This is a genomic window from Neisseria bergeri (assembly GCA_003044455.1).
Lineage (GTDB): Bacteria > Pseudomonadota > Gammaproteobacteria > Burkholderiales > Neisseriaceae > Neisseria > Neisseria bergeri.
This window is the reverse complement of record POWY01000005.1, coordinates 56,758-113,221: the sequence shown is the minus strand read 5'-3', so window position 1 is coordinate 113,221 and position 56,464 is coordinate 56,758. Positions and strand designations below refer to the sequence as shown.

At 54.7% G+C, this 56,464-nt stretch carries 55 protein-coding genes and 1 tRNA gene (1 of these 56 cut by a window edge); 17 read left to right on the top strand and 39 right to left on the bottom strand.

Features of this window, described 5'->3' with window-relative positions; translation table 11 throughout:
* From DBY86_RS07025 to DBY86_RS06915, 23 genes are all read right to left on the bottom strand, one after another.
* On the bottom strand, positions 1-567 hold the 5' portion of the coding sequence (locus DBY86_RS07025) for a baseplate J/gp47 family protein (RefSeq protein WP_107819433.1). It extends 441 nt beyond the left edge of the window; only the first 567 of its 1,008 coding nucleotides appear in the window; the start codon lies at positions 565-567; the stop codon falls past the left edge of the window.
* The gene (locus DBY86_RS07020) at positions 557-979 is read right to left on the bottom strand and encodes a phage GP46 family protein (protein ID WP_107819432.1); all 423 of its coding nucleotides are present in this window, start codon (positions 977-979) and stop codon (positions 557-559) included. Before DBY86_RS07020 ends, DBY86_RS07025 begins: the two co-directional genes overlap by 11 nt.
* 5 nt (positions 980-984) lie before the next feature.
* Positions 985-1,536: a phage baseplate assembly protein V gene (locus DBY86_RS07015; protein ID WP_107819431.1), complete on the bottom strand. Its 552-nt coding sequence runs from the start codon at positions 1,534-1,536 to the stop codon at positions 985-987.
* Positions 1,536-2,714 (bottom strand): phage baseplate assembly protein, encoded by a 1,179-nt coding sequence (locus tag DBY86_RS07010; protein ID WP_107819430.1) that lies wholly within the window; start codon positions 2,712-2,714, stop codon positions 1,536-1,538. Before DBY86_RS07010 ends, DBY86_RS07015 begins: the two co-directional genes overlap by 1 nt.
* Positions 2,715-2,724: 10 nt before the next feature.
* A complete protein-coding gene (locus tag DBY86_RS07005) occupies positions 2,725-4,014 on the bottom strand; it encodes a DNA circularization N-terminal domain-containing protein (RefSeq protein ID WP_107819429.1) in 1,290 nt (429 codons plus the stop codon).
* 9 nt (positions 4,015-4,023) lie between these two features.
* Complete coding sequence (locus tag DBY86_RS07000) at positions 4,024-5,787, bottom strand: tape measure protein (RefSeq protein WP_159068565.1); 1,764 nt, start codon at positions 5,785-5,787, stop codon at positions 4,024-4,026.
* Positions 5,788-5,846: 59 nt separating this feature from the next.
* Positions 5,847-6,383 carry a hypothetical protein gene (locus tag DBY86_RS06995; protein WP_107819427.1) on the bottom strand — a complete coding sequence of 179 codons (537 nt, stop codon included), beginning with the start codon at positions 6,381-6,383 and terminating at the stop codon, positions 5,847-5,849.
* Between the two features lie 141 nt (positions 6,384-6,524).
* Positions 6,525-6,818, bottom strand: coding sequence for a phage tail assembly protein (locus DBY86_RS06990; protein ID WP_107819426.1), 294 nt, complete (start codon positions 6,816-6,818; stop codon positions 6,525-6,527).
* Positions 6,819-6,832: 14 nt separating this feature from the next.
* The gene (locus DBY86_RS06985; protein ID WP_049258259.1) at positions 6,833-7,201 is read right to left on the bottom strand and encodes a phage tail tube protein; all 369 of its coding nucleotides are present in this window, start codon (positions 7,199-7,201) and stop codon (positions 6,833-6,835) included.
* Between the two features lie 53 nt (positions 7,202-7,254).
* A complete protein-coding gene (locus DBY86_RS06980; RefSeq protein ID WP_107819425.1) occupies positions 7,255-8,721 on the bottom strand; it encodes a phage tail sheath subtilisin-like domain-containing protein in 1,467 nt (488 codons plus the stop codon).
* On the bottom strand, positions 8,718-8,891 hold the full coding sequence (locus DBY86_RS06975; protein ID WP_107819424.1) for a DUF2635 domain-containing protein: 174 nt from the start codon (positions 8,889-8,891) through the stop codon (positions 8,718-8,720). Before DBY86_RS06975 ends, DBY86_RS06980 begins: the two co-directional genes overlap by 4 nt.
* Before the next feature lie 11 nt (positions 8,892-8,902).
* Positions 8,903-9,460 carry a hypothetical protein gene (locus DBY86_RS06970; RefSeq protein ID WP_107819423.1) on the bottom strand — a complete coding sequence of 186 codons (558 nt, stop codon included), beginning with the start codon at positions 9,458-9,460 and terminating at the stop codon, positions 8,903-8,905.
* On the bottom strand, positions 9,438-9,743 hold the full coding sequence (locus DBY86_RS06965; RefSeq protein ID WP_049258256.1) for a head-tail joining protein: 306 nt from the start codon (positions 9,741-9,743) through the stop codon (positions 9,438-9,440). The genes DBY86_RS06970 and DBY86_RS06965 overlap by 23 nt, the downstream gene beginning before the upstream one ends.
* Positions 9,736-10,107 (bottom strand): hypothetical protein, encoded by a 372-nt coding sequence (locus DBY86_RS06960; protein ID WP_107819422.1) that lies wholly within the window; start codon positions 10,105-10,107, stop codon positions 9,736-9,738. The genes DBY86_RS06965 and DBY86_RS06960 overlap by 8 nt, the downstream gene beginning before the upstream one ends.
* A gap of 54 nt (positions 10,108-10,161) precedes the next feature.
* Positions 10,162-12,069 (bottom strand): phage major capsid protein, encoded by a 1,908-nt coding sequence (locus tag DBY86_RS06955; RefSeq protein ID WP_107819421.1) that lies wholly within the window; start codon positions 12,067-12,069, stop codon positions 10,162-10,164.
* On the bottom strand, positions 12,047-13,468 hold the full coding sequence (locus DBY86_RS06950; RefSeq protein ID WP_234403410.1) for a phage portal protein: 1,422 nt from the start codon (positions 13,466-13,468) through the stop codon (positions 12,047-12,049). Before DBY86_RS06950 ends, DBY86_RS06955 begins: the two co-directional genes overlap by 23 nt.
* Before the next feature lie 128 nt (positions 13,469-13,596).
* Entirely contained in the window at positions 13,597-13,869 is a 273-nt protein-coding gene (locus DBY86_RS06945) for a hypothetical protein (RefSeq protein WP_064089274.1), read from the bottom strand.
* 4 nt (positions 13,870-13,873) lie between these two features.
* Positions 13,874-15,889 carry a phage terminase large subunit family protein gene (locus DBY86_RS06940; protein WP_234403409.1) on the bottom strand — a complete coding sequence of 672 codons (2,016 nt, stop codon included), beginning with the start codon at positions 15,887-15,889 and terminating at the stop codon, positions 13,874-13,876.
* Positions 15,816-16,337 carry a terminase small subunit gene (locus tag DBY86_RS06935; protein ID WP_107819418.1) on the bottom strand — a complete coding sequence of 174 codons (522 nt, stop codon included), beginning with the start codon at positions 16,335-16,337 and terminating at the stop codon, positions 15,816-15,818. Before DBY86_RS06935 ends, DBY86_RS06940 begins: the two co-directional genes overlap by 74 nt.
* A gap of 333 nt (positions 16,338-16,670) precedes the next feature.
* On the bottom strand, positions 16,671-17,444 hold the full coding sequence (locus DBY86_RS06930; RefSeq protein ID WP_159068564.1) for a hypothetical protein: 774 nt from the start codon (positions 17,442-17,444) through the stop codon (positions 16,671-16,673).
* Between the two features lie 118 nt (positions 17,445-17,562).
* Positions 17,563-17,958, bottom strand: coding sequence for a hypothetical protein (locus DBY86_RS06925; protein ID WP_159068563.1), 396 nt, complete (start codon positions 17,956-17,958; stop codon positions 17,563-17,565).
* Positions 17,959-18,365: 407 nt separating this feature from the next.
* Complete coding sequence (locus tag DBY86_RS06920; protein WP_159068562.1) at positions 18,366-21,239, bottom strand: DUF5906 domain-containing protein; 2,874 nt, start codon at positions 21,237-21,239, stop codon at positions 18,366-18,368.
* A 149-nt stretch (positions 21,240-21,388) separates the two neighbouring features.
* On the bottom strand, positions 21,389-21,610 hold the full coding sequence (locus DBY86_RS06915) for a YdaS family helix-turn-helix protein (RefSeq protein ID WP_107819414.1): 222 nt from the start codon (positions 21,608-21,610) through the stop codon (positions 21,389-21,391).
* Positions 21,611-21,727: 117 nt separating this feature from the next.
* Here DBY86_RS06915 and DBY86_RS06910 point away from each other — a divergent pair, with 117 nt between their 5' ends.
* The 8 genes from DBY86_RS06910 to DBY86_RS06875 all read left to right on the top strand — a co-directional run bounded on the left by DBY86_RS06910 (position 21,728) and on the right by DBY86_RS06875 (position 25,393).
* Complete coding sequence (locus DBY86_RS06910; protein WP_107819413.1) at positions 21,728-22,426, top strand: S24 family peptidase; 699 nt, start codon at positions 21,728-21,730, stop codon at positions 22,424-22,426.
* A 178-nt stretch (positions 22,427-22,604) separates the two neighbouring features.
* Positions 22,605-22,802, top strand: coding sequence for a hypothetical protein (locus DBY86_RS06905; protein WP_107819412.1), 198 nt, complete (start codon positions 22,605-22,607; stop codon positions 22,800-22,802).
* A 12-nt stretch (positions 22,803-22,814) separates the two neighbouring features.
* Positions 22,815-23,075: a hypothetical protein gene (locus tag DBY86_RS06900; protein ID WP_107819411.1), complete on the top strand. Its 261-nt coding sequence runs from the start codon at positions 22,815-22,817 to the stop codon at positions 23,073-23,075.
* 174 nt (positions 23,076-23,249) lie between these two features.
* Positions 23,250-23,471 carry a hypothetical protein gene (locus DBY86_RS06895; RefSeq protein WP_107819410.1) on the top strand — a complete coding sequence of 74 codons (222 nt, stop codon included), beginning with the start codon at positions 23,250-23,252 and terminating at the stop codon, positions 23,469-23,471.
* The gene (locus tag DBY86_RS06890) at positions 23,452-24,384 is read left to right on the top strand and encodes an SAM-dependent methyltransferase (RefSeq protein ID WP_234403408.1); all 933 of its coding nucleotides are present in this window, start codon (positions 23,452-23,454) and stop codon (positions 24,382-24,384) included. Before DBY86_RS06895 ends, DBY86_RS06890 begins: the two co-directional genes overlap by 20 nt.
* A complete protein-coding gene (locus DBY86_RS06885) occupies positions 24,315-24,881 on the top strand; it encodes a DUF551 domain-containing protein (RefSeq protein WP_234403407.1) in 567 nt (188 codons plus the stop codon). Before DBY86_RS06890 ends, DBY86_RS06885 begins: the two co-directional genes overlap by 70 nt.
* Positions 24,881-25,078, top strand: coding sequence for a hypothetical protein (locus DBY86_RS06880; protein WP_107819408.1), 198 nt, complete (start codon positions 24,881-24,883; stop codon positions 25,076-25,078). The genes DBY86_RS06885 and DBY86_RS06880 overlap by 1 nt, the downstream gene beginning before the upstream one ends.
* A 27-nt stretch (positions 25,079-25,105) precedes the next feature.
* Positions 25,106-25,393: a hypothetical protein gene (locus DBY86_RS06875; protein WP_159068560.1), complete on the top strand. Its 288-nt coding sequence runs from the start codon at positions 25,106-25,108 to the stop codon at positions 25,391-25,393.
* A 25-nt stretch (positions 25,394-25,418) separates the two neighbouring features.
* Here the strand turns inward: DBY86_RS06875 and DBY86_RS06870 are convergent, their stop codons facing one another.
* Together DBY86_RS06870 and DBY86_RS06865 are read right to left on the bottom strand one after the other, a co-directional pair.
* Positions 25,419-26,429, bottom strand: a complete 1,011-nt coding sequence (locus DBY86_RS06870; protein ID WP_107819406.1) for a site-specific integrase — start codon at positions 26,427-26,429, stop codon at positions 25,419-25,421.
* A gap of 215 nt (positions 26,430-26,644) precedes the next feature.
* Positions 26,645-26,720 (bottom strand) — tRNA-Glu (locus DBY86_RS06865).
* A 222-nt stretch (positions 26,721-26,942) separates the two neighbouring features.
* Between DBY86_RS06865 and DBY86_RS13355 the strand changes: the two genes are divergently transcribed.
* Both DBY86_RS13355 and DBY86_RS13965 read left to right on the top strand, forming a co-directional pair.
* A complete protein-coding gene (locus DBY86_RS13355) occupies positions 26,943-29,918 on the top strand; it encodes an autotransporter outer membrane beta-barrel domain-containing protein (protein WP_199901061.1) in 2,976 nt (991 codons plus the stop codon).
* Positions 29,919-30,002: 84 nt separating this feature from the next.
* Positions 30,003-30,128: a hypothetical protein gene (locus DBY86_RS13965; protein ID WP_301001441.1), complete on the top strand. Its 126-nt coding sequence runs from the start codon at positions 30,003-30,005 to the stop codon at positions 30,126-30,128.
* Positions 30,129-30,314: 186 nt separating this feature from the next.
* Here the strand turns inward: DBY86_RS13965 and DBY86_RS06845 are convergent, their stop codons facing one another.
* From DBY86_RS06845 to DBY86_RS06830, 5 genes are all read right to left on the bottom strand, one after another.
* Entirely contained in the window at positions 30,315-31,766 is a 1,452-nt protein-coding gene (locus DBY86_RS06845) for a DASS family sodium-coupled anion symporter (protein WP_107819405.1), read from the bottom strand.
* 38 nt (positions 31,767-31,804) lie between these two features.
* Positions 31,805-31,978 (bottom strand): hypothetical protein, encoded by a 174-nt coding sequence (locus DBY86_RS13030; protein WP_159068559.1) that lies wholly within the window; start codon positions 31,976-31,978, stop codon positions 31,805-31,807.
* A 181-nt stretch (positions 31,979-32,159) separates the two neighbouring features.
* On the bottom strand, positions 32,160-33,413 hold the full coding sequence (locus DBY86_RS06840) for an NADH-ubiquinone oxidoreductase-F iron-sulfur binding region domain-containing protein (protein ID WP_107819404.1): 1,254 nt from the start codon (positions 33,411-33,413) through the stop codon (positions 32,160-32,162).
* Positions 33,414-33,415: 2 nt separating this feature from the next.
* Complete coding sequence (locus tag DBY86_RS06835) at positions 33,416-35,038, bottom strand: FAD-binding protein (RefSeq protein WP_107819403.1); 1,623 nt, start codon at positions 35,036-35,038, stop codon at positions 33,416-33,418.
* Positions 35,038-35,676, bottom strand: coding sequence for a 2Fe-2S iron-sulfur cluster-binding protein (locus DBY86_RS06830; protein ID WP_107819402.1), 639 nt, complete (start codon positions 35,674-35,676; stop codon positions 35,038-35,040). The genes DBY86_RS06835 and DBY86_RS06830 overlap by 1 nt, the downstream gene beginning before the upstream one ends.
* An 802-nt stretch (positions 35,677-36,478) precedes the next feature.
* Here DBY86_RS06830 and DBY86_RS06825 point away from each other — a divergent pair.
* Both DBY86_RS06825 and trkA read left to right on the top strand, forming a co-directional pair.
* Positions 36,479-38,002 carry a fumarate hydratase gene (locus DBY86_RS06825; protein WP_107819401.1) on the top strand — a complete coding sequence of 508 codons (1,524 nt, stop codon included), beginning with the start codon at positions 36,479-36,481 and terminating at the stop codon, positions 38,000-38,002.
* A gap of 97 nt (positions 38,003-38,099) precedes the next feature.
* Positions 38,100-39,512 carry a Trk system potassium transporter TrkA gene (gene trkA, locus DBY86_RS06820; protein WP_107819400.1) on the top strand — a complete coding sequence of 471 codons (1,413 nt, stop codon included), beginning with the start codon at positions 38,100-38,102 and terminating at the stop codon, positions 39,510-39,512.
* Here the strand turns inward: trkA and DBY86_RS13025 are convergent.
* Positions 39,490-39,714 carry a hypothetical protein gene (locus tag DBY86_RS13025; protein ID WP_159068558.1) on the bottom strand — a complete coding sequence of 75 codons (225 nt, stop codon included), beginning with the start codon at positions 39,712-39,714 and terminating at the stop codon, positions 39,490-39,492. The two genes, trkA and DBY86_RS13025, sit on opposite strands and share 23 nt — an antisense overlap.
* 382 nt (positions 39,715-40,096) lie before the next feature.
* On the opposite strand from DBY86_RS13025, the gene DBY86_RS13350 reads away from it, so the two are divergent.
* Positions 40,097-43,051, top strand: a complete 2,955-nt coding sequence (locus DBY86_RS13350) for an autotransporter outer membrane beta-barrel domain-containing protein (RefSeq protein WP_199901060.1) — start codon at positions 40,097-40,099, stop codon at positions 43,049-43,051.
* A 794-nt stretch (positions 43,052-43,845) separates the two neighbouring features.
* On the opposite strand, the gene DBY86_RS13960 is transcribed toward DBY86_RS13350, so the two are convergent.
* From DBY86_RS13960 to DBY86_RS06785, 4 genes are read right to left on the bottom strand one after another with little or no spacing between them, the layout of a single operon-like run.
* A complete protein-coding gene (locus DBY86_RS13960; protein WP_301001440.1) occupies positions 43,846-43,971 on the bottom strand; it encodes a hypothetical protein in 126 nt (41 codons plus the stop codon).
* Positions 43,971-44,174 (bottom strand): hypothetical protein, encoded by a 204-nt coding sequence (locus DBY86_RS06795; RefSeq protein ID WP_107819399.1) that lies wholly within the window; start codon positions 44,172-44,174, stop codon positions 43,971-43,973. The genes DBY86_RS13960 and DBY86_RS06795 overlap by 1 nt, the downstream gene beginning before the upstream one ends.
* Before the next feature lie 19 nt (positions 44,175-44,193).
* Positions 44,194-45,000, bottom strand: coding sequence for a basic amino acid ABC transporter substrate-binding protein (locus DBY86_RS06790; protein ID WP_107819398.1), 807 nt, complete (start codon positions 44,998-45,000; stop codon positions 44,194-44,196).
* Positions 45,001-45,051: 51 nt separating this feature from the next.
* Positions 45,052-45,303, bottom strand: a complete 252-nt coding sequence (locus DBY86_RS06785) for an NGO1151 family protein (protein WP_107819397.1) — start codon at positions 45,301-45,303, stop codon at positions 45,052-45,054.
* Positions 45,304-45,557: 254 nt separating this feature from the next.
* Here DBY86_RS06785 and DBY86_RS06780 point away from each other — a divergent pair, with 254 nt between their 5' ends.
* The 3 genes from DBY86_RS06780 (at position 45,558) to DBY86_RS06770 (ending at position 47,946) form a co-directional block, all read left to right on the top strand.
* Positions 45,558-46,328: a hypothetical protein gene (locus tag DBY86_RS06780; protein WP_107819396.1), complete on the top strand. Its 771-nt coding sequence runs from the start codon at positions 45,558-45,560 to the stop codon at positions 46,326-46,328.
* A gap of 146 nt (positions 46,329-46,474) precedes the next feature.
* A complete protein-coding gene (gene metZ / locus DBY86_RS06775) occupies positions 46,475-47,644 on the top strand; it encodes an O-succinylhomoserine sulfhydrylase (protein ID WP_107819395.1) in 1,170 nt (389 codons plus the stop codon).
* Positions 47,645-47,739: 95 nt separating this feature from the next.
* Positions 47,740-47,946 (top strand): DUF2788 domain-containing protein, encoded by a 207-nt coding sequence (locus DBY86_RS06770; RefSeq protein WP_003689742.1) that lies wholly within the window; start codon positions 47,740-47,742, stop codon positions 47,944-47,946.
* 1,044 nt (positions 47,947-48,990) lie between these two features.
* On the opposite strand, the gene DBY86_RS06750 is transcribed toward DBY86_RS06770, so the two are convergent.
* The 4 genes from DBY86_RS06750 to parC form a co-directional block, all read right to left on the bottom strand.
* Positions 48,991-49,743 (bottom strand): class I SAM-dependent methyltransferase, encoded by a 753-nt coding sequence (locus tag DBY86_RS06750; RefSeq protein WP_107819392.1) that lies wholly within the window; start codon positions 49,741-49,743, stop codon positions 48,991-48,993.
* Positions 49,744-49,847: 104 nt separating this feature from the next.
* Entirely contained in the window at positions 49,848-51,365 is a 1,518-nt protein-coding gene (locus DBY86_RS06745; protein WP_107819391.1) for a sigma-54-dependent transcriptional regulator, read from the bottom strand.
* Positions 51,358-52,950 (bottom strand): sensor histidine kinase, encoded by a 1,593-nt coding sequence (locus tag DBY86_RS06740; RefSeq protein WP_234403406.1) that lies wholly within the window; start codon positions 52,948-52,950, stop codon positions 51,358-51,360. Before DBY86_RS06740 ends, DBY86_RS06745 begins: the two co-directional genes overlap by 8 nt.
* A 19-nt stretch (positions 52,951-52,969) precedes the next feature.
* Positions 52,970-55,273: a DNA topoisomerase IV subunit A gene (gene parC, locus DBY86_RS06735; RefSeq protein WP_107819390.1), complete on the bottom strand. Its 2,304-nt coding sequence runs from the start codon at positions 55,271-55,273 to the stop codon at positions 52,970-52,972.
* Positions 55,274-55,419: 146 nt separating this feature from the next.
* Between parC and DBY86_RS06730 the strand changes: the two genes are divergently transcribed.
* Positions 55,420-56,103 (top strand): 2,3-diphosphoglycerate-dependent phosphoglycerate mutase, encoded by a 684-nt coding sequence (locus DBY86_RS06730; protein ID WP_107819389.1) that lies wholly within the window; start codon positions 55,420-55,422, stop codon positions 56,101-56,103.
* Positions 56,104-56,464 lie beyond the last annotated feature (361 nt).

Sequence of the window (56,464 nt, the reverse complement as noted above, 5' to 3'; positions counted from 1 at the left end):
GATATAGTCGGACACACTGCCGCCCATCGGCGGGTTGCGTATGCGCTGCAGCAAACGTTCGCGCAGCTCTTCGTCGCTTTCTGCCGCCGCACCGCCGGCGAGCCCGACACTATCCACCGTGGCTGTGCCGCCGCTGTATCGCAACACCACACCCGCGCTGGCGTTGCCTGCCGGGCCCGGTTCCAACGCATCCAACTGCACTGTATTGCCTGTTACCGCGCGCACCGAATAGTGCACACCGTCTTCCCGTCGCAGCTCATCACCCACCAAAGGCAGGCTGCCCGACACAGTGGCCTGCCCGCTGGCAAACGCTGCAGGTTTGCGCGGCACGGTAAGCCAGGTGCGGGCGTGGCGGTCGAGCTCATCACCTGCGGCCGTGATTGGCAGCATCTGTTGGGCAGTCCAATCCAAATGCCCGTGCAAGAGGTGCGATGCCGCGCCCAAAGCTGCGCCGAATACCGATGCCACATCACCTTCCTGCGGGTGCGGGTAGGGTGAGAGGCGGCTGCTGATGTCCAATTCCACCCGTCGGCACAATTCCGGCAGGCTTGGTCGTTCAAACGCCATGATTTACGCTCCACAAATAATCAAAACGGCGGATTTCTCCGCCGTCTTTTTCGATTTCGATATACAACATCGCGCAAGTGAGCGTGTGCCGTTCCGCCCGCACCCGCACTGCCGCCGCGATTTTCTTTTCCGTGAGCCAGGCGAGCGCTTCGGCGGCATATTCCTCTGCCCGCAGCAGGGTGTCGGCAGTAATTTTCTGCCGTTCCAGCAGCCACAGCCGCGAGCCGATACGGCGTGGCCGGAAGCTATCGCCCCACCAGCCGCGTTTGTCGCCGTCTTCACCGGGCAGTACATCGTCGTTTTCGGCGCGGCGGTCGGTGCCAAGGCTCATCCATACTGCCGATTTAAGCCAATCCACCCCTGCAAACAACAGGCGGCTGCCGCCGTCTGCTTGAGGCATCAGTCCCAGCATAATGCTTACTCCATCTGTTCGTTCGGCTGGTCGGTATTGCTGCCGCCGTCGTTTTCGTGGTGGGTGTGGCGGTTAAACAGCGAGCGCATCCAACCCATGCTAAAGAGCCCGCCTTGGTCTTTCACGTCTTTTTTAAACACCGCCGACTGGGTGCCGCTCACTTCGCCGTCCAGCGTAATTCTCGGTGCTTTGATGGTGGCGGATGTTTTGGCATTGACCTCAAACACCGGGGTCTCTATCACGCATTTGTCTTTGTACAGCGTGATGTGGTGTCCCCATAGGTTGTAAACCGCCGCTTCGCCCTCGGCCAGATTGTTGCAGCGGGTGCCCTTGTGTTCGGCGCACAAGGCAATCGGGTGGTCGTGGTTTCCCGCCACGAATACCACCACTGCCTCGCTGCCTACCGGCGGATGTGCCGAAAAACCGAATGGCTGAAACAGCTCCACCTCGTCGTGCACATCGCCCGCCTGTGCCTCCAGGGTAACGGTTTGCGTGGCGGCGGCATCGTTGATTAAATTTAAAATCGCCCTGCCGATCATATTTTTCAGCGCCTGCATTATGCTTTTCCTCTTTCAAAGTTTCCAGGCTTGTAATTGCCTTGCGCATCGGGTTTGATCACCAGCACATCGCCGGATACCGCGTTTTGCCCCTTACCCTGCCGCCCGCGTTTGCCGCCACTGCGACCTTTACCGCGTGCGGGTTTGGCGGCGGTGTTGCGGCTGGCTTTTTCCGCTGCTTCGGGCGATGGCAGCAGCGCTTCCGGGCGGATTAGCTCGATTTTGGTTATCTCGCCAGAATCATCGTAGCCGTACTCGACCGCCGAAATCAGTAATTCGCCCTGTACTGCCAGCGTAGCCGCTTCTACTTGTGCCCGCTGGTTGATGTCCCACAGCGCGCCATCGTGCTGCGTCCAACCCGCCACCGTGCAGGAGAGTTGGGTGCTTTTCGCTTCGCGCACCTGTTTTTCCCATTCCGCCTGCCGCCGTGCCATCTCTGGCGTAGCCTGCCCGTCGGCGGATTTGGCAAACGGCCGGTAGCGCTTGACGGCCTCATCGCGCACTGCCGAGCGCACATGGGCTGCCGCCTTGCCGTGGTCGTTGTCTTTGCCCGCCCGCTGGCCGGTGATGGTGTACTCCGAAAATCGCTCCGAATAATCATAATCGGCCGTGCCGGATTTGATGTTGCCGCCTAAAATCAGCGGCGTAGCCGCCTGTTGCGCCCCGGCATGGGTCAAAACCAATGCGCCCCGTGCCTGTACCAGCAAAATACCGGCGATTTTCGCTGCCCGTTCCAAGGCTTTAAATACCGTTTCGCCCGGCTCGGTTTTAAACACCGCCAGCGGCTTGCCCGGCTTGGTCTCCAACACCACCTCGATACTAAACGGTGCACACAGCTCTTTAGCCAAGTCCAAAATCGACACATTACGCCATTGCTTCACGGCAGCGGCGCAATCCACCAAATCGCCGGTTTTATCCCGTCCGGCCACAGCAATGCTGTGGCTGCTGTCCGATACATCGAGCGTAGTTTTGTCGATATAACCCTTAATCACCACCTGCCCGGCCACCCGAACTTCGCACTCGTCGTTCGGGCGGATCGGCCAATGTATTGCCTCGCCGCCCACGTTTTCAGTGCACTCAATGTTAAATGCGCCGGCGGCGGTGCCAATACTGCGGCTGATGGATACGCTTGTCCAACCGCCGTACAAAACGCCGTTTACCAACAACTCGATAGCCATTTACTGCTCCTTAATCCGACAACACCCGCAGCGGGCGCACCGGCATAAAGCCCGGATGCGCGACCGGGTTGTGCCGCAAAATCTCGCTACTGCGCCGCGCATCCCCGTGCAAGCGATAAGCCAATACCACCACCGGCAACGGGCGCTGCAGGGTGTAATCCACTAGGCGCGGCAGTTCGTTTTCCGTGTCCGGCAAAGCCTGCACGATAGCGGCGCGCAAATCCTGCGCCGCCGAAAATGCCGCATCCGGTAACTGTGGTGCGAGCTCGTCTAACCACTCCAGCAGCGAGCGGCGCAGCGCCACCGCCTCATCCAGCGATTCAAACAGCGGGGCAGCGGCCGCCTTTGGTGCAATGCGGCTGGATGGTTGGTTGCTGCCGCCACCGAAATTGCCACCCGGCTGCGGCAGCTCGATATGCACATCATCCGGCCGCACAACCGCCGTGGCCGCAGCCGCATTTAAAGCCGCAGCCTCAAACAACACCTGCACCGCCTGCCGGTTGGATTCGGCACGCTGATACGGCGTAGGGTTGGCCGGCAGCCCGCGCGATACTTCGCGCTTCCCGCCGCGAAATGCGCGCGCCAGCCCCATAATGCCGCCCAAAGGCTGGCTGAAGCTGCCGGTTAAATCGGTAAACAGTCCGATGATGCGGCTACCCAACACCGCCGGAGCAGCCGATCGCTCGCCCACCGCATCCAACAACTGCCGCACCTGCTGCAAAAACGGCGATTGTTTGGCCAAATCCAGCAGGCCGCCCACCGTGGTCAGTCGCTGGATGCGCTCGGTGAGCGCCTGCAGATTGTCGTGGCTTAAAAAATCCGGCAAGCCGTCCAAATCAAACCACTTACCGAAGGCTGCAGCCAGCTGCCCGTCCAGCGTATCCGCCGCATCCAACAGACTGCCTGCCGGGTCGGATTCCGCCGCCGGATAGCGGCTCTCGCCGGCTTCCACGAAGGTTAAATCAAACACCGCCATACCGCCGGCTTCGCCGCTCTCACTCACGCTTACCGCTGTGCATACCACGCGCAGCGCGCCGAAATAGGGGTGCACCAACTGGCCGGGTCCGGGTGCGTTGACCGCATCCAGCAGCGCATCACGCGCCTGCTGGTAGTCCTTGCCCACCACAAAGCCGCGCAGCGTAAAACCCCGCGCCTTCGCGCCGAGGTCTTCCACGTATGGTTTGTCGCGGCCGGGGTATTCGTGCACCACCACCCGCCGCCCCTGATCGCTGCTGTGTGCTTCCACGCCGAATGCTGCCTGTTTAAACGAGGCCGGCCGCAGCCTGTCTTTCCACGCCATTTTTTGCTCCTAAGTTGCCAGGCTGTAGCCTTGCTTGGTGCTCAACTGCACGCCGTTGCTGGCCCGTGCCTGCATCCGCGTGCCGCGCGGCACATTGCTGTGGTCAATATGTACCGCCACCTTATTCAGGTTTTGCGTTTTACCCACCAGCGCCCCGGCCGGGCCCGTACCCGGAGCCGCAGCGCCATCGCCGCCGCCGAATACCGAACGTACCGTATTGCCCAGTGATTCCAGTTTATCCAATGCCCACTGCAGCTTTCCGCGTATCCAGTCCCACACCCCTGCAATATAGCCTTTCAGCGCCTCAAAACCGCCGCGCATCAGGTTGATCGGTGAGAAGCCGGACAACACCCCGCCGATGGCGGAAAGTGCGGCAACAAAGGTTTGCTGGATTTGCGGCCACACCCCTTTCAGGTAGCCCCACACCGCCATCATCGACCGGATCATCCAGCCCACCGGCGTAAAATTGAGAAATAAGTTACCAAGCGCCTCAAACGCCGATGCACACAGCTCCTTAATCAGCTCCCACGCCTCGGCAAACGCACCCGACACCTCATCCCACAATCGGCTGAAATAGGCGCCGATGTCGTCCCAGTTGCGCCATATCACATATACCAAACCGGCAAACGCCGCCACCAGCCCGATAATCCACGTGAGAGGATTAGCCAGCAGCGCAGCGGTAAAGCCCAAAATCGCAGGAAGCGCGCCGATTAAAGCCACTGCCAGCGAGCCTACCGCCCACGCCACATTCACAAACGCCGCTACCAACGGCAGGGATAGAATCACCGCCACCGCCAGCATTGTGTTGCCAAAGCCGCCGAGATAGTTGTTGATTTCGTTGAATTTGTCGTATAGCTTAGTACCAAATTCCCACGCTTTTTCAAACGCGGTTACCAAGTTTTTGCCGATGGTTTCGGCCAGTTTCTGCAGGCTGCCGTCTTGCGCCATCGCATCGATTTTTTCCAGCAGCCCGCGCAACTTATCCTGCAAATAGCTAAACACGCCCGAATCGGCGATCATCAGCTTAAAGCGCTCCCAGTTGTCCGATAGGTTGGACATCATGCCGCCCCAAGTATTGGACAGCTTATCCATCGCCCCGCCGTATTTTTCGTTCCAGATGGTCTGCAGGGTGGCGCGGATTTGTTCGCGGTTGTTCTTGTCTGCCATTGCCCGCATCTGGCGCCCGTGTTTATCGGTGTATTCGTAGATGATGCGGTTAGTACCTTTAATGGCTTCCGCTTTAATCCCAAACTCTTTCAGGCGCTCGTTTTGCCCGGTCATGGCATCGGCAATCGCCTCCACCGTCTGCATCAGCGGCTTGCCCATACCGGCGGAGGTATCGCCCAGCGTGGTCAGCAGCCCGTCTTTAATCGGGTCGAGGCCGTAGGATTTCAGCTTCACAAAGGCTTCGTTCACTTCGCTCAATTCGTAGGGTGTTTTTGTTGCAAACTCGCTTACCCACGCCATCGACTGCCTGGCTTTTTCGCTGCTGCCTTCGATGGTTTCCAGCACGCTACGGTAGCGCTCAAATTCACTGGCCGTATCCACCACGCCTTTAACCATAAACGCCGCGCCAGCAGCCAGCACCGCCCCGGCCGCCGCATAATGTTTCAGGGTGGCAGTGGCCTGATCGGTAGCCCGCGCCACCTGCGCCATCGCCCGCCCCACGCGCCCGTTATTCAGCGCGCCGAAACGTTCGCGGATGGTGCGCAAGGCGCGGCTGGCTCGGTCTTGTACGGTTACTTCGATTTCGGTTTTTGGCCTTGCCATCATTTACTCCAGCATAAAAAAACGCAGGGCTGGAAGCTCTGCGTTGGGCGTGATTGCAATAATTATTCGGTGGTGGTTTTGATATAGATATAATCTATATTTTTGCCGCCGGACGGGCTGGTATAAACAAATACGCTATATTCGCGCAAGCCGTCAAACTTATGCCAGCGTAACACGGCTGGCGTGCCAACATCCGGCTGCTCAAACGGCAGTCCGAGCCACACGGGCGAGGTGAGCGCATTATCAATGCGCGGCTCGCGCAGCGTAATCCAATCGGCCTTGCCTTTGATATAGACAATTTCCCATTCCGCCGGGGTGACTGTATAGCGGCAACTTTTGCCGTATTTGTTGTTTTCGCAATCACCCTGCGGCTGCCCCAGTATTTTTTCCACCGCCGCCTGCGGCTGTCCGGCAATATCCATTATCTGCCACACCGGTTTAATATCCGACACAGGCGTAAACGATGGGGTGCTGGCTGCCATGCTGGCAGCCGCCTGGGCGGGAACTTCCGCTGCCGAGGCGGCGGTAGGCTCGGCAGGCTTCTCCGAGCCGCCGCAGGCTGCCAGCAAACCGACCAGCAAAACGGGTAAATATTTCATGGTGTTTCTCCAGTTGATAAGTCCCGTTATTTTACTCTTCCAGTTGCTCCCGAATCCAGCCCGCCCGCTCATACCACCATTGCAGCTCCTCGATGTCCAAATCCAGCACATCACCGGCGCTGCCCTTGAAAGTATAGGCCACTACTGCGGCGTAGTCTGCCCAGTCTGGCGGCCAGACAGCAAAAAACCCTGCATCTCCGCGCTCAATACAAAGGTGTCGGCGCTATCCATCTGCGCCAGCACGTTAGGTGGGATGTTGGTCAGTTTGCCTACCAGCGCAAACAGGGTTTTGGCATCCAAAATCAAGCTGTCCGGGCTGAATTTAATCTCCAAGCCCATCAAATCCCGGCCGGTCGGGCGGCGGATGTCCAGTTCGCTGATTTCCTCGCGCCCGAACTGGATCGGGCTGCTCAACTGAATAATAAGTTTATCCATTTGCTTGTTTTCCTTTAGATTTCCTGCGCTTCGTATTTGCTCTCGAAGCGCACGCCGATATTGGCCTCTTCGGTGTTGCCCGTGCCCTCGCCGGCATACCAGGCATCGGAAAGCACCACGGTTTTGCCGCTGGCTAACTGCAGGGTAACGGTGGCATTGTCGATGCTGGTTAAATCGGCCAGCTTCAAATCGGGGCGGTCGGTGATTTCGCCCTCAATAAACGGCGTTTGCGGGGTCTCTTTGTAGCCGTGCACGCCGTCCGCGCCGATAATCGCCTCCCGCTTGCCTTTGCCCAGGTTGTAGGTAAAGTTGCCTTTGGCATCCAACTGGTTGCCGTTGACTTTAAAAAAAATCACGCCAGCACGGCGGTTTGATTTTGCCATGATATTTGCTCCAAACCCCGCAGGCTTTCAGGCAGCCTGCGGGGCGTTAGGGGTTAAACGATAAACGCAATCACGTTGCCGGTGATAATCCACGGGTTCACGAGGTCGGGCACCATGAATGTATCGAGGCGGGTCGGGTTGCCGATGTTGCGTTCGGCGTAGCTGTCGGCGGTGAACTGGTCGATGTTTTCCACCAAGCCCAATGCCTGCCAAATCTGCGCGCGCGCCACCATTTCGGCCTTCATGCCGGATGGGGTCATAATCGGCTGGCCGGACGGGAATTTGTTGCCGTCGTCCGCCAGCTTGTGCCGTGGGTATTTTTGCTGGATATAGGTGTCCCAGTCGTAGCGCAGATAGCTCAATGTCCACACCGTGTTAATCAGCAGATAGCTCTCATCGGCCTGACCCAGTTTGCCCACTTTGTAGGTACTGATCAGCATATCGATCATCACCGCGCCGCCTGCGTTGGTGCGGTAGGTGGAGATGCCGTTATACAGCAGCAGGTTGCGTTCCTGCAGGGTAAGCTGGGCGCTGTCGGCGGGCGGTAGGATGCCTTTGAGCTCCAAAGTTTGGAACGGGCGTGCCGGGTCGTTTTGCGCGGCAAACGCGGCCTGAGCGGCAGTCGCTGCAGCCAGCTGCACCGGCAAATTCGGCACGCCGGGCAAGCCGCCGATTACCGAAAACGGACTATTGCGCCCGTTGCCCAGCGTGGTGAGCCCGGCGTAGTTGTCGGCTTTGGCAACAAACACCAAACCGCCGATGGCGCGCATCGGCCCCCAACGGGAAGCCAATTCGTCTTCCACTGCCTTCAGGCTGGCGGCATCGGCAAACGGCATCACCATCACATCAAACTGTTTATCGCCCAGCCCGGCCAGGGAGGCGGCCAAATCCGGCGTACCCGCGCCGCCGGCCATCGCGGTGATGGAAATAGTGAGGCCGGTTGGCGTTTGCTCGTCGCGCGGATAATAGTTGAGCCGCAGGTCAATTTCGTTGCCGGGCAAGCCCTTGTTTTTGGCCGTCAGCGTTACTGCGCCGGCATCTGCCTGCGCACTCACCGGCAAATCGGCAGAGGCATTCACGGCGGCCGCCAGCGCGGTAGCCACGGCAGCAGCGCCATCATTAGCTTTGACCGCCAGCTTGACTGCCTGCCCGCCGATGTAGAGATACACCACACCGCCATCCTGAACCGTACCGGCAATTTGGATTTTGCCGCTGGCCGCCGAGCCGGAGGTGTTGGCTAAAGGCAGGGCGAAGGTTTCGATGTCGCCGCCTTTGTTGTCAAACCAGCCTTTGGCCGCCCAATACATCAGGCTGCCCGCGCCAAACATACCGGCAGCCTGCTCTAGGCGGGTAATCGGCACGGCCTTGCCTGTTTCCGCGCTGCCACCAGCAGCCGGTGCAATTAACAAGGCACGATAAGGCTTGATATTTGCACCTTTTTTGGCCAACTCGTTGTTAAATTCGGTGCGGCTGCCCGGTGCGCGCAGGGTGCCAGGAATCTCATTAAATGCAATCGTCATTTGTTAGCCTCTTTGTCTTTGCCGGCCACTGCCTCTACTTCGCCTGTATTCAGGCGGCGCAGCCAGTAGTTGTTTTTCTCCACCTGCGCGCCGTCTTTCGGCAGCGGCTCGCCGGTGGCCGGGTCGGTGATTAAGTAATCGCCAAGCGGTCGCACATAAAACGTAGTCATAAAAGCCCCTTTCAGCTTTTCGGGATGTTGTCTTCGGCATCAATATCGGGATTGCTGCCATACAGTTGCCAGTGCGTAGCCAGCTGCGCATCGGTGAGCAGCGGTGGGCCGATATGCGCCTGAGGGTAGTGGTTTTCATCGCCCACATAATCGCCGGCCTGCTCATACCACACCGCCTGCCACAGCTGGGTGTAAAACACGCTCACGTATTCGCCTTGGTCTTCGGCCTCGATGGTGAGCGACAGCGGCAGCAAATCCTCGCCCAGCTCGCCGCCGAGCGTGGGGTTGGCATAAAACAGTTTTTCCGACAGCGCGGTCATTTCCTCCGCCACGTCTTCGGTTTTTTCGTTGCCCTGTACAATACAGGTAACGGCCAGCTGCGCTTCGTGCCGCAGTTCCAGCGGCGCGGCGTTAAATACGCTGCTGCTGCGGGATGCCACCGATACCACCACGCAAGGCAGTTTGTTTTGCGCGGGCGCCACCCAGCGGTGGGGATACACCCGTCTAAACTTAGTACGCAGCAGCACCACGGCGGCGGTGCGGATGTCAGTAAGTTGGTGCCGGCTCATTTTTCGCCCTCAACTGTAAAACGGTGATGCCGGTGCCGTCCGCCTGTACTTCGGCGACCCGGTAGGCAATGCCCCGCACCTGTATTTCCGCTTCCGCCACCGTGTCCGGGAGCTCGGCGGAAAGGCAGATTAAATACGGGTCGGCATTGCCGGCCGAGATGCCGTAGCCGTTATCGGCGGCGTATTCGCGGTCGAAAATGCAGCGTACCGGCTGCCCGTCGAGCAGCGCGGTTTCGCCAAAATCGGCAGGGTTCACAAACACTGCCAGTGGCTCGTTAAACATTCGGCTCACCGTTGCCTATCGGCGGCTCCCCGTCATCGCTGTTAGCTGATGGGTTGCTTTCGCTGTTCGGCTGTTGTTCGCCGCTACCTGCTGGCGGCGGGGTTTCGCTATTGCCTTCGCCTTCTCCGCCAGGCGGGGCGGTCGGGTCATTAGGCGGCTGCTGGGGAGCACCCTTTTTCTTGCCGCCGCGCTTCGGTTTGCCCGGATCGGTTTCTTCCGGTTCGGTTTCCACCGCCCAGCCGTTGCGGATCAGTTCGCGGGCTTCGGTTTCCGGCACTTCTGCCTCCTCATCCTCTGCCACAAACTGCGCGCCGACAAACAGGCTGCGCAGCGCCATAATCAATAGTGTTTTTTGCTCGGGCATCATGGTCTCCTAAAATTCAGGCTACCTGATTTTTTCAGGTAGCCTGTTGATGGGTTAAACCACCACGTCTTTGATGGCGGCAAAGGATTCGGCGTGGCGCACCGCAATATCCACATCCTGCAGCACGGTAATCACCAATGCGCCCTTTTTGCTCTGGGTGTACGGGTCGACAATCACGTCCAGCACGCCCCAGTGGGCAATCAGCAAGTCCGCCCAGTTGCCGAACAGTAGCGGGGAGCACTTGTTAGCCGTGCCTTTGGTGAGGTTGCTCGGCACTTGGTTGGACACCGCGCAGCGGTAGCCGTTGAGCGGGGTGTCGCCGTCCTGCCAGATGTAGCCCGGCACGTTGGTGGCCTTGAGCTTGGTTTTCAGGTGTCCGCGTACCTTGGTATTGGTCAGGTAGGCCAAGTTGCCCAAATCGGCGTTTTCGGCGGCAATCGCGGTTTCCAGTGCCACAATGTGTTCCCACTCCAGCTCGCCGCCGTTGGCGCCGATGGCCACCGCGCCGATGCCGGTTGTGTTCAAAATGCCGGTAGGCTGGTTGTTGCTGCCGCTGCCGGTGATGGCCGCCAAATCGATGCCGAGCATCATCGCGTTAATCAGCTCGTTGCGGGCAAACTGCTCGGCAGAGAGCGAGCTTTGCAGCATAAAGCGTCGGCTTAATTCGGTGTTGGCGGTAACGGTTTTCGGTTTCAGCGCGATTTGGCCGAAGGTGGCGTTGCTGCCGGAATCTTCGCCGTTTTCGTCCACCCAGCTCACGCTGTTGCCGGTGAGCTGTTTCGGGATGGTGATGTCGCCCACCAAGCCGTCTAGCACGGTCGCGCCCAGCTGGGCCACCGCCAAACGGTTGCGCAACAAATCGATAAACAAATCCGGGCGCAAATCGTTGGCTACGGTATAGCCGCCGTTGGCTGGCGTCCCTTTGCTGTAAGCACGGCTGCCGGCAGCGGCCAATAAGTCGGTGGGGATAAAAAAGCCGGTGGCGGTGCGCCCCTGTTGTTTGCCGATGGCTTCGGATACCTCGCGTTCCAGCCCGGCCTCGTCCCATTTGCCGGTCGCGGCGGCGTTCATGGCGCGCAGCAGGCTGTATTCGCGCTGCTCGCTATCGCTCATGCCGATGTCGTTTGCCGTGGCGGTGGGCTGGGTGCGCATTTTCTCCATAATCGCGGCGCGCAGCTGCGCCTCATCGCCGCCTTCCTTAATCACCTGTTCGGCGGCTGCCACGCCGCCATGTGCGGCATAGGCGCGGCCGATGGCCAGCAATTCGGCCACGCGTTTGCGCTCGTTTTGTGCGCCGCGTTCGGCAGCGCCGGTGTCGGCAGATGCGCCTGCCGCAACGGCCGGCACGGTGTTTTCGTTTTCTTTATTCATATTACGGTTTCCTTTATCGGGGTTTTTAGGTTGTGCAGAGGCCGTCTGCGGCGGTTCGGGTAGCGTGCGCCCCACCCCCACCGAGGTATCGGCCGGCACGGTTACAAACGAGATTTCATACGGCAGCCAGTCGGTGGCGCGGTAGCGCGGCTCCTCATCGGCTTTGGCATCGGGGTTTTCGCAATTCAGGGCGCGGATTTGGTAGCCCACCGAGATGTGCCGCAGGATGCCATCCTGCACATCCTGAAACTTCTCCTGCGCTTTGGCCGAATTGCCGAAGCGAACGATGGCGCGGCCTTTTTTATCCGCATCCACCCACGCCCGCTCCACAACGCCGATTTGGTCGTCCCAATCGTGGTTAAACAGCACCGCCGCGCCGCCGTTGAGGCGGCTCAAATCGCAGGCGCCGGGCACATGGCTCAAAATTTCCTCGCCAAACCAGCGCTGCACCGGTTCTTCGCTGGAAAACGCCACTTCCACCGTGCGTTTGTCTGCATCCACCGTCTGCCGCTCAAAACTCATGCTGCGCTGCAGCTGTTGCATCTGCGCCGTATCGGGCGCGCGGGAGTTATTCCCGGTTGTTTTGCTCATCGCCTTTATCCTCATCGTTGGCCGCCGGTTGGGTTGGCGGCGTTTCGGTTAAGCCCATCTGTTGCATCAATTCCGCCTCCTGCTGGATTTGCTGCAAGGTCTCGTCAAAATCTACCCCCAGCTCGTCGCACACAGCCCGCCGCGATTTAACGCGCAGCGCGATGGCGGCCTCTTGCGATTGGATGTCCTTGAGCGGGTCAACCCATGCCCAGCGGCGGCCTTGCCAGCGGTAGCGTTTAAACTTGTCCAGCTTGGCGGCGGGCAGCGGCTTGCCAGTCGGCGAAGTAATCGCTCCGGCCAGCAGAGCACACGCCAGCCAGCGTTCGAACACGTCGCATAAAAAGCTGTCGATATACCAGTTTTGCAGCGCCATCCACTGGTCGCGTTCCTCCAACACCCCGCTGCGGATGCTGGAGAAATTAACCCCCTCCAAATCGTTGGCCAGATTGTGGTAGCTCACGCCCAAACCGCCTGCCACGCTGCGCAGGCAGGTTTTGACGAACGAATCGTAGTTGGTGTGCGGGTAGTCCGGGTTGAACGGCACAAACTCGTAGCCGTTGGGCAGGCTGTGGAAGGTGCCTGGGTCGGCATAGTCGATGATGTCCTGCCCACCGTGCCCGTTGTCCACCGCCTGGCCGTCAATCGGGTTTTGGAAGCTGTCGATATCCTCTTTTTGCTGGAAAAAACCCATTTTGGAAGCGCCCACCCGCGCCGCGATAATCGCCGCCTCTTGGTAGCCGCCAAGGTTGTGCAGGCTGATCAGCGCCGAGGTCGTCCACGGGAAACCGCGCCGCTGTTCCGGGCGGTCGTGCAGATACAGGTGGCTGATTTCCGCCGCCGGTATCCGCTCGTTATCCAACAGTGCGTGAGCCACGGTGTAATCGCCCGGGTGTTGCCGCCGCAGCCAATAAGCCACCGGCCGCCCCCAGTCGTTAATCTCCACCCCCATGCGGATAGCGTTTTTGCCGTTTTGCTTATCGCGGTTAAGCTGGGTATCCAGCCGGTCGATATCCAACAGCTGCAGGGCGTAGCCGTGCCCGTTGTCGAAGCCGTACACATGGCGCACCAGCACTTCGCCGTCGCGCGCCACGCTGCGCACCATCAGCCGTTGCAGGTCGGTAAACGAGTACAGCCCGCTCACCTCGCACATACCGCGCCGCGCCCAAGCGGCAAATGCTTCTTCGATCGCACGGTTGGCTTGGTTATCCATCGCCGATCCGTTGTCCAGCTGTACCTGCATCTGCAGCGAAAAGCCGTCCCGCCCCACCACGTGGTTGCCCACCATCTGCAGGAAACGCAGCATATAGTCGTTATCGCGTGCCTGTTTGCGTGAGAGCGAGCGCAGCCGGTCGAGGTCGGCACGAGCCAGCGCATCGGCGGCGGCATTATTCAGCCGCACATCGGCCAAGGGGCCGTTCGGCCGCACCGCCGCATAATGGCGTTCGCGCCGGGCGGGCTGGTTTTGGCCGCCGCGCCGGAACAGGCGCGAAAAAAAACCGCGCTTTGGCGCGGTCAGATTGTGTAGTTTCATTCGGCAAACCTCGTGATGATGCGGCGGGCGCGACCGGGCCGTTTGCCCAGCGCGATTTCCAGCCGCAGGATTTCCTGCTCCCACCAGCGCAGCGCCTTGAGCAGGTCGGCCAGCGAATTAAACGTCATTTCGCGGTCTTTGATTTTGTAGCTGTGGGTAAAGGCGCGGCCGCTGGCGGCATGGCTTTGGTAGGCTGCCTTCAGGTCGGCATACACTTGCTGCGCGAATGCCAGCTGTTGTTCCAGCTGCTGTTTTTCGTAGTCGGTCATTTACTCACCATTTTTTCGCAAAATTACCGCCACGGCGGCGGGTCATGGCCGGAGCGGCAGATATGGTTTCAGGCTCTTTTTCCGTCTCGGCGGGGGTTTCGGCAAACAGCGCCGGTTGCAACACCGCTTTTTCGTACATCGCCCACTGCACCTCGGACATGCTGTGTGTTTTCAGGCTGCGGGCGGCGTGCAGGGCGTAAACCTCGCAGTCCAGCGCCTCGTTGCGCACCCCCACCTTTTTTTGCCACACTTTTTTGTGCCGGTTTAGGCGGCTGGGCACTTTAACCTCGCTCAACAGCTGGTCGTAGTAATCGGCCCGCACCTCTTTGTAGTTGTGCAGGCGGCCGGGGCCGCTGCCGGTAAGGCTGACGCGGCCGTGTTCGCCGATGATGAGGTCTTTGGCTTTACTCACCCCCACGCTGTACACCTGCACCCCGCGCCGGTCGGCTTTAGTGTTGCGGTGTTTCAGGTCGATGTCGCGCGGGCGGGTGAAAATCTCCTTATCCTCGTTGCTGCTGCCTTTGATGGCCATCAGGTTCACGCCGTTGTGGCGGCGGTAGTGGCGCACAAAGTTGTACACCGCATCCGAGGTCTGCCCGTCCGAGCTGTCGATGCCCACCGCCAAAATACGCATCGCGGCGCCGTTGGCATGGCGGTAGGTGTGTTTGTAGATTTTTTCCGCCAGCGCCAGCCATACGTCTGATTTGATGTCGGGCGTGTTGCCGTAGATTTCGCCCCACGATACCAGCCAGCTCTCCTCTCCCCGCCCCCAGGCGCGTATGATGTAAGCCAGGCGGTCGTGCTGCACGTCCACCCCCATTGTCAAAATCAGCCCACCCAGCGGCACGGTGTTTTCGGCGTAATCCAGCGCGCGCGCCGCCAGCTCGTCGCCCTGCGGCCCATCGCCCAACACCTCAAACGGCAGACCCTTGCTGGAATTGACAAAGGTAATCATCGGCGCAATATCGCCGGCTTCCTCTTCGTGTTTGGCGGTGAGCCATTTTTTCATCAGCTCGGCAAACACTGAGCCGGGGAAGGGGCTGTACAGTTCATTTAGGTAAAAGCCCGCTGTGCCGTGGAACGGGGCGGTGGCCTGCCACCAGCCGCGCTTCACGTTGCGGTTTTTCTGCACGTCGTTCCACATGCAGCCGCAATGCGGGCAAACGTAGTAGGCGGTTTCCGGCAAGAATTTGCCGAATACGGGATGGTTGCCGTTCGGGTCTTGGTCGCATTGCAGGTAGTCAAAATTGAGCACATGGGCTTCGCCGCATTCGTGGCACGGAATCATGCCCACGCGCTTGTCGCTCAATTCCATCTCGGCTTCGATGGTGCTCACCCCCGCCACCGTGGGCGTGCCGCCGATGACGATTTTCGGTTTGGCAAAGGTTTTGGTGCGCTCTTTGGCCAGTTTGATGCTGTCGCCTTGGCCGCGCAGGTTGAGGTTACAGTCGTCCGGCTCTTCCACGCACACCAAGGGCACGGGGCTGGATTTCACACTGGCCGGAGAGTTCGACCCCACCAGCTTCAGAAAGCCGCCGGCGAACTTTTTAAACAGCTGGCGCTGCCCTTGCGCCCGCACGCGGATGTCGATTTTTTCGCGCAATACCGGGGTGGCTTCCACCATCGGCATGAATTTCTCATCCATGTATTCCTTGGCGGCGCCTTCTTTCGGGAATAAAACCAAAATCGGGCAGGGCGCGGTGGCGATGGTGCGCCCCAGCAAGTTGCCGAGCACGCCGCTTGTCCAGGCTACCTGTGCCGATTTCATGCAGCACACCACCGACACATTCGGGTCGTCCAGCGCATCCAATGGGCCGTTGTCCCATTCGAGGTAGGGAGTAACACCTAAAACGTATTTACCTGGGCGGGCTGCCTCCACGCTGGAGAGATAACGGTATTTGTTCGCCCAGTCGCGGATGCGCATTTTTACAGGCGGAGCCCATTTGCTACACACCTCGCGTAGCACCCGGCGCACCGTGGCCGCCATATTCTGCTGCATCATCGCCGCCGAGTTCTGCATCTTCTGCTCCGTAATTCGCCAGTTTTTCCAGTGCCCGCTCCACATGGGCGGTGATGAGTTTGCTGTCTATCGGCTGCCCGACAATCGCGCTCAATTCAGAGGCCAGTGTTTCAGGCAGGGTTAAAAATTCGGTGCGCGCGGCGGTGATGTGATCCGCCCATGCACGTTCAAACAATGCCGCCGGGGCCAGTTCGCCGGTGCGCTCTTTAATCTCAAGTTCGATGGCGTCGGCTTTCAGCCTATCCAACCTGTCGCGCGGTTTCTCGCGGTTGAGCCGCTGCAATTCGCGCTGTATCAGCCAACCAATAACAGCCTTGGTATCGTATTCGTTGGCTTGCCCGCGCAAATCAGCAAACGATGCCACCGGCAATCCTTCCTTTTGCCATTCGGTCAGCGAGCGTTCTGTTATGCCCAAGATTTCCGACAGCTCACGCTTGTTTACCAACATAAGCCGCCCCTCAATGTGTTTCAGGCAGCCTGCGGATGATTAACCGACTATGCTCAATATCTGATTTCGTCTTAACCCGGTATTTCCACAGGCTGCCTGAAACACACTCCATAAAAAAGCCCGCATAAGTACACGGGCAAACTCAACACACCACCCTTTTCAGGTAGCCTCACCAATAAAAAAACCGCTGGCAAACAAGCCAAACGGCAGAATCAAATAACCCATTGCCACTACAGGCAAAAGGGAGGAAGGAAGCTATAGCACCCTCCCGCTTCACAAAAATCGTGGTTCGAATTACCCGCGTTTTGGTCACCCGCCGGAGTACCTTTTGTTTCACCGCGCCGATTTTATAGCAGCATCGATGGCCTTGCGCATCTGCTCAGGGAACTCACGATCAATCGTATGTTCTGCAGTCTCGAAGTAAGGGAAGCGCTTACTGTATCCAGCCCGCTGAACAAACAGAGCAATAGGCCGCCAATGTTTGCCGTCTGCCAAGATTTGGTAGATGCCGGGGCGGCGGCCTTGGCGCTTACCGATAGCCACGAAGGTATAGCCGCGTTTCTTTTTTGTGCCCCGTGCCAAACGGCGGCGGGCGGCATCGGTCATATTTGCGCGGTAGCCACTTTCGGGGAAGGCACGAAAATAGGACAGGATTTTTACAATCTGCCCACGGCTCCAGTTGCCGTAATTATCCATCTGCGCAAATTTACCCGGGATGCAGTAATAGCCTTTCGGCATTGCGCCCACCCCTTGCAACGCCCGCTCGAAGCGTTTGTGGCTGCGGCTGCCGCCATCGATTTGCGGCAGTAGGTATTTTTCCGCCGGGGTGCCTTTGAACGTATCGTATTTAAGCCAAACGTAAGCAGATGGGTTGGCTTTCGTGCCGGGTTTTACATATAGGCTGTTTAGTGTGTAGGGCGTAGGGCGGTCGAATACTGCCCGCATCTTGTCGATTTCCGCCTGCTTTACCAGTTTTGCCGTGCGGTTTACTGCCAGCGAATACGCAAACGGCAGCTGCTTACGCTCCAGCGCATTGAGATGTGCCGTGGCAGTATCGGCTTTCACCCTGGCGGAAACAACAAACACAGCATTCTCCCAATAAGCCAAAACCGCCCAGATTTAACTCTGGGCGGCGATGAGTAATACATTTTTCACCAAACCACATGGGATATATACAACTTAACCCATTCTTTCATATTATGCTACGCGCAGTTTACATAAACTGTCAAGCAGCTTTTAACATCTTTTTTAACCGCGCATCGGTAAACACCGAATTAACAGCCGAATCACGCAGCTTATACATCGTTCGGCGCGACACTCCCAAATCCGCCGCCATCTGATCCACGGTGCCGAGTTGTTGGTAGTATCGGCGCACCACCAACCTAGGAATTATCGGCAGTTGGTTTACGGCACGGTCGATTAGTACAAACACCGAATCCACATCCGCACCATAGGAGAGCACCACCGAATGGAAGCCTCCGCCACCGGGCGTGCCGCCTGCCATCAAAATGTTTAAAGAACTCGGCTTGTAGCCGTTCGGCCCTACCTGCACAGCCCGACGTCTCCAATCCGCCCATTCGCGCATCAGCGCATCTTTTGCATCTTCGGAAAAATCAAACACAGCATGATACCCATGCCCCTTTTGTTACCTCTTACGCGGCAGCCCTCTGCCGCTTTTTTTTATTGTGCCGCTATTTTACTAAAAACCTCGATAAAACAACAGATAAAGCGGCAAAAAATCCTGTTTTTTACAAGTTTTGCACAAAGTGCATATTTATGCAGTTTTGAAAATCGCTGAAAGCCTTATCTGGTGGGCATTTGTGCACTTTGTGCAGTATATGCAGTATATTTTTACACGCATAGAGAAAAAAATAAAAAGGCGGGTAGAGTAGCAGGAAATACACCTATATATAACGCGCGTACGCGCACGCGAAAAATGCTGCACACACTGCACAAAGTGCACAAAGCCCCGCCCAGCGTGGATTTGCGGGGTGGGGCAAAAGTGCATTTTGTGCAGTTGTGCAGCGTTTAGTAGTTTTTCGGATTTCGCAGGTCTTGCACCGCCTGCTGGAATCTAAGCACCTGCGGGCCGATAAAGTCCATTTCAGGCGTGCCCTGAGGCGGGCGGATGCCGGGCGGGAGGAAGATATTATCCTGCATCTTTTTCTCCGGGCGCGGGCTATTGGGCAAACGCCACCACCGCCGCGCCCTTGGCATCTTACTGGCAATGTGCTGCAGGAATTTCGATTTGGAAATCTGCCGCTCGTTGTTTTTAGTACACCACCACAAATACAAATCCCACACATCGCCGGTAATCGCTGCGCAGTAGGGGATATTCTCGATTTCACCGCGCTCCCACTCCATATAAAACGTCTGCCACCCATACCGTCCATAATTGATAACATTGGCCTTAGCCTCCGTCATCGGCGGTTTGGTGTGCGGGTCGAAGCGCGAGGAGCCTATTTCGATTTCCACCACCACGTCCGGCAGCGTGGGGTCATCGGCAGGCTGCCTAGTGTAATTGATAGTGAGCGGCAAAGACAACAGCAACATAAAAAACTGCAGTACCCCGTCCGCGCCCAGCTCCACCTCCAATTCCGCACGCAGTCTTTCAGGCAGCCTGTTTTTCGGCCAAATCACAAAGTAGCGGCGGTCGTTTTCTTCGATTTTAAACGGCTGCGCCTCGTTGGATAAAAATACGCAGTTGATGTGGTTGGCCTCTTCGTAGCTGTCCACAAACTTACGCTCGATGCGCATCGTTTTGCCGGTGATCATGTGTTTCATCGCTCCGGTTTGGTCGTATTTTTGCTTGGTATTAAAAACCTCCTCGAAGACAATAAACAGCTTGCCCGAGCGGTTGCCCGTGTAGTTGCTCTCCAAATCCGACTGCCCCAGCGTGGCCGCATAATCGCCGTACATCGGCTTGATAATCTCCTCAAACAGCAAGGATTTGCCTGCGCCGTGCACATCGCCGTGCATCACCAGCGAAGTAGTCAGCTTCGCCCCCGGGTGCTGCAGCGGATAAGCCAGCCAGTTATACACAAACTCCATTATCTGCAAATCATGGTTGCACAAATGCGCAATCAGCTTTTGGATGGCGCGGCAGCCCGGGTATAAATCCAACACATTCAGCCACCAAGCCGGCATCTCCTCACGCGGCACGGGGAATTTTACCTTGTCCGCCAGCGGCAGCCCGCGATAGATATTGATGTATTCGTCCGACATTTCCCGCCCCGGCTCGAACACCACGCGGTCAAAGCGTTTCACAATGCGTGCCGGGCTGTCTTGCCAAATCTTAAACTGGCTGCCCATCGCCAGCTTGGCAGAGCCCTGGTCAATCATGCGCCACAGTTGGTTATCCCAAATGCTGGAGCTGCCGTCCAAATACACATAGCGCTCCATCATATCTTTCAGGTCGTCGTCTTGGGCTACCTGAAATGCCGCCCGGTCGCGCTTGAGCTTGTTGACCTCATATTGGGTCATCACCGGCGCGCGCCCCCAATTAAACCAGTTGTCCACCGATTTTTTGCAAAAATGGTCGACCAAGGCTTTGCGGCTGTATTCCACGCCCGTTTTTCTGCTCACGGCGCGGCTCTTACCCTCGATGAGGGCAAATTCCCGTTTCAAGCGGTCAAGATTTTCCTGATAGCGGCTTTCGCCTTCCGGCGTTTCCGGCATATTTTCCCCGCCGCCCCCCGTGTTTTCGCGTACCTCCACTTCCGGAGGCTCGTTCCCCGTGGCGGGTGCGGGAGGCGGGGCATCCTGTTTCAGGCAGCCTGAAGCCTGCGCCGCCGCCAATACCTCGGCGTATTCGGCGGTGTAATCCGCCAAATGCTGCCAGCTCAATGCCGCCAACGCATCAATAATCTGCCCGCGATCGGCCAGCGCATCGGCAATATCGTATCCCGCCGGCCACACACCCGGCTCAGGCGTGCGCACAAACACCACTTGGCAGCCTTGCGCCGTCAGCCGCTCGGCAATGCCTAGCATCGCCGCCATGCCCGGCTGCGCGTATTTGTCCAGATACGGCTTGCTCTCCGCATACACCCCCGCCTTGCGCTCGGCTGCCGTCAGTTTTTCCCGCTGGCTGTCGCAGTCCGGCCACAGAATCACGCGCCGGTTTTGCACCGATGACCAATCCGTCTTATCCCAGTTGCCCGCGCCGCCGTGCCAAGTAATCACCGCATAGCCCGGCTGCGCCGCATCCGCCGCGTTTTTGCACTTTTCGCCTTCCACCACCAGCACCGGGCGCGTAGGATCGGCCGCCAGCGCGTCCAAACCGTACAGCGGGCGCAAACCCTGCCAGCCGCGCCAGCGCCACATTTTTTCGTGCGTATCCAAGTTTTCGCAAAACGTGTAGGGTAGGTCGATTTTGCTGCCGTCCGACTTGATAAACCGCGCCACCGCGCCGAGCACCTGCCCGTCGGCATCGCGGAACACCGAAGTAAACACCGGCTCCGCCCGTTCGCCTTGGCGGAACGAGTGGCGGAAATTCATCGTTTTTAAGGCATAGGGCGGCACCGGCACAATCGGCTGCCAGCGCGCGTTTTTGCCCGGTTTGGCCGCATTGCCGCCGTCCAGCGCCACCTTTTGCACCGGTGAAAAACCGCCCAGGCTCAAACGCTCGGCAATCGAGCGCACCGCCTGCGCCGCATTGCAGCTGTTCAGGTAGGCATACAGGTCGATTAAATCGCCGCCTTTGTCTCCCGTGGCAAAATCCGCCCAAACCCCCGTGCGGGTATTGACGCGGAAACTGCCCAGCTTTTTATCCGCGCGCGTGGGATTGAGCGCCACGAACTCATGCCCGTCAAACTGGCCGGACGGCAGCCATTCCGCCAGCAGATTGTCCACCGAGTTTAAGGCAGCATTTGAAATAGTGGAAAAATCAATAGATTGGCTCATAACACAGCTTTCAGGTAGCCTGAAAAAGGCGTAAAAAAAGCCTACCCCTGCGTAAACAGCGGCAGGCAGTATAAAAAACGGCGGAAAAGAAGAATAAAAAGCCGCCGGAAACCCCGGCACAAGGGAGGGAGTGCCGAAGAAAGAGGAAACTAGGCAGCCAGCTCCGGCCAAATCTGTGCGTAATCGTGCGGGCGCAGTTCTTTCCGAGTAACCGCCCCATCTGTTTTTTGCTCAATAGCCACACACCAATGCGCGGGCACAGGGCGCGTACCTTTAGCCCAACGGGTCAAATCCGGCTGATGGCAGCCAAGCAAACGGGAAAATGCGTTTACCGTCATTTTTCGTGCTTCCAAAAATTCTGTAAGTGTCATCGCTATTCCTTTATCAATAGCAATATACTAGCAATTTGCTATTTGCAAGTCAATAGCAAATTGCATATTTTATTTATATAGCGTTTTGCTATGATTTAGGGAAAAGGAGTGTGCAACATGAAATCGATTGAAGAAATCCGCAGAGAACGCTTGAATATGCTGGTGCAGGAATACGGCTCTCAAGCGGAGCTGGCGCGGAAAATTGATAAGAGCCCAACCCAAATATGGCAATGGATTAACGGTACGCCCAGCGTAACCGGTACGCCGCGCTCTTTGCGGAACACTACTGCCCGCGAAATTGAAAAACGAGTAAACAAGCCGACAGGTTGGCTTGATCGCCCGTTAGGCGAAATAGAAGAGGAAGAGGAAGAGCCTGTAGTAAGGGATAGCATCACATTCCGCCACAAAGAAATTCTGGTATCTTGTGGCGAAGGCGTGGTAAATGCAGATTTCCCCGAAGTTATCAGAACACTAGAAATTCCAACCAATCAAGTAATAAAGCTGTTCGGGCGGCATGATGTAGAACATTTAGATATTGTTGGCATCAGCGGCGATTCAATGGAGCCCACCCTGCCACAAAAAGGGCTGGCATTTGTCGATACGCGCATTAATTATTTTGACGGCGACGGCATTTACGCCTTTTATTATCGGGATGGCTGTTATATGAAACGGCTGCAAAAGCTGCCCGGTAAAATGATTGCCAAATCTGACAACCCACTATATGACCCATTTGAAATCAATCCCGAGTATGAAGGGGAATTTATCATTATCTCTAAATTTGTAGCAGTTTTACCATTAGAAATCATAAGCCTGTAATCAAAATATAAAAAATCCCGCAATTTACCACGGATTGCGGGATTTTTTTTATCAAAATAATTGTCTTACATATCAATAAAATAGCAGAAATATACAAAAATAGTGCATTTTGCTATTTACTTAATATATAGCAATTTGCTAATATTGATGCCATCAAAACGAAACACCAGGGATCAATATGAAAACCTACCCGGTCATGCTGCCGTACCACGGCGGCGAAGACGTCGAAATCGCCACCATCACCGAAACAGCAGACGGACGGTGCACCATCCTCCGAAACCACATTCAAACCGACAACAAAGCCGACGCGCTGGAAATCATCCGCCAAAGCTGGCCGCAAGCCTACTTGGGCGAATCGGTGCGCGCACTCGACTAAAGGGGCGGGGAAATGGCAAAGATTTTTAACCGGCTCCTGTTTCCAACATCCCTACTCATCATCGCCGTATACGGCGGATGCGAGGCACAACCCGCGAACACCGCGCCGCCGGCATGGAATGCCGAACAAACACAACAGGAGTGGAAGATCGCATGGATGCGGCGTATGAACGCCGTAGAGGCTGAAGCTGCAGAAAGGGACGCGAAAGCCGCCAAAGAATTTGAAACCGCAGACCTAGCTAACTGGCAGCCGCCTTACGAACCGGTGGAATAAAGATATGGAAACACAAATCAGATGCACACGGTGCGGCAAGGAAAAGCCCGCAAGCGACTACGCCAGCAAAAACGGCACGCTATAGCCCTTATTCCGGGATGCAATAGATGCCGCCATGCGCATACAGGCAACTGAAGCCGTCTGAAAAGAAAACCGAAAGACTAGAGGGCAACCATGACGACATACATCAGAACCTGCGTCTATCACGATTCCAGTACCAAAGGATTCAGACACAGCATCAAACACAAACGGCACGACTGCTGGCGCGGCGAAATCAGCATTTGGCAGCGCGGCGAAGACGGCAGACTGCACCGCATCCGCCGCATCCGCAAACGTTTTGCCACACCCGAACAAGCTAGAGAATGGACGAAAACCTATGACGTTTCAAGAACATAACAACCGAAAAAAAGCCGACAGCTACGCCGAATACATCACCGGCGACAGCTTGAGGAAGCTGGTTGCCGCCAAAGTCCGCCGATACTGCGGCGAACACCCGGGCGTATTTGACGGCGCGGCGGGAAGCGGGCAACTGGAGCAGTATATTTTGCCGTCCGAGTTTCACGCCGTAGAGATACAGCCCGAAGCCTGCGAAGCATTGTTGCAAAACTACCCGTCGGCAATCGTGTACAACACAAGCCTTTTCCTTTACACCAACGGCGAACCGCAAGACTGCACCGTGATGAATCCGCCGTTTTCCATTAAACTCAAAGATTTGGGCGAAGACGAACAAAGCCGCATCGCACAGGAATTTCCGTGGAAAAAATCAGGCGTGGTAGATGACATCTTCGTCTTAAAAGGATTGGAAAACGTCCGCCGCTTCGGATTTTTCATCCTGTTTCCCGGCATCGCTTACCGCAAAAGCGAACAGCGATTCCGCGAAATCATCGGCAACCGGCTGGCAGAACTCAACCGCATACAGAACGCGTTTGAAGACACACCAATCGAAGTGCTCCTATTGGTTATCGACAAAGACAAAACCGGCGGCGGCTGCATCCGCGAACTGTACGACTGCAAAACAGACACCCTGCTTGCCGCCGACACTTGGCAAATCGAACCGGACTTATGGCAAACCGTGCAAAAGCCCGCGCCGCCAAAGGAAAAAGAAGACCCCGTCCTTTTGGAACACCAATGCCGCGACGCAGTGGCAAATCGGATTGCCGGGGAATTGAAGTTCAGCAAAATGGTGAACGAGATAGAAGGCTGGCCGCACGCCGAATTTGACGGGTTTTGCGACCAATTGTGCAACCTGATACAGACGGAAAAATACGGGCAAAAACACTACTTCCCGTGCAGCCTGCCGCTTTTTTGACAGGCGGCCGTCTGAACAACCGACCGAACAGGAGAGCTTATGCACCGGAGACGGTCAAACACCTACCAAGCCGCCAAAAGGCGGAAAAGAAGACAGGACAAAATCAAAAGAAACAGGAGGACAAAGCGATGACATCTGAAAGAATCGAACAAGAACGCGCAAAGTTTGAAAAGAATATCCCCGAATCAGGAATCACAAATTATAAACAAAGATTGAAAAGCGGAGAGTACGCCTACGACCACATCAAATTTGCCTGGAAAATGTGGCAAGCCCGCGCCGCACAATCCGAATGGATAAGCGTGGAAGAGAGGCTGCCGGAAGAAAAACGTCACTATTTGACCTACTGTGTCGGTGGCGCAGTGAGAATCTGCCAATTTGATGGAGAAAAATTCATATATTTGGAATGTTATGAAGAAGGATGGGAATTTGTAGAGGTAATTTACATCCCCGATTACTGGCAACCGCTCCCGGAGCCACCTGAAACGAGAGGCAAATAATGGCAACAGTAAACATCCTCATCAGCGACCAACCGAACGGCCTGTTTATCAAACTGACATCGGACGAACCAATGCCGAAAGATGGCGAAGACGGCGGCAGCATCGCCCAAAACGCAGGCCTTATCTGCCTAGCCATCCTTAAGCGCGAAATACGGCAGATAACAGGCAAAGAACCAGTTTTGATTGATATCCAATAACCCGCGCGGCAGAATCAGAGGTAAAAAATGAACGAGATTAAAACCATCCTATCAATGGTGCAGGAGCTGCATAATAATCAGCAGCGCGGCAGGCTGGCCGGGCTCACCGAAGATTCGGCCATCCTGATCGATACCGCCGACATCGCCGAAATGATGAATTACTCTTACAGCTACACTTATAATAAAATCGTCTGCCGCCCTGATTTTCCCGCGCCAGTCGACCCCGAAAAACGCCCGCGCAGCAGCGGCAAAAAAAACCGCCGCTGGATAGCCGGCGACGTCGTGAAATACATCAAATCATGCAGACAGCAATAAACAAGCGGCCAATCGGCCGCTTTCCTTATTCCAGCTTATCCGCCAAATCTTCCACCGTGGGCGCGTAGTAGGTATTGAGCAAAATCCGCAAATCACGATGTCCCGAAATCTTAGCAAGCTCCATCGGCGAATATATCTTGGCAAGCCGCGTCAGCGCTTCACGCCGCGCATCGTGAAAATGCAGGTTTTCCAGCAAGCTGCGCCGCTTGAGCTTGCGAAACAGCGCATCCAGCGAGCCGCTGGTGATATTAAACACAAAAGCATTTTCGCGCACCGTTTCCATCTGCCGCAAAATCGCCACCGCCTTGCTGCTTAGCGGCACATTGCGCGGATGGCCGTTTTTAGTAAGCGGGATATGCACATAGCGGCGATCATAAAACACACAATCCCACGTCAGCATCACAATTTCCCCTGCACGCATCGCCGTTTCCATCGCGAAATAAAACGCTGCCGCCGCCCGTTGAGTGCGGGCGTTTGGCACACAATCAGGTGTATACCCACCCGCAAACGCCACCGCCGCTGCATCCTCATCCGTTACCCGCTGCGTACGGGCCAGCCCGTCTGCGGGTTTATCCAGCCGCTGCATAAAGTTTTCAGGTAGCCAACGCCATTGCTTGGACGCCACCGTCAAAACATTAGACAGCAGCACCCATTCCCGCCGCAACGTGGATGTGCTTACCTCTTTTTTACGCTCGTCTGCCCACGCCTGAAACTGCAGCTCCGACAAATGCGGCAGTCGCACCTCAGCCAACGGCGTGCGCAACACGCGATTGATGATATTAGTTTCATTGCGCCAGCCGTGCTTATGTACCGATACCTCGTTTTTATACCGCTCCAACACCTCCGAAAACGGCACATTCGGCGCACCGCCAAAGCGCAGCGTGCGCCACTCATTTTCTATTTTAGCCGCCCAAGCCTCCGCTTCCGCCTTGCGCGGGAACGAAGCCGATCGGTTTAGTGCCGGCAGCCCATCCCGAGCTACCCGGCGAACCTGCGCCAGCCACATGCCGTTAGATTTTTTGCGGATAGATGCCATTGTTTTTATCTCCGAGCCGTTGCAACGCCGTTGCAAATTGCGTTGCAAATCCGTTGCAATTATAGGCATAAACAGAGAAAAACAGAAACAAAAAGCATAAAGAAGAGGCAAAACAAGAGCAGGCCATGAATCGCTCAGACTTAAAATATACGATTGAATTATAAAGATAAAATAATATTAGCCTGCACCTTTTCAGGTTGCAGGCTAATAGAAATTGGCACGCCCACGGGGATTCGAACCCCGGTTGCCGCCGTGAAAGGGCAGTGTCCTAGGCCTCTAGACGATGGGCGCGTGAAGGTGCGTTATTTTACAAGGCTTCGGAAACTTGTCAAGCCTATTGCGTAAAATCAACGGCAAAAAATGTAAACTTCCGCTAATTTTTATATATAAAATATATAAATATCAACAAATTAATTGTATTTTTTTTTTTTTTTTTTTTTTTTTTTTTTTTTTGCGTGTCAATGATTTAAGCATATAATAATAAAAATTATATACTCGCAAAATGGAAAACTAATGAAACAAAAAAAGACAGTTCAATGCATCTTACTTGGCTTCGCGGCCGCTTCTATGCACGCTCAAGGGGCGGACGTAAATAAAGGAACAATCGTTAAAGAAGACAAATACACCCTCGTCCTCGCACAAGGAGGGCAAGAGAACAACTACACCTACGATGGCGAAACCGAAGTCAAACCCTTAAATTCCCTCATCATTGCCGCCAACGGCGGTACGAATAACATTACGATAAAAGGCAAATTGGCAGACGGCTCTGCCGATGCCTCGCCGACGATTGACAATAACTCGATTGAAAGAAATATAAATAAAAACGGTTACATGTACACATTACCCGAAACGTACATACCGGGACGGCATAGGGGCGGTGCCGTGATGTTGGCGGATCAAAGCTATGAGGGTAAAAACAACATCACTTTTGAAAACGTAACCATAGCCGCCCATAACGCGCCTTACGGCATTTTGTCTTATGACAGAATCAATACGCAAAAATCCGAAAGCTTGGCGCCGGCAACGCTTACCTTTAAAGGGCGCAATACCATCAATGCAGACGCGGACCCGAATGCCAATCCCAGGGTCGAAGGTATTACATTGCTTAATAATGGTGAAAAAGTGGGAGAATATCGTTTTGTTTCTGAAGAAGGCTCGACGCTGAATATCAACATCAAATCAGGAAAAAATATAGGACAAGGCATTACCGCCAACCACTATAGTAACTCAGGCATCAACCTCAACAACGCTTCTCCAAGCATCACCACGATGGAGTTCAAGGGCGATGTGAATATTAAAATCGATAGGAACGGACAGGACGAGGCGGAAAACAACGGTTTCGGCTTCTATTCAAGCAATAGCATAGGCAATAAGAAGCAGATTCCGGAAGGCTCCAAAATGGAAGCGATTTTCCGTGGGAATGTCGATATCGTTGCAACGCCGGTTTATGACGGGCAAGGCAGGCCCAAAAGTATAGGCAGCGCGTTTGCGATTGACGGGAAATACAGCAAAGTCGAGGTTGTCGGCGGGGAAGACAAGGTTGTCAAAATCAAAGGCGATATTTTCGCCTACAACGGCGGCAGCGTGAGCGTGAACCTTGCCAACAAAGACTCTTATTTTGAAGGGGAAGCACATATCGGGAAAAGGAGCTTTGCCAAAGGGAAAGATATGTTTGCCTTAACCGTGGATGCGGACGGATATGACTTAACCCCCGATACAAAGTCGATTGAAAAGAAAAAGAAAGAGCTGGATACTAAGCAGAAAAGATTGCCTCAAAAAAAAGCAGCTTTGGATAAATTCAATCAAGAATTGGATAAATTCAATCAGGAATTGGATAAACTAAATAAAGAATTGGCTGAGCTAGATGAAAATGACAACCAAAATAATAAAAAGAGAAAAGAACTAGAAGTAAAAGTAAAACAGCAAGAAAACAAAATTCGGAGCAAAAAAAGGCAAATAGAACATATAAAAGAAAACGACATAGAAAGGGTTGCGGTACTCGAAGAAGAAATCAAAAGATCTGAAGAGTTCTTCGATGAAAACGGTTGGATTAAAGACAGCGCGATCGACGACAAGACAAACAACACCGTCAACCTCAAAATAAGCAACGGCGCGCGCTGGACGGTTACCAATGATTCGATGCTGAAAGAGTTGGATTTGTCGGAAGACGCGCAGGTCGAATTTAGCGACAACAATAAATTCGTCAAAGTGTCTGTGAGCAATCTCAAGGGCGATGGCGGCGTGTTCAAAATGTATGGCGACATCGTCAAAGGCGAATCGGACAAGCTGATTACCCGGAAAGGCAGCGAAGGCGTACACGTCATCGAATATGAAGACAATGCCAAGGCAAAAACGACGGGCAGGGAGTTTTTAAAGCTGGTCGAAAACAAAGGCGATGCCGAAAACACAAAAGCGTCATACGAATTAAATGTCCGCTGTACGGAACAGGGAGGGTGGTGTTTTGCCTTGGGCGAGTCGGGTGATTCCAAAAAGGTCAATATTTCCGCAGACGGCAAGCGGGACTTCTACCTCTACCCGGCCACCCTGTCGACGGGCGCATCGAGCAGTGTCCTTTTCGGCGAGGCGTTATATCAGTTGAACGCGGTTTCCGATGAAACGCTGGTGCAGCGTATGGGCGAAATCCACGCCGACGGAACGCCGCAGGAAGACAACAACGTCTGGATCAAACGCGTCGGCGGAAAATTCGCCGGCAGCCGCAGCGATTACCGCGTGGGCGGCTACGGCAACCGCTATTGGGGCTTTGCCGGCGGCTTCAACCGGACGGGGTTCGGCGACAAATGGATTCATTACAAAGGGCTGATGCTCCGCCACCTCCAATCGTCCTACACCCCCGAAGACTATGCCGGCAGCGGCAAAATCTACGGCAGGACGGCAGGCGTTTATTCTACCTGGCTCAACCGGGAAAGCAGGGCTTATTATGATTTGGTCGCCAACATCGCCCGATATAAGGGCAGCTACGGGCTGACCAATTACGCAGGCAAACGGGTCGAATCGGACGAGGCGCGCCTGAATGCCTATATGCTTTCCGCCGAAACCGGCAGGCGGATGGAAAAACAGGACGGCGGCAAAACCTATTGGTGGCAGCCGGAAGCGCAGTTGTCCTACTGGTTTACGCGCGGCTACGGCTTTTCGCTGTCAAACGGGCTGTCTGCCGAGACGGACAATTTCCGCAGCCTGATGGGGCGGTTCGGCTTTCGGGCGGGCGTGGACGGTTTGGACGGCGGCAGGCTGAACATCTACGGCAAGCTGATGTACAAACGCGAGTTTATCGGCACGATCCGCCACAGGTTCAACGGCTCTGCCGTGGAGGAATTCAAACACCGGGGCGGCTGGTTGGAATACGGCTTGGGCGTGGTGCGCCGCAATGCCGAAAACGGACGGCAGCTTTATTTTGAGGCGCAAAGGTCTTCGATGCACACGATGCGTCAGAATTGGCAGGTCAATATGGGCGTGCGCAGTATGTTCTGATGCGCGGATGCGCTTGGAAACAATCCGGAACGGTCAGACGCGTTCCGGATTGTTTTTTTGTCGGGGGGGGGCGTGGCGGTTTGTTTGCCGTTTCCGCAAATAAACGGTACGGACGCGGAAATAATGGTAGGGCGTAATGGCAGGGCGGGCTTCAGCCCATCAAAACCTAAATGCCGTCTGAAGCCCGACAAAGCCCCCGATGCCGTCTGAAACTTCGTCATTCCCGCGAAAGCGGGAATCTAGAACCTCAAACTTTCAGATAATTTTTGAATATTGCCGTTGCCCGAAGGTCTGGATTCCCGCCTGCGCGGGAATGACGGCGGTGGGAAAATGCCGTCTGAAACGCGAAACGGTTTCAGACGGCATTTTTGCCTTAACATTCAAACAGCCGGCGGTTTACCAATAACCCAAAGCTTTCCACCACAAAATGCCGACTGTGGCGAAAATCAGGATTTCGATAACGCTCATAATGAAGCCCGCCTTCCACCATTCGCCCATATTGACGTAGTTTGAGCCGTAAATCACAGGCGCGGAACCGGTGGCGTAGTGGGTCAGCGACATCATTATGCCGGTGGCGGCCGCCATCATCAGGGCAAACAGCATCGGGGGCGCGCCCAATGCCAGACCCGCACCGTAAAACGCACCGAACATCGCGGTAACGTGTGCCGTGCCGCTGGCGAAAACGTAGTGGGCGTAGAGGTAGGCAAGCATCAGCAGGGCGCAGCCGGCTTCCCAACCCAAGCCCAAATGGGTGATGCCGCTTTGCATGGATTCGGACAACCAGCCGATAAGCCCCAGTTTGTTGAGGAAGTTCGCCATCATCACCAAGGCGGCAAACCAAACGATGGTGTCCCACGCGCTTTTTTCCTTCAGTGCGTCGTCCCAAGTCAGTACGCCGCTCAAAAGGCAGAGGCTCAAGCCGAGGAAGGTAGTGGCGGTGGCATCGACTTTCACGCCGGTCAGCATTTCGGGAATGCCCGCCCACAACAGCAGCAGGATCACGAAAATGCCGAGCATCATTTTTTCGTCGCGCTTCATCGCGCCCATTTCTTTCAGTTTTTCTTTGGCAAGGGCGGTCGCGTCAGGCGTTTGTTTGATTTCGGGCGGATACAGGAAATACAGCACCAGAGGCATCAGCAGCATCGCAATCAGACCGGGTACGATCATCGCCAGGAACCAAGTGCCCCAAGAGAGTTGGATTTGCGAATTGGTGGCTTTGGCAACCAGTTCGACGACCAGCGGGTTGGGCGCGGTGGCGGTGATAAAAATCAGGCAGGTAATCACGTTGGCGTGGAAGTTGACCAGTGAAAGGTATTTGCCGATTTTGCCTTCCGTCCCTTTTTCAGGATCGGAGTCGAAACTCAAGGCGATGGATTTCATAATCGGATGCACAATCGCCCCGCCGCGCGCGGTGTTGCTCGGCGTTACCGGGCCGATGACCAAGTCCGCCAATGCCAGGCTGTAACCCACGCCCAGCGTGCGTTTGCCGAAAAGGGAAATCAAAAGGTAGCCGATACGCATCCCCAAGCCGGTTTTCAACAGGCCGCGCGAGATGATGATGGCGATACCGATCATCCAGATTAACGAGTTGTTGAGGCTGCTCAAAGCGTCTTTGGTCGCGTCGGCGGCTTTTTCGTTGGTCACGCCGGTCAGCGCGACCAGGGTAATGCCCAAAACCGCCATTGCGCCGATGGGCATCGCTTTGCCGATGATGCCGGCGATGATACCGACGAACAGTGCCAGAAGATGCCACGCATCGGGCGATACGCCTTGAGGAACGGGGATAACGAACCAGATAAGCAGCGTCAGCGCGAGCGCAACCGCCGCAGGAATTGGCTTGAAGCCCATATTAGTCTCCTAGTTTGAAGTATCGGGAAAATCGGGTTTCAGACGGCGTGTGCCTGATTTTGGTGGGGGGATGCCGTCTGAACGTGTTTTGCACCGTCCTCTTTTTCAGACGGCATTTCTTGAGTTTTGCGTTTTGCACTTTGTGTTTTTTCGCTTTGCCCTCTCCCTAACCCTCTCCCACGGGGAGAGGGGATAATGGCGTTGAAAGCCAACCGTTATGCAATCCGTCCCCCCTCCCCGTAGGAGAGGGTTAGGGAGAGGGCAAAACCTCAAGATACGCCGTATCGTTTTCCTTCCGGCAAGTGATTTACGTTGTAACACCCGACAAATGCTTAAACCCTAATCAATTTGTCGGCTGACAACCCTGCCTGCCGTCTGAAACGCCTTAGCGGCTTAATCCTGCCCCGCCGGCAGCCCGTACTCTTCGGGGAAAGTACGCAGCGAGCTTTGCAGCACGGTTACCGCGCCGTCAATCAAACCGCAACGGCCGCTTCGGGGCAGCAGTTGGCACAGGCTTTGCAAGGCGCGCAGGTCGTCGGAAGTACCGATGCCGGTATCCACGCGGTTGAGCAGGCGCGAGAGTTGGAAGGTGCCGCCTTTGCACGGTGGGCATTGTCCGCATGAGTTGGCAGCAAAAAACTCCACATATTCAGATACTTTACGCACCACGCTTGTTCCTTCGGAAATCACAATCATCGCACCCGTACCGAGGCTGGATTTGCGTTCGCGTACGGAAACGAAGTCCAATGGCACATCCAAATCTTTCGCGGTCAGCAGCGTATTGGACGGGCCGCCGGTAAAGACGGCTTTAAACGTGCGTCCTTCGAGCATACCGCCGCCGTGATCGAAAATCAGCGATTGCAGGGTCGTGCCCATCGGCAGTTCGTACAGGCCCGGATTCAATACGTCGCCGGAAAGCGAGTAGAGTTTTGTACCGGCCGCATCGCCCAAACCCAGCGATTTGTACCATTCCGCGCCTTTGGCAAGGATTTGCGGGATGTTGGCGAAGGTTTCGGTATTGTTGATCAGGGTCGGCTCGCCGTTGACACCGCTTTCGGCAGGGAACGGAGGCTTGCGTCGGGGGAAGGGGAAACCGCCTTCCAGCCAAGAAATCACGGCGGTTTCTTCGCCGCCGATATAGCGGCCTGAAGTTTCGACCAGTTGCAAGTCCAAAGGTTTGCCCAAGTAGTTTTCGATACGGATGAACAAATCGCTGTTTTTCCATTGCTCGATGGCGGGTGTGATGGAGGCGATGGAGTCGGTTTGATGAGGGTTGACGTACAAAACCGCTTTGTTGGCGCGGCAGGCGACGGCGGCAATCAATACGCCTTCGATGACTTGGTGCGGCGTATTTGCCAACAGTACTCGGTCTTTAAATGTACCCGGTTCGTCTTCATTGGCATTGCAGACAACGTATTTGTCGCCATTTTTACTTTGGGCGGCAACGGCGGCCTCCCATTTGCGCCAAGTTGGGAAACCTGCACCGCCCATACCGCAAAGATTGGCATCTTGCAGTTTGGAAACGATGCTTTGAGGATCGGCAAGCGCGGCCAGCAGGCCTTCGCCGCCGCCGACTTTGCGCCACGCGGCTAAATCTGCGCCGACTTGGCGGGAAGGATGCAGTAAGTTTTGATTGGCTTGATTCATGATTATTGCTCCTGCAAACCGGCGTGTTCGCGCAAATCGAATTTGCCGTAGTCGGGATATAAAACGGGGGCTTTGATGTCGCTGGTCAGACCGGCGCGGGTCATTTCGCGTTGCAGATCGTGGACGTGTCCGACACCGCCGCGTACTTTTTTCAGCGGCAGACCGCAATTGGCGGCGGCTTTACCTGCGCGGCGGCCGAAGCTGATGATGTCCAAAAGCGCATTGCCCATCAGACGGTTGCGGCCGTGGATGCCGCCGGTTACTTCGCCGGCGCAATAGAGTCCTTCCACACAGGTTGCGCCGTTGCCGTTGATTTCGATACCGCCGTTTTGATAGTGCAGGGTCGGATGAATCATCATAGGTTCGACGGCGGGGTCGATGCCGCATTTGTGGGCAACGTGGCCGAGTGTTACCAAACGGTTCAACACATCAGGATCGTTGGCAATCAGGCGCGGGGTGTCGAGGAATACGCCGACTTGTCCATCGCGTACCACGCCACGGCCTTCGCGGCATTCGCGCAAAATGGCGGCGGCAACCACGTCGCGCGGTTGCAATTCGTCAACGAAACGCTCGCCCAAACCGTTGATTAGTTTGGTGCCTGCGGAACGGACGGCTTCGGAAATCAGCGCGCCTGCCAAGTGCGGCGGATGGGCAACGCCGGTCGGGTGGTATTGGAAGGAATCGACATCGCGCAGTTTCGCGCCGATGCGGTACGCCATTACCAGGCCGTCTGCGGTTGCGCCGTAGTGGTTAGAAGTGGCGAAACCCTGCAAATGCAGCCTTCCGCTGCCGCCGGTTGCCAATACCACGGCTTTGGCGTGAACCAACACCAAAGAGCGTTTTTCCAAATCGTACAAAATCGCGCCGACGCAGCGGCCGTGTTCGTCTGATAATAATTCGATGGCAGGGTGGCGGTTGAGCTGGGTGATGTTTTCATCGAGTTCGACCGCCTCGCGCAGTACACGCATCATTTCGAGGCCGGTAAAGTCGCGGTAACTCAAAATACGCGGCACGGTCGTACCGCCCGCGCGTTTGCGGCTCAACATACCGTTGCTGTCCGCGCCTTTGGCTAAGTCAAAAGTCATGCCCAAGCCAATCAGCCAGCGGATGGCGGATGGCGCATCGGTAACCATTTGTGCCACCAATTCTTTTTTGCCTGCGTTGTGGCCGCCTTTGACGGTGTCGTCAAAGTGCTGTTGCAGGCTGTCTTCCGCGCCGACTGCCGCCTGAATGCCGCCTTCCGCCATTACGGTATTGCTGTCGCCGATACGCAGCTTGTTCGCCATAATCACACGCGCGCCTGCTTCGGTTGCAGACAATGCCGCCGCCGCACCCGCGCCGCCACCGCCGATAACCAGTACGTCGGTGTTCAAATGTTCCGCGCCAGACAAATCATAATCGTCAATCAGGGGCCGGCTGATTAAGAGTTTCGCCAAATCAGGATGGCAGTAATCGCCGGCGTTCGGGCCGATGGGCAGCTTCACGCGCGCATTTGCCTGATAATCGGGATGGAATTGGCTCAGCAATTCGTTTTTTTCCGGCGGGTCGCCGCGCAGTTCCAATGAGGATGCACGCAGGTTGGCAAGGGCGGTTTCGTAGTCGATGCCTTGGATTTTGTTAGCCATCACAGTGCCTCCCCTTCAAATTCGACTTTCATTTTGCCGCTGTCGATTTCGCGCAGGCGGCGCATCAAATCCACTGGACGCAACGTACGCGCCGCTTTCATGCGGCGGGCGAACAGGCCCAAGTGGTTCGGACGGATGTGTTCTGGGCAGGAGAGGGTGCAGAGGTTGCACATCACGCATTGGTCGAAGGTCAGCGCAGCCGCGCCGAAATCGCCGGAAACTACCTGCGCTACGCCGTTTTCCACTTGCAAACCTTTAGGACAGGCGCGGTTGCAGCCGCCGCAATGACGACAGTTTTGCGCTTCGGGGAAGGCTTTGGCGGTATCGTCCAACCAGTTCCAGCCGTCGCCAATCTCGCTTACGTCGTAATATTGGATATGCTCCGGAATAAAGTAGTCCAAGAAGCTGACCTGCATGCCTTCCTCGACTTTGGTCTCGCATGCCAGTGCAGTGGTTACTTCGCGCTCGCCTTCTTTACGAATCATGCAGCGGCAGGAACCGCATACGCCTTGACCCATGCAGCCGACGTTGGCGGTAATCGCGCTGCCGGAACGGGCGTAGGCTTGGATAATGGACGAATCGGCGGAGGCCTTGACCTCGTGTCCGTCTATGGTCAGGGTTAACAAATTTTCACTCATGGCAGTGTCCTGTTGGAAGGATAGTAGATTCGGTATTGTGTATTTTTGTTACACAAGAGAAATAAGAACTTCTCTCGCGCACTATGAATATGTTTATAACTTAATGTTTCTTATGTGAAACATAGTTTATCAGAATTTACGCCTTCCCGTTACTAAACTACAAAATTGCCATAGAAACATATATTGTTGACAAAATTTATGTATGAAATTTTAAAATATATTTACTTTTCAATAAGATTATAAAGAATGCCGTCTGAAAAGCAGAAAAAACAAACAGAAAAATACAACCCATTCTCATTATTGCAAGACGGTAAAAAATACATATATTGCTGTAATATATGTATTTTTTGAAAATTCTGATATTTGGAAAATAAGTTGTAAAATTTCAAAAAGTCAAATGCGTTTGACTTCAGTCAAAATTTCCTCTTTCGTATATGACAACTCCCTGCCGTCGTTATATCCTTTAATCGATTGAAATCAGTTTGAAATTATTGAAAATAATTTTTATGCCGTTAAAACGGATATTCGGACAGGTTCGGACGGTATTTATAAAAAACCTAAAATTACCAAACATATTTGTAGTTTTATTTCCATCATAGGCAACAGGCAAAGATTACAAATATCAAAATCCGAGTAAAACAGTATTTTATTAAAACAAATGGATAATCAATAGATTAGAATTATGTATTGTCTTTGCCGCACAAACGCCGGCACTATTGCGCCCTAACAGAAAACAAAATCCAAAAGCGGCTTGAAACCGCAGCAGACACTTACCGCCACGACCTTGAAAAGGAACACAATCATGACCGTCATCAAACAGGAAGACTTTATCCAAAGCATTTGCGATGCCTTCCAATTCATCAGCTACTACCATCCGAAAGACTACATCGACGCGCTTTATAAGGCGTGGCAGAAGGAAGAAAATCCCGCCGCCAAAGATGCGATGACGCAGATTTTGGTCAACAGCCGTATGTGTGCGGAAAACAACCGCCCCATCTGCCAAGATACCGGTATCGCAACCGTGTTTTTGAAAGTCGGTATGGATGTGCAATGGGATGCGGACATGAGCGTGGAAGAGATGGTTAACGAAGGCGTGCGCCGCGCCTACACTTGGGAAGGCAACACCCTGCGCGCCTCCGTCCTCGCCGACCCGGCCGGCAAACGTCAAAACACCAAAGACAACACCCCCGCCGTCATCCACATGAACATCGTTCCGGGCGGCAAAGTCGAAGTAACCTGCGCGGCAAAAGGCGGCGGCTCTGAAAACAAATCCAAACTCGCTATGCTCAATCCTTCCGACAACATCGTCGATTGGGTATTGAAAACCATCCCGACCATGGGTGCGGGCTGGTGTCCCCCCGGCATCTTGGGCATCGGTATCGGCGGCACGCCCGAAAAAGCCGTGTTGATGGCAAAAGAATCCCTGATGAGCCACATCGACATTCAAGAGTTGCAGGAAAAAGCCGCGTCCGGCGCAGAATTGTCCACCACCGAAGCCCTGCGCCTCGAACTCTTTGAAAAAGTCAACGCGCTGGGCATCGGCGCGCAAGGCTTGGGCGGGCTGACCACCGTGTTGGACGTGAAAATCCTCGATTACCCGACCCACGCCGCCTCCAAACCGATTGCCATGATTCCCAACTGCGCCGCCACCCGCCACGTCGAGTTCGAATTGGACGGCTCAGGCCCTGTCGAACTCACGCCGCCGCGCGTCGAAGACTGGCCCAATCTGACTTACAGCCCCGACAACGGCAAACGCGTCGATGTCGATAAATTGACTAAAGAAGAAGTGGCGAGTTGGAAAACCGGCGACGTATTGCTGCTGAACGGCAAAATCCTCACCGGCCGCGATGCCGCACACAAACGCCTCGTCGATATGCTCGACAAAGGCGAAGAATTGCCCGTCGATTTCACCAACCGCCTGATTTACTACGTCGGCCCCGTCGATCCGGTCGGCGACGAAGTCGTCGGCCCCGCAGGTCCGACCACAGCCACCCGTATGGACAAATTCACCCGCCAAATGCTTGAACAAACCGGCCTTTTGGGTATGATCGGCAAATCCGAACGCGGCGCGGCGGCGTGCGAAGCCATCGCCGACAACAAAGCCGTGTACCTCATGGCGGTCGGCGGCGCGGCATACCTCGTGGCAAAAGCCATCAAATCTTCCAAAGTCTTGGCGTTCCCCGAATTGGGTATGGAAGCCGTTTACGAGTTTGAAGTCAAAGACATGCCCGTAACCGTCGCCGTGGACAGCAAAGGCGAATCCATCCACGCCACCGCCCCGCGCCAATGGCAGGCGAAAATCGGCATCATCCCCGTCGAATCTTGAGGCGCAATGCCGTCTGAACGCAAAATCCGCCTTCAGACGGCATTTCCGCCTCCGGTTGCGGTACAATCCACCATTTCATCACCCGGCGACCCATACCGTGAAAATCCTCATTTTAGGCAACGGACAGGTAGGTTCTACCGTCGCGCAAAACCTTGCCGCCATACCCAACAACGACGTAACCGTTATCGACATCGACGAAAAAGCATTGCAGGAAACAGGCAGCCGCCTCGATGTCCAAACCGTTTTCGGCAACGGCGCATCCCCCTTCACATTAGAACGCGCCGGCGCGGAAGATGCCGACTTGCTGCTCGCGCTCTCCCGCAGCGACGAAACCAACATCGTCGCCTGCAAAGTTGCCGCCGACCTGTTCAACATCCCCGGCCGCATCGCGCGCGTCCGTTCCAGCGAATACCTCGAATACCTCAGCCCCAAGCTCGAAAACAACGAAAACGGCAGCCTTTCCATATTCGGCATAACCGAAACCATCAGCCCCGAACAGCTCGTTACCGAACAGCTTGCCGGCCTGATAGACTGCCCGGGCGCATTGCAGGTTTTACGTTTTGCAGACGACCGCGTGCGGATGGTCATCATACAGGCGCGGCGCGGCGGACTGCTCGTCAACCGCGAAATCGCCGACATCGCCCGCGACCTTCCCGACGGGGCCGACTGCCAAATCTGCGCCGTTTACCGCAACAACCGCCTCATCGTCCCTGCGCCGCAAACCGTCATCATCGAAGGCGACGAAATCCTGTTTGCCGCCGCTGCCGAAAACATCGGCGCGGTCATACCCGAATTGCGCCCCAAAGAAACCAGCACCCGCCGCATTATGATTGCCGGCGGCGGCAACATCGGCTACCGCCTCGCCAAACAGCTCGAACACGCATACAACGTCAAAATCATCGAATGCCGGCCGCGCCGTGCCGAATGGATAGCCGAAAACCTCGACAACACCCTCGTCCTGCAAGGTTCGGCAACCGACGAAACCCTGCTCGACAACGAATACATCGACGAAATCGACGTATTCTGCGCCCTGACCAACGACGACGAAAGCAACATTATGTCCGCCCTTTTGGCGAAAAACCTCGGCGCGAAGCGCGTTATCGGCATCGTCAACCGCTCAAGCTACGTCGATTTGCTCGAAGGCAACAAAATCGACATCGTCGTTTCCCCCCACCTCATTACCATCGGCTCGATACTCGCCCACATCCGGCGCGGCGACATCGTTGCCGTCCACCCCATCCGGCGTGGCACGGCGGAAGCCATCGAAGTCGTCGCACACGGCGACAAAAAAACTTCCGCCATCATCGGCAGGCGCATCAGCGGTATCAAATGGCCCGAAGGCTGCCACATTGCCGCCGTCGTCCGCGCCGAAACCGGCGAAACCATTATGGGACACCATACCGAAACCGTCATCCAAGACGGCGACCACATCATCTTTTTCGTCTCGCGCCGGCGCATCCTGAACGAACTGGAAAAACTCATCCAAGTCAAAATGGGCTTTTTCGGATAAACCGCCCCATTCCGGACACATTGCCGCCAAGCGGTATCGAAGCGGAAACAATGGTAGGGTGGGATTCAGAAACAATGGTAGGGTAGGCTTCAGCCCGCCGCTTCAGACGGCATCCGCCCTCCCCGTCATTCCCGCGCAGGCGGGAATCCAGTGTGTTAGGTTTCAGTTGTTTTTGGGTTTCGGGTAATTTCCAAATCGTCATTCCCACGAAAGTGGGAATCTAGCCCTTGGGGCGGCGGCAATATTCAAAAGCCGTCTGAAAATTTAGAGGTTCTAGATTCCCGCTTTTGCGGGAATGACGGAAAATTGCGGGAATGACAAAGCTTCAGACGGCATCCGCCCCCGCCGTCATTCCCGCACAGGCGGGAATCCAGACCGTTCGGTTTTAGCCGTTTCCGATAAATTCTTGCAACTTTGAGTTTCTAGATTCCCACTTTCGTGGGAATGACGTGATACAGATTCCCGTTCTGCATCACAAGATAAAAAACATTGGAGTATCAAACAATCCATTTTTTTTTTTTTGGTGTGTTAATGATTTAAGCATATAATGATAAAAATCACATATCTTCAAAATGGAAAAACTGATGAAACAAAAGAAGACAGTTCAATGCATCTTACTTGGTTTTGCAGCCGCTTCTATGCACGCGCAAGGGGCGGACGCAAATAAAGGAACAGTTGTTACCAAAGACAACTACACCCTCGTCCTCGCAAAACAAGGGCAAGTGAACAACTACACTTACGATGGCGAAACCGAAGTCAAACCCTTAAATTCCCTTATCATTGCCGCCAACGGCGGTACGAACAACATTACGATAAAAGGCAAATTGGCAGACGGCTCTGCCGATGCCTCGCCGACGATTGACAATAAATCGCTTGAAACAAAGATAAGCCATTCAGATTATTCGTACGATTTAAGCGAAAAAAGCGGGGAGAAGAGAGGCGGCGTGGTGATGTTGGCGGATCAAAGCTATGAGGGCGAAAACAAGGTTACTTTTGAAAACGTAACCATAGCCGCCCATAACGCGAATACCGGCATTATGTCTTATGATCAACTCAATAGAAGCTCCAGCGGCTTGGCACCGGCGACGCTTACCTTTAAGGGGCGCAATACCATCAATATGGATGCGGATAGCAACACTAGTAACGACGGTATCCTATTGTTTAATAATTATAAACGAGTAGGAGAATATCGCATTACTTCCGAAGAAGGCTCGACGCTGAATATCAACATCAAATCAGGAAAAGAGAGAGGACAAGGCATTACCGCCAACCACTATAGTAGCCAAATTCCCGACCCTGACCATCCAAGCATCACCACGATGGAGTTCAAGGGCGATGTGAATATTAAAATCGATAGGAACGGACAGGACGAGGCGGAAAACAACGGTTTCGGCTTCTATTCAAGCAATAGCATAGGCAATAAGAAGCAGATTCCGGAAGGCTCCAAAATGGAAGCGATTTTCCGTGGGAATGTCGATATCGTTGCAACGCCGGTTTATGACGGGCAAGGCAGGCCCAAAAGTATAGGCAGCGCGTTTGCGATTGACGGGAAATACAGCAAAGTCGAGGTTGTCGGCGGGGAAGACAAGGTTGTCAAAATCAAAGGCGATATTTTCGCCTACAACGGCGGCAGCGTGAGCGTGAACCTTGCCAACAAAGACTCTTATTTTGAAGGGGAAGCACATATCGGGAAAAGGAGCTTTGCCAAAGGGAAAGATATGTTTGCCTTAACCGTGGATGCGGACGGATATGACTTAACCCCCGATACAAAGTCGATTGAAAAGAAAAAGAAAGAGCTGGATACTAAGCAGAAAAGATTGCCTCAAAAAAAAGCAGCTTTGGATAAATTCAATCAAGAATTGGATAAATTCAATCAGGAATTGGATAAACTAAATAAAGAATTGGCTGAGCTAGATGAAAATGACAACCAAAATAATAAAAAGAGAAAAGAACTAGAAGTAAAAGTAAAACAGCAAGAAAACAAAATTCGGAGCAAAAAAAGGCAAATAGAACATATAAAAGAAAACGACATAGAAAGGGTTGCGGTACTCGAAGAAGAAATCAAAAGATCTGAAGAGTTCTTCGATGAAAACGGTTGGATTAAAGACAGCGCGATCGACGACAAGACAAACAACACCGTCAACCTCAAAATAAGCAACGGCGCGCGCTGGACGGTTACCAATGATTCGATGCTGAAAGAGTTGGATTTGTCGGAAGACGCGCAGGTCGAATTTAGCGACAACAATAAATTCGTCAAAGTGTCTGTGAGCAATCTCAAGGGCGATGGCGGCGTGTTCAAAATGTATGGCGACATCGTCAAAGGCGAATCGGACAAGCTGATTACCCGGAAAGGCAGCGAAGGCGTACACGTCATCGAATATGAAGACAATGCCAAGGCAAAAACGACGGGCAGGGAGTTTTTAAAGCTGGTCGAAAACAAAGGCGATGCCGAAAACACAAAAGCGTCATACGAATTAAATGTCCGCTGTACGGAACAGGGAGGGTGGTGTTTTGCCTTGGGCGAGTCGGGTGATTCCAAAAAGGTCAATATTTCCGCAGACGGCAAGCGGGACTTCTACCTCTACCCGGCCACCCTGTCGACGGGCGCATCGAGCAGTGTCCTTTTCGGCGAGGCGTTATATCAGTTGAACGCGGTTTCCGATGAAACGCTGGTGCAGCGTATGGGCGAAATCCACGCCGACGGAACGCCGCAGGAAGACAACAACGTCTGGATCAAACGCGTCGGCGGAAAATTCGCCGGCAGCCGCAGCGATTACCGCGTGGGCGGCTACGGCAACCGCTATTGGGGCTTTGCCGGCGGCTTCAACCGGACGGGGTTCGGCGACAAATGGATTCATTACAAAGGGCTGATGCTCCGCCACCTCCAATCGTCCTACACCCCCGAAGACTATGCCGGCAGCGGCAAAATCTACGGCAGGACGGCAGGCGTTTATTCTACCTGGCTCAACCGGGAAAGCAGGGCTTATTATGATTTGGTCGCCAACATCGCCCGATATAAGGGCAGCTACGGGCTGACCAATTACGCAGGCAAACGGGTCGAATCGGACGAGGCGCGCCTGAATGCCTATATGCTTTCCGCCGAAACCGGCAGGCGGATGGAAAAACAGGACGGCGGCAAAACCTATTGGTGGCAGCCGGAAGCGCAGTTGTCCTACTGGTTTACGCGCGGCTACGGCTTTTCGCTGTCAAACGGGCTGTCTGCCGAGACGGACAATTTCCGCAGCCTGATGGGGCGGTTCGGCTTTCGGGCGGGCGTGGACGGTTTGGACGGCGGCAGGCTGAACATCTACGGCAAGCTGATGTACAAACGCGAGTTTATCGGCACGATCCGCCACAGGTTCAACGGCTCTGCCGTGGAGGAATTCAAACACCGGGGCGGCTGGTTGGAATACGGTTTGGGCGTGGTGCGCCGCAATGCCGAAAACGGACGGCAGCTTTATTTTGAGGCGCAAAGGTCTTCGATGCACAAGATGAGGCAGAATTGGCAGGTCAATATGGGCGTGCGCAGTATGTTCTGATGCGGCGGATGCCGCCTGAAAACAATCCGGAACGGTCAGACGCGTTCCGGATTGTTTTTTTGTCGGGGGGATTTGTTTAGGCGCGGCGGTTTGGTTTGTCGTGGCGGTTTGTTAGTAATGGTAGGGTGGGCTTCAGCCCACCAAACCCCGAATGCCGTCTGAAGCCTGACAAGGCATTCAATGCCGTCTGAAGCCTGACAAGGCATTCAATGCCGTCTGAAGCGGTGGGCTGAAGCCCACCCTACCATTACTAAACTTTCAGATAATCTTTGAATATTGCCGTTGCCCGATGTTCTGGATTCCCGCCTGCGCGAGAATGACGGTCGGGCGGATGCGCCGTCATCACGACTTTTCGTTATTTCCGTGACTTTTCGTCATTCCCGTGAAAACGGGAATCTAGAACCTCTAAATCTTCAGATAACCTTTGAATATTTCCTCCACCCTTAAGGTCTGGATTCCCGCTTATGCGGGAATGACGGCGGTGGGCGATGCCGTCTGAAGCCTGACAAGGCATTAAATGCCGTCTGAAACTCCGTCATTCCCGTGAAAACGGGAATCTAGAATCTCAAACTTTCAGATAATCTTTGAATATTGCCGCTGTCCAATGGCCTGGATTCCCACTTTCGTGGGAATGACGAGTCTTTTATAACCTTTAAGGCTGCTGCTGCCCAATGGTTTGGATTCCCGCTTATGCGGGAATGACGGCAGAGGGTGGACGATGCCGTCTGAAACTTCATCATTCCTGCAATTTTTCGTCATTCCCGCAAAAGCGGGAATCTAGAACTTTTAAATTTTCAGACGACTTTTAAATATTGCCGCCGCCCAATGGTCTGGATTCCCGCCTGCGCGGGAATGACGGGGAGGGCGGATGCCGTCTGAAGCGGTGGGCTGAAGCCCACCCTACCATTACGCCCTGCCATTATTTTTGCGTCCGTACCGCTTGGCGGCAATATTGCAGGGTGGGCTTCAGCCCACCGAAACCCCGATGCCGTCCGAAGCCCGCGATGCCGTCTGAAAACCCAAATGGCGGCACAACAATGCCGCGCTGCAATAAACGTTGCCGTCCCGACACAAAACGGCACAGACAATAAAAAATGCCGTCTGAAAGGGCTTCAGACGGCATTTTGTTCGGACGGGCGGGCTTATTTTGCGGCCTGTTCGCCCTCTTTGGCAAAATATTTGGCGTAGATCTTGTCGTATTCGCCGCTTTCGCGTACTTTTTTCAACGCATCGTTCAGCATTTTGACGGTTGCTTTGTCGCCTTTGCGTACCGCGATGCCGTAGTGTTCGGTGGTGAAGTCGGGCAGGGTAACGAAGTCCATCCCTTTGGCCGGGTTGTTTTTCACATAATTGGCGATGACCGCGCTGTCGCTGACCACGGAATCCAGACCGCCGTTTTCCAGTTCTTTGATAATCAGGGGGACGTTTTCAAAGCGCGCGATTTTCGGGTTGTCGTTGCCCAAGAGTTTGGAAACGGAGAAATCGCCTGTGTAGCCGGTTACCACGCCGACTTTGTTCATCTTTTTCAAATCTTCGGAAGAAGATACTTTTTTGCCTTTCGGAACGAGGACGACTTGGGTGATTTCAAAATACGGGTCGCTGAAGTCCATAGACTGTTTGCGGTCGTCGGTAATGGTTACGCCCGACATCACAACGTCCGCATCGCCGTTGTTCAAGGCGGGGAAAAGGCTGTCCCACGGCTGGTGTTTGAATTCGATTTTAAAATTGCCCGCCTTTGCCATCGCGTTCATCAAATCCACGTCGAAGCCTTCGACATTGCCTTTCGAGTCTAAAGATTCAAAGGGGGCAAACTCGGCGTTGGAAGCCACGCGGTACACTTTGTCTGGGTTGGCGGCAGGCGCGCCGGCATCTTTGCTCTGACCGCCGCAGGCAGACAGCGCGAGTGCGGAACAGGCAAGGGCGGCGGCAATCCATTTTTTCATATTCATCAACATTCCTTTCGGTAATCAAAAAGCCTAAAAAATCAGTTTAACACAAAATTAACGTTCTTTTTCACGGAAAAACGCATAAGTAACGTCGTGGAACAAATCCGTATGCGGGCTGTCCTCATAGTTCAATTCCGCCAGTGCGTCTTCAAATGCAAGCTGGATGGACTCGACCGCGATTTCGGCGGTGTCGGCGGGAAGGGCGCGGATTAAGGCTTTGAAGGCGGTGGACAGGACGTGGTTCTGCATACGCAGCACGTCGTTCGCCTCCTCCAGATATTCCAAACGCTGTTCGATGCTGCCCATGATGTATCCTCGCAAATCTGTTAAAATGTGTCATTATATCAAACCGCGCTTTGGGCGCGGGTTTGTCTGCCTGCAAAGATTATAGTGGATTAACAAAAACCAGTACGGCGTTGCCTCGCCTTAGCTCAAAGAGAACGATTCTCTAAGGTGCTGAAGCACCAAGTGAATCGGTTCCGTACTATTTGTACTGTCTGCGGCTTCGTCGCCTTGTCCTGATTTTTGTTAATCCACTATAAGAACCGGAAGCCGAAAAAATGGATACAAACAATCAGGATAAAGAGCCGAATTGGGAAAAACGTTTGGAAAACCTGCGTCAGACGCGCCGTATGAAGGCAGTGCCGACTTACGCGCCGCTGTCCCGCCCCTCTGAAACCGGAACGGACGCGCCGATGCCGAAACTGGACGATGGGAGCCGCGAGCGCGTGTTGAAGGCGTATCTGAAAAAATGGCAGGAGGAACACAATGCCGCCGTTGCCGAATGCGGCGAGGAAGTCGAAACCGACCCGATGATCGTCCTTCAGGAAAACTGGCTCAACGCGCAGGCTTCCCTGCAAATGTCGGTTTCGGAAAAACACATCGAATCGCAGCGGAAAATCCGGTTCAATGCCAAAAAAGACAGTGTCGAATTTGAAACCGCACAGATTGAGGGCGGGGAAAACGCCGATGAGGCAGAGTCCGGCATGAATGAGCAGGCGGTTTCGGAAAACGGGGAAAACGATGAGGAAGAAACGTTGATGCCCGTCCAAATCAATATCCTGAATCCGAAAGCCGTCAACCGGCGCGAAGTGTTCTGCCTGTCCGAACAGGAGCTGACCGAACGGCTGATTAAACGCCTGCGCCCGCATCTGACCGATACCGTCAACGGCATCATCCGAACGGCGGTGCAAAAGCAGATGGCACTCTTTACTTATCAGCTCCAGCAGATGCTGCACGAGCAGGCGGGCGCGGTAGTCGAAGACGTGTTGGAACACGATGTCCGTAAAATCCTCAACGACATCAAGTACGAGTTAAAATACAAACGCTGACCGTCATGCCGTCTGAAAGCCGTGTTCAGACGGCATTTACATTCTCATCCGACTTGAAAGCCTTATGGAACGGGCGCAAAATATTAACAAATTAAACAACGGGCGCACACCCCGTTATTTGAACGGACAAAACCGAGGAATCACCGATGAGCAAAAAACTCCATCCGCAAACGCTCGCCATACGCGGCGGCAAAGAACAAACCGAATACCGCGAACACAATCAGGCATTGTTTCTGACCAGCAGCTTCATGTGGGACAACGCCCAACACGCTGCCGATTTGTTTTCTAAAAAAATCAAAGGCTTCACTTATACCCGTACCGCCAACCCGACCACAGCCGCCTTTGAAAAACGCATTGCCGCTTTGGAAGGTGCGGAACGTGCGGTCGCCACTTCGACCGGCATGTCCGCGATTCAGGCAGCGTTTTTCACCTTCCTGCAGGCGGGCGACCATGTGATTTCCAGCCGCAGCCTGTTCGGCACGACCGTCGGCTTTATCAATAACATCGTTACCAAATTCGGCATCGAAGTGAGCCACGTGTCGCCGACCGATATAAACGAATGGAAAGCCGCCGTCAAAGCTAATACCAAACTGCTGTTTTTGGAAACGCCGTCCAACCCCTTGGGCGAAGTGGCCGACTTGGAAGCCTTGGCGGAATTGGCGCACGGCATCGGCGCGCTCTTGGTGGTGGACAACAGCCTGCTGTCGCCCGTCGGCTCGCAGCCTTTGAAACACGGTGCGGATATTTCCGTTTCCTCCGCGACCAAAGCCATAGACGGACACGGACGTGTGATGGGCGGCGTGTTGGCGGGTTCGGAAGAACTGATGGCGCAGGTCGCCATGTATTGCAACTCTTGCGGGCTGGCAATGTCGCCGTTTAATGCGTGGCAGTTGTTGAGCGGCGTAGAAACCCTGTCGCTGCGTATGGAAAAACAGTTCGACAACGCCCTGAAAATCGCACAATGGCTGCAAGCGCAGCCGCAGGTTCAAGCCGTGTACTACACCGGATTGCCCGATCATCCGCAGGCGGCGCTTATCCGCAAACAGCAAAACGGCGGCGGCATCGTCATCGGCTTTGAAGTTGCCGACACTGACGCCGCATGGAAAGTTGTGGACGGCGTGGAACTCTTTTCACGAACCGCCAACCTCGGCGACGTGCGCTCGACCATTACCCATCCGTGGACAACCACGCACGGCAGGATGCAGCCCGAAGAAAAACTCGCCGCTGGTATCCGCCCCGGATTGGTGCGCCTGTCGGTCGGTTTGGAATATGTTGACGACCTCGTCGATGATTTGAAACAGGCACTCGCACGCTGATTGCGTGTTTCAGACGGCATTGGCAGGGAAACACGGCAAATGCCGTCTGAAACCGTTATCTCATATGGCATACACATCAACAATAGGAAAAAAATATGGATGAAGCGGTTTTTGCCGATTGGGCGTTGAAAATCTGCCTGACCGGCTTGATTATTTTTTTAGGTTTTATCGTTTGGAATTTGGGCAAGGAGTCTAAAGCGGGTAAATTCGGCATCGCCGTTTTGTTTTTGGTTTTGGGCTTGGGCGTGTTCGGTTTTGTGTTCAAAGAGTTATTGATTAAGTTTTTGGTATTGCCGAAATAGGTTTGCGGCCTGTCAAAATGCCGTCTGAAATCATAAAAAGTAATCTGTACCCTAAAAGTTTGATTTAACCGCCAACTGATTAAGGTGCGGATTTTTATGACAAAATATAGTGGATTAACAAAAACCAGTACGGCGTTGCCTCGCCTTAGCTCAAAGAGAACGATTCTCTAAGGTGCTGAAGCACCAAGTGAATCGGTTCCGTATTATTTGTACTGTCTGCGGCTTCGTCGCCTTGTCCTGATTTTTGTTAATCCACTATAAAAATCATCTTTCCGCAGTCATTCCCACGGATGCGAAAGTCTGTCTTTTTGAATCCCGGATAATTTTACATCGTCATTCCCGCGCAGGCGGGAATCCAAATCATTGGGTAGTGGCAATGTTCAAAAGTCATCTGAAAAATCAGAAGTTCTAGATTCCCGTTTTCACGGGAATGACGGAATTTTAGACGGCATCCTCCCGCCCCGTCATTCCCGCGCAGGCGGGAATCTAGTCCGTTCGGTTTCGGTCATTTACGACAAATTCCTGTCGCTTTTCATTTCTGGATTTCCACTTCCGTGGGAATGACGGAGGAGCGGATAAATTCTCGTAATCTAAAATCTCGTCATTTCCATAAAAAACAGCAACCCGAAACAGCAACTTAAAAACAGTAACCTGAGACCTCGTCATTCCCGCGCAGGCGGGAATCTAGTCCGTTCGGTTTCGGTCATTTACGATAAATTCCTGTTGCTTTTCATTTCTAGATTCCCACTTCCGTGGGAATGACGGTTTGGAAGTTGCCTGAAACTCGAAAACAACTGTAGTGGTTTAAATTTAAATCAGGACAAGGCGACGAAGCCGCAGACAGTACAAATAGTACGGCAAGGCGAGGCAATGCTGTACTGGTTTAAATTTAAACCACTATAAAACTGAATGAATCGGATTCCCACTTCTGTGGGAATGACAAACTTTAAGGTGTGATGACTTATCCAAAACAGTCGAAACGCAAAAACCGGTTTCTCGTTTGCATAAGAACGGCAAATTTTTCGGTGTCTTGTTTTATGGGCGTTATCCCTTGTCCGTCCCGTAGGGCAGGTAAACGTCGAAGCGGGTGCTTTTGCCGGTGTATTGGTAGGCAGGAGCTTGTCCGGCAAGGTATTCTCCCAGGCGCGGGCGTTTGACGACGATGCGTTTTTTGGCAGTCTGTCGGGCGGTATGGAGGAGGACGGCCTCATCTTGCGCCTCGCCGACGAGCCGGTGGAAGTAGGCCATTTCTTTTTTTACGGCGGCACTTTTGCGGCGTTCGGGATACATGGGGTCGAGATAGACGATGTCGGGTTTGCCTTGTGTTTGAACAAGTGCGGGCATTTGTTCGGCGGCGTTGCCGAAATGGAGGTTGATGCGCGCGGCGGTGTCTTGCGTTTCGGGATTGAGGAGGGCTCGGCGGATGCCGTCTGAAAGCAGGCAGGCGACGGCGGGATGTTGCTCGAAGGCGGTAACGGACAGCCCGAGCGAGGCGAGGACGAAGCTGTCGCGCCCCAATCCGGCGGTCGCGTCCCAAACGGTGGGGTGCGCGGTGTGGTTGACGGCTTTGGCGATGAGTTCGCCTCCGCCTTTTGTGCGCCGGTATTGTGCCGCACCGGAGGCAAAGTCGACGATGACGCTGCTTTTTTCCCCGACAAGCCTGAGGCTGACGGTATCGTGTTCGGCAAGGAGGTAGCTGCCTTGTTCGGGCGGCCGGGAAACGGGCGCGAGGGGGAATGCCCGTATCAGGGCGCGGACGGCTTCGGTGGCGGTGTCGTCAATAAGGATGTCGGTCATAGTGTTTTGTGTCCGTTCGGGCGTGGGGCGAACCCGCTTTCCCGTGCCGTTTCAGACGGCATTTTTTTCGGGTGGGCGGGTATGGTGCGGATGCCGTCTTGCCGTCAGTCTATGTTGAGGCGTTCCATACGGTAGCGCATCGAACGGAAGCTGATGCCCAAGCGTTTGGCAGCCTGCGTGCGGTTGCCTTCGGTTTGTTTGAGGGTTTGTTCGATGATGTCGCGTTCGATTTGGTCGAGATAGTCCTGTATCTGCATGGTATCGGGGTCGAACGGCAGGAGGCGGGACGGTGCTGCGGCTGTTTCAGACGGCAAGGTATCGGCAACGGGTTCGGCGGTTTCGGACTGAACGGGTTTGCGGCGTACGTCTTGAATCTGCAAATCGTCGATTTGCACGGTATGCCCGACGCACAGGGCGACGGCGCGTTCGAGGATGTTTTCGAGTTCGCGGAAATTGCCCGGATAACTGTAATTCAGGAGCATCTGTTGCGCGGCGGGGGAAAGCGTGTAAGGCCGGTTGTTGTGGCTGTGTTTGTACAGGAGGTAGGGGATGAGCAGCTTCAAGTCTTCGCGCATTTCACGCAGGGAGGGCATATTGAGGCTGACGACGTTGAGGCGGTAATACAGGTCTTGGCGGAATGCGCCGCTTCCGACAAGGGCTTCGAGGTTTTTGTGGGTGGCGCAGACGATGCGGACATCGACGGGCTGCTCGGCCGTATCACCGATGCGGCGCACGGCTTTTTCTTGAATCGCGCGCAGGAGTTTGACCTGCATGGAAAGGGGCAGGTCGGCGACTTCGTCCAAAAACAAAGTGCCGCCGTCGGCGTGGCGGAAGAAGCCGTCGTGGTCTTTGTCGGCACCGGTAAAGCTGCCTTTGCGGTAGCCGAAAAATTCGCTTTCCATGAGGTTTTCGGGAATCGCACCGCAGTTGACGGCGACAAAGGGTTTGCCCGCGCGGTCGGACAGTTCGTGTATGGTGCGCGCCGCCTGTTCCTTACCCGTGCCGGATTCGCCGGAAATATAGACGGGTACTTTGCCGGGCGCGAGGCGGCGGATGAGGTGGCGGACTTCGACCATCTGCGGAGAGCTGCCGAGCAGGCGGGGCATATCGGATTCCGCATAGGGAAGGGCGGCGGAAACGGGCGGTGCCGTCGGTATCGCGTTTGCAGGTTTCGGGGCTTCAGACGGCATGGGGGAAGAAACGGGGGATGCCGTCTGAACGGGCGGCTCGGGAATCTTGTTTTGGTTTTCGGAAACGGAAATTGCCGATTTGACGAGGGAACGCAGCCGGGCGAGGGTGATGGGTTTTTGGATGTAGTCGAACGCGCCGCAACGCAACGCTTCCTGTGCCTGATCGGCATTGCCGAAGGCGGTAATGACGGCAATCGGCGTATCGAGCAGGCGGCTGTTGATGTGTTGGACGACTTCCAGCCCGGAGCCGTCCGGCATACGCATATCGGTCAGGACGAGCGAATAGCGTTGGCTGTCGAGCTTGTTTTTGGCTTCGGCAACGCCTGACGCGGTATGGACGCGCAGCCCCATTTTCATCAGGGTCATTTCCATCAGGTCGAGAATATCGGTTTCGTCATCAACGACGAGGACGGGATGTTGCAGTTCAGTCATTGCTTTTTTCCGGTAATGTGAGTTCGAAACATTTGGTTTCGGGCAGGTAGGTCAAATCGCCGAAGTTGGCGTGTGCCAGTTCGCGGGCGACATACAGCCCGAGACCGGTGCCGTTTTTCGCCGTGGTGTAAAAGGGTTCGAACAAGTGTTCCTGCACTTCGGGCGGAACGCCGCCGCCGTCGTCGGCAAACAGGATGCTGATGGTGTTTTTTTGTGCAGGCCGAGCGACGACGGCAATCGAGCCGTTACGTTTGCTGCTGTGCCGCCATGCGTTGTTGCACAGGTTCCACATAATTTGTCTCAAGTGGGCGGAATCGAAATAGGCAGTCAGGTGATTGCCCTGCATATCCAAGCGGATGCAGCCGACGGCATCGGGATTGTTGAGCAGGAATTCCTGTTTGAAGCCTATCCAAAACTGCATCAGGTCGATGGCTTCGCGTTCGGTTTTGTTGCGTTTGTTGAGCGAGGAGATGTCTTCGAGCATTTTGTCGATACGGCGGACGTTGCCGTCGATGATTTCGCAAAGTTTGACCTTGAACGGGTCGGTTTCTTCTTCCTCTGCATTTTCGCGCAACAGGTCGTTTGCATGGCGAATGGCGGACATGGGGTTGCGGATTTCGTGGGCGAGGTTGGCGGTCAGTTGTCCGAGTGCGGCAAGTTTGACGGACAGAGCTTCTGCCTGAATTTCGCTTTGCGGGCGGATGTAGAGGATGAGCAGCTTGTCCGGCCCTTTGTTGACCGGAACGGCGCGGATGCCGGCGTTCAGGCCGGGTGTGCCGAGGACGTATTCGAAATTGTGCGGAGAGGCTTGATTCCACAGTTCGGCGGCAGAATCGGACAGGCCGGCACGCCGTCCGATTTCGAGTGCGGGGAAAAGGTCTTTCGCCTTCCGGTTGAACAGCACCGCCAGCCCTTCGGTATTGATGACGACGACGGCTTCCTGAACGCGTTCGAGTACGGTTTGGCTCAAGCCTTTGATGCGCCGGTAGGCGAGGTGGTTGTCGCGGGCCAGTTGGCCGGCGCTGTCGATGTATTTGACCGACAGTGAGGTGAAGATGGCGGAAAGATAGGAGGCGGCGACGAGGATGAAGGTTGCCGAGGCGGTACGGGTATCCGATATGAGCGGGTATTTGCCGATATTGCCGTCGGCAATGGCGTTGAATATCAGCAGGATGGCGGCGTAACTGGAATAGAGCAGGGGGTAACGCCCGTAGCTGAGCAGGCAGGAGCAGACGACGAAGGGCAGGATCAGGATGCCGAAGCCGGAATCGATGCCGCCGAACAGGTAGGTCAGCACGCCGATCATCGTGATGTCCGCCACCGCGCTGAAACGCGGCATTTTCAGCGACTGCCATTGCCAATACGGATGGATGATGGAAAAGAAAATCAGCCAGCAGGCAATGGCGAGCCAAACATAAAACGCCCACGCCGTCCACGAAGCGTGCAGGTTCGCACGGCTGCCGGTTTCCAGTCCGAGGATGTGCATAATCATCAGCGGGAAAACGATGGCGACGCGGATGATGTTGATCAGATTGGGAATCCGGTCTTTGAGTTTTTCAAGTTCGCGGGGGTTGGAAATCACCATAATATGTGCGGAACCGGGTTTATTTGGGGGAAGAAAGCTGTTTCAGGCTGCCCGATATAGGTAATAGTTTGCCTTTTTTGCCGCGTTTTGCCTCAAGCAGGGAGACGGGGAGGCGGTCTTTGTGCGCCGCGCCGCGCCTGCCTTCGCTTTCAATCAGGATTTCCGGCTCGGAAGAAACGGCGGTATGCGTCATCGATTCGCCGGCGTTCAATCCGATGATTTGCAGCCCTTTGCCTTTCGCCATAATTTTCAATTCGCCGATGGGGAAGGCGAGGGCGCGGTTTTGACTGGTGGCGGCAATGATTTTGCAGTCGGGGTTGATGAACGAGGAGGCATAGACGGCAACGGGCGGCAGGACGGTTTCGCCGCTGTCTGCGGTCATCACCACTTTGCCCGCTTTCACGCGCCCGACCATATCGCCCAGTTTGGCGATGAAGCCGTAGCCGCCGCTGCTTGATAATAAATAATGTTGTTCCGGCAATCCTGTCAGCATCGCAACGGGTTTCGCACCGTTTTGCAGCTCGATTAAGGATGAAACCGGCACGCCGTCGCCGCGTCCGCCGGGGATTTCGGCGGCATCGAGTGTGTAGGTTCTACCCAATGAGTCGAGAATGACGACGGGTAAAACGGTACGGCCTTCAAGGGTTTGTTTGAGGCGGTCGCCTTCTTTGAACGTGGTTTGGCTCAAATCGAGATTGTGTCCGGCACGGCTGCGTATCCAGCCTTTTTCCGACAGAATCAGCGTGATGGGTTCGTCGGCAGTGGTTTGTGTCAGCACGGCGCGTCCGGCCTCTTCCACCAGCGTGCGGCGCGCATCGCCAAACTGCTTCATGTCCGCCTGCATCTCTTTGACAATCAGCTTGCGTTTTTCGTTTTCGTCGCCCAAAAGAATATTCAGACGACCTTGTTCTTCGCGCAATTCGTTCAATTCTTTTTCGAGTTTGAAACCTTCCAAACGCGCCAGCTGACGCAGGCGGATTTCCAAAATGTCTTCGGCTTGGATTTCGGTCAGCCCGAACGCCGCCATCAAATCGGCTTTCGGGTCGTCCGATTCGCGGATGACTTTAATCACTTCATCAATGTGCAGAAAGACTTTCAGACGGCCTTCAAGGATGTGCAGCCGTTTTTCCACTTGGTTCAAACGGAATTTCAGACGGCGTGTTACGGTCACGACGCGGAAATCCAGCCATTCCTGCAAAATCGTTTTCAGGTTTTTCTGCGTGGGGCGGTTGTCCAGCCCCATCATCACCAAGTTCATGGACACATTGCCTTCCAGCGAAGTTTGCGCCATCAGCGTATTGATGAAGGTATCCGTATCGATGCGGCTGGATTTCGGTTCGAACACCAGACGCACGGGATGTTCGCCGTCGGACTCGTCGCGCACGCGGTCGATTAAATCCAGCATCAGCTTTTTGGTGTTGAGCTGGTCTTGGTTGAGCTGCTTTTTGCCCGCTTTCGGTTTCGGGTTGGTTTGTTCTTCGATTTCGGCAAGGATTTTGGCGGAATTGGCGTTCGGCGGCAGCTCGGTCACAATCACGCGCCATTGTCCGCGCGCCAGCTTCTCGATTTCATAACGTGCACGCACGCGCACGCTGCCTTTGCCGGTTTCGTAAATACGGCGCAATTCGTCCGCCGACGTGATGATTTGACCGCCGCCGGCAAAATCGGGTGCGGGAATATATTGCATCAGGTCGGCGGTTTCCAACGTCGGTTTCTTCAACAGTGCAATCGCCGCCTGCGTAACTTCGTTCAAATTGTGCGACGGAATTTCGGTCGCCATGCCTACCGCGATGCCTGACGCACCGTTGAGCAGCACCATAGGCAGGCGGGCAGGCAGGTGCAACGGTTCGTCAAACGCGCCGTCGTAGTTCGGCACAAAATCCACCGTCCCCTGATTGATTTCGGACAACAGCAATTCCGCAATCGGCGTGAGGCGCGCTTCGGTGTAACGCATCGCCGCTGCCCCGTCGCCATCGCGCGAGCCGAAGTTGCCGATGCCGTCGATTAAGGGGTAGCGCAAGGTAAAATCCTGCGCCATGCGCACCATCGCCTCATAGGCGGAACTGTCGCCGTGCGGGTGGTATTTACCCAAAATCTCGCCGACCACGCGCGCCGACTTCACCGGCTTTGCCCCCGCCGTCAAACCCATATCGCGCATGGCAAACAAAATGCGCCGCTGCACGGGCTTCTGGCCGTCTGAAACTTCAGGCAGCGCGCGGCCTTTGACCACGCTCATGGCGTATTCGAGATAGGCGCGTTCGGCGTATCGGCCGAGCATCAGCGTGTTGGAATCGGTATGGGAAGCGTGCGCTTGCGTGTTCATTGTGTATGCGGAATGTAAAACAAAGGGCATTATTGTAAATCAAAACGGCAAACCATAGTGGGCGCGTGTCTGAATCTGAATCAAATACGGGAATGTGAAAATATGTTATAAATACCGTTTTCCCACTTTCACACTTTGGAGACGATATGGAACTGGTATTTATCCGCCACGGGCAAAGCGAATGGAACGCGAAAAACCTGTTTACAGGCTGGCGCGACGTGAAGCTGAGCGAGCAGGGGCTTGCCGAGGCCGCCGCCGCCGGTAAGAAACTGAAAGAAAACGGCTATGAGTTCGACATCGCCTTCACATCCGTCCTGACCCGCGCGATTAAGACCTGCAACATCGTTTTGGAAGAATCCGACCAACTGTTCATACCGCAAATCAAAACGTGGCGGCTGAACGAACGCCACTACGGCCGACTGCAAGGTCTGGACAAAAAACAAACCGCCGAACAATACGGCGACGAGCAAGTCCGCATCTGGCGGCGCAGCTACGACACCCTGCCGCCGCTTTTGGACAAAGACGACGCGTTTTCCGCCCACAAAGACCGCCGCTATGCCCATCTGCCTGCCGATGTTATCCCCGACGGCGAAAACCTGAAAGTAACGCTGGAGCGCGTATTGCCGTTTTGGGAAGACCAAATCGCCCCCGCGATTTTGAGCGGCAAACGCGTCTTGGTAGCGGCGCACGGCAACTCCCTGCGCGCGCTGGCAAAACACATCGAGGGCATTTCCGACGAAGACATTATGGGCTTGGAAATCCCGACCGGTCAGCCGCTGGTGTACAAATTGGATGACAACCTGAAAGTCATCGAAAAATTCTACCTGTAAGGGTGTGAAATAAAAAATGCCGTCTGAAGCCCGGGGTTTCAGACGGCATTTTTGACGGTAAACGTAGCAACTATGTAACTGTATTGGGCGCGCGTTTTTTGCGGTGTGCGGCGTAATTCGGATGAGGGGGAACGAATCAGTAACCGTAGCAACTGCTTTTGCGGTAATGACGGAATTTTAAGTTACGGTAAGTTATCGGAAAGACAGAAACTGCTCCGCCGTCATTCCCGCGAAGGCGGGAATCTGAACACGTCCGTAGGGAAACCTATATCCCGTCATTCCCACGAAAGTGGGAATCTAGAACCTCTGAATTTTCAGACAACCTTTGAATATTGCCGCCGTCCCGCGTTTCTGGATTCCC

What these genes read in the sequence shown, in the direction of transcription:
- DBY86_RS06780 (WP_107819396.1), top strand. Translation starts at nt 45,558, where the DNA reads ATGGATACAAACAATCAGGATAAAGAGCCGAATTGGGAAAAACGTTTG.
- DBY86_RS06770 (WP_003689742.1), top strand. Translation starts at nt 47,740, where the DNA reads ATGGATGAAGCGGTTTTTGCCGATTGGGCGTTGAAAATCTGCCTGACC.
- DBY86_RS07015 (WP_107819431.1), bottom strand. Translation starts at nt 1,536, where the DNA reads ATGCAGGCGCTGAAAAATATGATCGGCAGGGCGATTTTAAATTTAATC.
- DBY86_RS13960 (WP_301001440.1), bottom strand. Translation starts at nt 43,971, where the DNA reads ATGGCAGGGCGTAATGGTAGGGTGGGCTTCAGCCCACCGCTTCAGACG.
- DBY86_RS06830 (WP_107819402.1), bottom strand. Translation starts at nt 35,676, where the DNA reads ATGAGTGAAAATTTGTTAACCCTGACCATAGACGGACACGAGGTCAAG.
- DBY86_RS06935 (WP_107819418.1), bottom strand. Translation starts at nt 16,337, where the DNA reads ATGTTGGTAAACAAGCGTGAGCTGTCGGAAATCTTGGGCATAACAGAA.
- DBY86_RS06825 (WP_107819401.1), top strand. Translation starts at nt 36,479, where the DNA reads ATGACCGTCATCAAACAGGAAGACTTTATCCAAAGCATTTGCGATGCC.
- DBY86_RS06905 (WP_107819412.1), top strand. Translation starts at nt 22,605, where the DNA reads ATGAAAACCTACCCGGTCATGCTGCCGTACCACGGCGGCGAAGACGTC.
- DBY86_RS06840 (WP_107819404.1), bottom strand. Translation starts at nt 33,413, where the DNA reads ATGAATCAAGCCAATCAAAACTTACTGCATCCTTCCCGCCAAGTCGGC.
- DBY86_RS06980 (WP_107819425.1), bottom strand. Translation starts at nt 8,721, where the DNA reads ATGACGATTGCATTTAATGAGATTCCTGGCACCCTGCGCGCACCGGGC.
- DBY86_RS07000 (WP_159068565.1), bottom strand. Translation starts at nt 5,787, where the DNA reads ATGATGGCAAGGCCAAAAACCGAAATCGAAGTAACCGTACAAGACCGA.
- DBY86_RS06745 (WP_107819391.1), bottom strand. Translation starts at nt 51,365, where the DNA reads ATGACTGAACTGCAACATCCCGTCCTCGTCGTTGATGACGAAACCGAT.
- DBY86_RS06740 (WP_234403406.1), bottom strand. Translation starts at nt 52,950, where the DNA reads ATGGTGATTTCCAACCCCCGCGAACTTGAAAAACTCAAAGACCGGATT.
- DBY86_RS07010 (WP_107819430.1), bottom strand. Translation starts at nt 2,714, where the DNA reads ATGGCTATCGAGTTGTTGGTAAACGGCGTTTTGTACGGCGGTTGGACA.
- DBY86_RS06970 (WP_107819423.1), bottom strand. Translation starts at nt 9,460, where the DNA reads ATGAGCCGGCACCAACTTACTGACATCCGCACCGCCGCCGTGGTGCTG.
- DBY86_RS06895 (WP_107819410.1), top strand. Translation starts at nt 23,250, where the DNA reads ATGACGACATACATCAGAACCTGCGTCTATCACGATTCCAGTACCAAA.
- DBY86_RS06955 (WP_107819421.1), bottom strand. Translation starts at nt 12,069, where the DNA reads ATGAGCAAAACAACCGGGAATAACTCCCGCGCGCCCGATACGGCGCAG.
- DBY86_RS06910 (WP_107819413.1), top strand. Translation starts at nt 21,728, where the DNA reads ATGAAATCGATTGAAGAAATCCGCAGAGAACGCTTGAATATGCTGGTG.
- DBY86_RS06790 (WP_107819398.1), bottom strand. Translation starts at nt 45,000, where the DNA reads ATGAATATGAAAAAATGGATTGCCGCCGCCCTTGCCTGTTCCGCACTC.
- DBY86_RS06940 (WP_234403409.1), bottom strand. Translation starts at nt 15,889, where the DNA reads ATGCAGAACTCGGCGGCGATGATGCAGCAGAATATGGCGGCCACGGTG.
- DBY86_RS06880 (WP_107819408.1), top strand. Translation starts at nt 24,881, where the DNA reads ATGGCAACAGTAAACATCCTCATCAGCGACCAACCGAACGGCCTGTTT.
- DBY86_RS06845 (WP_107819405.1), bottom strand. Translation starts at nt 31,766, where the DNA reads ATGGGCTTCAAGCCAATTCCTGCGGCGGTTGCGCTCGCGCTGACGCTG.
- DBY86_RS06750 (WP_107819392.1), bottom strand. Translation starts at nt 49,743, where the DNA reads ATGACCGACATCCTTATTGACGACACCGCCACCGAAGCCGTCCGCGCC.
- DBY86_RS06960 (WP_107819422.1), bottom strand. Translation starts at nt 10,107, where the DNA reads ATGCCCGAGCAAAAAACACTATTGATTATGGCGCTGCGCAGCCTGTTT.
- DBY86_RS06990 (WP_107819426.1), bottom strand. Translation starts at nt 6,818, where the DNA reads ATGGATAAACTTATTATTCAGTTGAGCAGCCCGATCCAGTTCGGGCGC.
- DBY86_RS06795 (WP_107819399.1), bottom strand. Translation starts at nt 44,174, where the DNA reads ATGCCGTCTGAAGCCCTTTCAGACGGCATTTTTTATTGTCTGTGCCGT.
- DBY86_RS06870 (WP_107819406.1), bottom strand. Translation starts at nt 26,429, where the DNA reads ATGGCATCTATCCGCAAAAAATCTAACGGCATGTGGCTGGCGCAGGTT.
- DBY86_RS06915 (WP_107819414.1), bottom strand. Translation starts at nt 21,610, where the DNA reads ATGACACTTACAGAATTTTTGGAAGCACGAAAAATGACGGTAAACGCA.
- DBY86_RS06900 (WP_107819411.1), top strand. Translation starts at nt 22,815, where the DNA reads ATGGCAAAGATTTTTAACCGGCTCCTGTTTCCAACATCCCTACTCATC.
- DBY86_RS06875 (WP_159068560.1), top strand. Translation starts at nt 25,106, where the DNA reads ATGAACGAGATTAAAACCATCCTATCAATGGTGCAGGAGCTGCATAAT.
- DBY86_RS06785 (WP_107819397.1), bottom strand. Translation starts at nt 45,303, where the DNA reads ATGGGCAGCATCGAACAGCGTTTGGAATATCTGGAGGAGGCGAACGAC.
- DBY86_RS07005 (WP_107819429.1), bottom strand. Translation starts at nt 4,014, where the DNA reads ATGGCGTGGAAAGACAGGCTGCGGCCGGCCTCGTTTAAACAGGCAGCA.
- DBY86_RS06965 (WP_049258256.1), bottom strand. Translation starts at nt 9,743, where the DNA reads ATGTTTAACGAGCCACTGGCAGTGTTTGTGAACCCTGCCGATTTTGGC.
- DBY86_RS06985 (WP_049258259.1), bottom strand. Translation starts at nt 7,201, where the DNA reads ATGGCAAAATCAAACCGCCGTGCTGGCGTGATTTTTTTTAAAGTCAAC.
- DBY86_RS06995 (WP_107819427.1), bottom strand. Translation starts at nt 6,383, where the DNA reads ATGAAATATTTACCCGTTTTGCTGGTCGGTTTGCTGGCAGCCTGCGGC.
- DBY86_RS06835 (WP_107819403.1), bottom strand. Translation starts at nt 35,038, where the DNA reads ATGGCTAACAAAATCCAAGGCATCGACTACGAAACCGCCCTTGCCAAC.
- DBY86_RS06730 (WP_107819389.1), top strand. Translation starts at nt 55,420, where the DNA reads ATGGAACTGGTATTTATCCGCCACGGGCAAAGCGAATGGAACGCGAAA.
- DBY86_RS07020 (WP_107819432.1), bottom strand. Translation starts at nt 979, where the DNA reads ATGCTGGGACTGATGCCTCAAGCAGACGGCGGCAGCCGCCTGTTGTTT.
- DBY86_RS13350 (WP_199901060.1), top strand. Translation starts at nt 40,097, where the DNA reads ATGAAACAAAAGAAGACAGTTCAATGCATCTTACTTGGTTTTGCAGCC.
- DBY86_RS06890 (WP_234403408.1), top strand. Translation starts at nt 23,452, where the DNA reads ATGACGTTTCAAGAACATAACAACCGAAAAAAAGCCGACAGCTACGCC.
- DBY86_RS13355 (WP_199901061.1), top strand. Translation starts at nt 26,943, where the DNA reads ATGAAACAAAAAAAGACAGTTCAATGCATCTTACTTGGCTTCGCGGCC.
- DBY86_RS06975 (WP_107819424.1), bottom strand. Translation starts at nt 8,891, where the DNA reads ATGACTACGTTTTATGTGCGACCGCTTGGCGATTACTTAATCACCGAC.
- DBY86_RS06920 (WP_159068562.1), bottom strand. Translation starts at nt 21,239, where the DNA reads ATGAGCCAATCTATTGATTTTTCCACTATTTCAAATGCTGCCTTAAAC.
- parC (WP_107819390.1), bottom strand. Translation starts at nt 55,273, where the DNA reads ATGAACACGCAAGCGCACGCTTCCCATACCGATTCCAACACGCTGATG.
- DBY86_RS06945 (WP_064089274.1), bottom strand. Translation starts at nt 13,869, where the DNA reads ATGACCGACTACGAAAAACAGCAGCTGGAACAACAGCTGGCATTCGCG.
- metZ (WP_107819395.1), top strand. Translation starts at nt 46,475, where the DNA reads ATGAGCAAAAAACTCCATCCGCAAACGCTCGCCATACGCGGCGGCAAA.
- DBY86_RS13025 (WP_159068558.1), bottom strand. Translation starts at nt 39,714, where the DNA reads ATGACGATTTGGAAATTACCCGAAACCCAAAAACAACTGAAACCTAAC.